We start from the raw sequence: 57,671 nt of genomic DNA on the forward strand, positions 1-57,671 counted from the left end.
TGAAAAATGAGCGACCATTTAAATAATGGTGTAATACTAGAATAGGAACAAATAAGAGGATATCCAGAGATAGATAATAAAAGATCGTACTATTAAAAAGTAAATGAGTATGATAAAGATATTGCACCATCAATAAAACGACCGGTACCTTCCGCTTTATCTGATGAATTCCAACGGTTACCGGAATAATTATTATACTGGAGAGTGATGGTTCCTGGGTGCCAATCAAAATAACCAAATCCATAGGTGTAATCTGGATTCCACGGTTGTTGTTGATTTTTATCTAAATAATAAAAAGCAGTACCATTAATATACCAATTACCAAAAATAGAATATTTACACCCGAGCGAAACGGTCTTATGCCCATTTAAATATTCAGAGGTATCTAAATTGAAGTACTCATGAGTATAATTAAAATCGACTTGGCAACCGATGCTGCCCTCTTCAGTAAACGTAAACCAATCAACCACAGGTTCAACTATCGGGAATTTCCAGCCTAAAGACCACGTCCCCTGATTGAAATTAGTCATGGATTCTCCGTCATCGGGACTGAATCTATTCCCCCCATAATTCGCGTAAACCAAACTTAATGTGTATGGACGCCAATCACTGTAACCAAATACGTAGGTAAAATCGGGATTCCATGTTTGTTGTTGCTCTTGGTCGATATAATAATACGCCGTACCAGACACAAACCAACTGCCTAAGATGCTGTACTTTAAAGAGAGTGTTAACGTTTGATTGGTGTTGCTTGGGCCGGATGTCGCATCAGCGGGAATATTTGCTTCTGGTGTCTCAAGTAACGGGTAGTTGTAACCAATATTTCCACTTAGCCCGTGAAAAAAACCTTGCTCATCATCCCATTGTTCAATAGGAAAATAAAAGGAGCTTTGTACCCCATTCCAAATATGCTCGCCTTCAGAAGGTTTGTCATCGGGATCTTCTGTATTTTTTGGAGAGGTGATATTAGGAGATGTGGGGGCACTTTTATGCTTGGCACTATTAGACAAATATTCATTTGCTATTGCCCATGATGAAAAACATACACAGGTAAATAAACCAATGATTTTTATCGCCATTTGTTTTACTTTACTGTTCATAAAAGCATAAATCCGTCCATAGATAAGCCACTCAAATTCTGAGTATTCTTTTATCCATAAATAAAAGAATCAAAGGGATAAAATAAACCTCCAATTTAAAAGGAGGCTTATTTTTTGTCTATCTCTATTAACTTAGGATGGAATCATTACAAAAACAAACACCTAAGCCATCGCGTGTTCTTTTTTCGATTTTGATTTCGCTTTATCAAACCATTGCTGTAACGCTTTTGGCGACATGACTTTAGGATCACCTAATTGGCTATCTTCTACGTTCATCAGTTCTGGTGGTAAAACATCGATAATTAACTCTAGATCTTTATACGATTTAACTTCTTTATCAAAAATAGCCGCCATTTCATTACTGTGCGTTGCATTTCTTGCTCTAACTGCTTTCACTAACCCATCGAGAAGAGTATACCAAGTGGTCATTGGGCCTTGTGTTATAGACGCAGATTCCGCCGCAGAATCAATAAACGCAAAAGGCACCGTAGTAATCGGTTTATTCTGCTCCATTGCAGCCAAAATCCAATCAGTATCAAAGGAAAAATCATACACGGTTGGTGCCTTAAGAATATCAACTAATGCACTGTGGCTATACAATTTAAACGCCGCTTGTGTATCTTTAATTCCTTGGCTGAAAATTTGGTTGCCGATCATTCTTTGCATATGACGCAATGTTTTGATCCCAACTCCCCAGCGCTCTTCTTGTTTAACAAGAATCGAATCTTTATGCTTTCTATTTCCAAGAATAACCTGAATATTTTGTTCCATATAAGGGTTAAGCAATAAACCTAATTGACCTAAATGAACTGAATTATCGGCATCCGTATAGACCACGCAATCCATCCCATCATCCAATGCTTTCTGGCATCCAAGAATAATTGCCCCGCCTTTTTTCGAATCATCAACATGATGCAAATTATTTAATGGACCCGTCGTCGTTGGGATCGCATCAGATAATCGCATGACATTAATCTGTTCTCTTGATTCATCATCCTGGGCAATTCTGTGTGCAATGCCAAAACTATTATGAGGACAACCATCATCAACTGGATACAATTTCCACAATACATTCGAGTCTTGAGTAATCCAATTTAATTGCTCAACTTTGGTTAATAATGAATTTTCACCATGAGGGTTTATTTTTGATTTCTTATTTAATCGATGATGCTCCCCCCACATAGCAAATACAATACCAACCGTTAATGGTGTCGAGATATTCATAATTAAGCGTCGAGATTCAACGAGTTTAACCGCCAATTTAAACATCAATGGTGGTGACTCTAATTCTATAAACTCTTTATATTCCGAAACGGATATCATTGAAAATGAAAGTAACTTCTCCGCCAACAATAATAATTCTTTTTGATCATTTTCACAGGTTAAATCAAATGAATCATTTGAATGAGAAATAATATTTAAAATGGTTTTTCTGTCCATAACGTTACCCTTTCCTTCTTCCGAATTGAATTACTGTCGTAAAAAGAATAGGAAAGACATATTAGAAAACCAGTAAAGAAAAGAAAAATAAAAAAATAGTTATGATCACCTTGAATCTACAGCTTTGTATCCTAGGCTAGGTAAAAGTCTTCAATTACATATACGTTATTTCAGGTTATTACGAAAAGGATTTTCAATGGAATACATTTTAGTAGTAGACGATGACCCCGTTAGCCTTCTTTTTATGTCATCCCTATTAAAACGTTGTGGTTTTAACATTGTTTCAGCTAAAAATGGTTTAGAGGCCATGGCTATCTTGGCTGAAAATCCACACATTCAGTTCGTGTTAAGTGATTGGATAATGCCAGAAATGGATGGCATTGAATTATGCCGTAAATTAAAAGAGCTCGAGTTTGATCGTTATATTTTCTTTGTACTTCTTTCAGGTAAAGACGACCAAAGATCCATCATCGATGGTATCAATGCAGGAGCCGATGATTTCATTGTTAAAGGGACTGATGTAAAAGAATTAGAAGCACGAGTTAAAGCTGGATTCAGAACCTTAGAATTACACAATAAAATCACAGATAAAAATCAAGAGCTTGATTCAGCTTACGCAACAATACGTAAAGATCTTGATGCGGCAGGCGATCTCGTTCGTCAATTATTACCCACTCAAACCAATTTCACCGGTGTTGAGCTTAACTATATATCCATTCCAAGCGCTCAAATTGGTGGTGATATGTTGGGCTATATGCAACTCGACCCTGACCACCTTGCTTTCTACTTATTTGATGTGGCAGGCCATGGCGTTTCATCCGCTCTCATGTCATTTTCTGTACAGCAAAGTTTATCCGTTGTCGATGGACCGTCATCTATCGTTAAGGACGTAAATAATAACATTATTCCCCCAGAAGAAGTCATCGATAAATTAAACAAGCTCTACATTAGTGACGATAAGATTCAACTCTATTTCACCATGATTTATGCCGTTCTTAATGTCAAAACTGGGGAAGTAAACTATTGCTCAGCAGGGCACCCCCCACTGGTTTGGTTACACCAAAAAACCGAACAAGCCGAACTGATTGGAGACGATAACTTTGTAGTCGGAGCATTTGATTTTGTTGAATATCAATCTGCCAGCATACAGTTAGATCCTGGCGATAAAATCTGGCTTTATTCTGACGGGATTACCGAAGCCGAAAAAGACAATATACAATTTTCTGAAGATGGGCTTAGAAAAACCATTATGGATATTCGCTCCCATCCCACTCACTTACAAACCGAACTGCTCGTTAATAGAGTAAGGACATGGCATGAATCTGATACGTTTGAAGATGATGTTAGTGTGCTTGCTGTAGAGTGGAAAGGCTATTCTAAACAAGAGGATGACTCATGCAATACGAAATTAACAACCAAGGTAAATGCACAATTCTTCAGGTAAACGAAGAACGCTTTGATGCGAAACTGGCGCCTCAATTTCGTAAAGAGGCGGAGGATTTATTAAGCCAATTTGGTGATCACCTTATTCTTGATCTCAGCAGTGTGCGGTTTATGGATAGCAGTGGCCTTGGTGCCATCATGGGAGTCTATAAACTATGCAGAGGAAAAACCGTAAGTGTTATTAATCTACAAAAACCGGTCGAAGACTTATTAAAGCTCACTCGTATGGATAGATTAATACCAAATTATCCAACGCTTGAGGATGCAATGTTAACTTCAGCATAATAAAGGAGTCTATATGAAAGGCATGATTTTAGCCGCGGGTAAAGGCACAAGAGTAAAACCAATTACCCACACAATACCAAAACCGATGATCCCCATCTTGGGTAAACCGGTAATGGAATCCATGATTGAGCTTTTTGCTAAACATAACATCAATAAAATAGTCATCAATACCAGCCATTTATCGGAAGTTATTGAAGGCTACTTTAGAGATGGTCACCATTTTAACACTCAACTTTCTTATTCTTACGAAGGGGAAATTATTAATGGTGAATTCAAAAGTAAAACATTAGGTTCTGCTGGTGGTATGCAAAAAATCCAACAATTCTCTGGTTTTTTTGATGATACTTTTATTGTGGTTTGCGGTGATGCCTGGATTGATTTGGATCTCACTAAAGCGGTTAAGCATCATAAAGAAAAAGGGGGGATTGCAACGATCGTGACTAAAACCGTACTTAATGAAGATATTCATAAATACGGTATCGTCGTCTCTGATGAGCATGGATTAATTACTCATTTCCAAGAAAAACCGACAGTAGAAGCGGCTTTCTCAAATCAAGCCAATACTGGGATTTATATTTTCGAACCCGCTATCTTCGACTTTATCCCAAAAGAAGGCGAATACGATATAGGTAGCGAATTATTTCCACAATTAGTCGAAAAAAACATACCATTCTATGCGGTAACAATGGATTTTCAATGGCTAGATGTCGGTAATATTACTGATATTTGGGATGTAACTAATGACATACTGAATGGGAAAGTAAACGGTTATCCCGTTCCAGGAACACAAATAAAATCAGGTATTTGGGTTGGTATTAATACAGTGATTGATTTCAAACACTGTAATATTACACCACCCGTAGTGATCTCCAGTGGTTGCCATATTAAACCAGGTGCAACAATTGAGGGGCCAACCGTTATTAGTCCCAACTGTACTGTCGATTCTGAAGCAATAGTCCGTAATTCATTAATCTATGATTATATTCATATAAAAGACTTCATGTTATTAGATCAAAAAACTGTCTTTAATAATTACTGTATTGATAGGGAAGGAAACAGCACCTCTTACTCCGAAATGAGTAAGAAATGCATTTCAACCGTCATGAATGACACCTTATCGGATATGTCTGCTTTTACTAACGGCACAACCGAAAAATAGAACAAGGAGGAGAGAAACTGTGGAATCCATTTTTTCAAACACCTATTCGAGTTCAATTGAGGCATCTCGAATGGTGTCTAATGATATTAGACTGTATTGGGAAGCCCTAAATATTGAAGAAGATACCATGAACCAAGCCGAGTTATGCTTGGTTGAAATGGTAAACAACGCTTATGAACACGCTTATCTTAATCAAGATGGGCCAGTTATTGAAATTAAGTCATACTTACAAACACCACGTATGTTATTAATGGAAATATCGGACTACGGGCAAGCTCTCCCTCAAGAAGTACTCGTTGAGTCGACAGAGAAAAGTTTTGTCGTACCAGAAGAAAATAAGCCCGAAACATGGCTTACCTCAGGTCGTGGATTTATTATTGTAGAGCAACTAATGGACACCATTGCCTATGAAAATAAAGACGGTAAGAATACCTTCTATCTAGGTAAACGCTTAAATTAATTTAAGCGCTTACCTCTGAACGAGCCTATTTAGGCTCTTCATCATTAACCACAGGAATAAAGGTTCTACGCTGTAATACTTCTACGGTATTTTCGTCAACATTGCCGATATTCGCTTTATGTATGAGATGATACGTCACCTCTTCAACTGGCAATTCATTGTCTTTATTATCTTTCTCTACGGTTCGATAATCAAATTCTTCATCTGGGGTAATCACGACAATATCCGAGTTTTTACCACTAGAACGACTCATCTCAGAAGACGTAGATAACTCTTCCACTTCTATTATTTTAGTATCATCATCAAGGACGCTTTTTTCCCCTTCACTGGCTACAGGAATGATACTTTGCCCCCGAGAAAAAGAACCTCCGAGTCCCGTTAGCTTTTTCTTCCCATTAGACGTTTTTATTGCACGTGTAGAGTTGTAGTTTGGTGTGGCTATAGCACCACCGCCACCGTTTGAATAATCACCAGAAGAGTTTGATTTCAATCCTAACTTAGGCCCTTTAAAGGTAAAAACTCCGAGCTTATCTTCCCATATTTGTAATATTGTCAGTTCTTGTTGCCATTCATTATCTAATGATATACCAACATCTGAAGACGTTAGTTGAGTTGATAATTGAGTATTTATATTCTCGTAACGACGGTGAAGATACTTCTGCATCTGTGACCATTCGGTTCCTCCCGTTAATAAATAACGAGTGCTGTTTGACCAATATTCATAGGCTTTAATATCATTACGTTTATTCGCAGCGATAGCGGCTAATGCCTCAGATAGACCCGCGTATTGCCACATCTTTTGCGCTCCGAGCTTAGATTCCGAAGCCATGATTTTATTCGATAATTGATGCCAGTAATCCGCCGATTGCCTTTCTCTTGGACTATTCGCTAACATGGTTCCTTTACCATAAATTGACAATTCAATATCAACAACTCTCGCGAAAGCTAAAGGTGAACCGACTGAAAGCATTACCACCAAAGAAATCAATTTACATCGCATCATCGGAACGTCTCCACTAAACAGTGCCCAGGATGAGAGAAACGAGATTTAAACTGTACATCTCGATATTCTTTGCTCTTCTCTGGTTGATAGAGCTTCCCTCTCGCCTTATAAAGTAACGCTTCTAGTACGCCAGCATTCGTCTGAAGGGAGATACTTTTTTCATATCTGCTGTTTAACTCATAACGTCCTTCATACCAGCCTCGATCAGGATCATACAATTCTTGAACAAGTATCATTAATCTATCGGTATAATCTGTACGCCATAGCGCCCACATCTGGAAAGCAACTCGAGTCGAAACAAGTGCTAATTCATCATACGAGCTTCCATCTTCAGACAAGGTAATCCAAGGGGTTCCTAGAGCGTAAATCGCATCATAAACAAAATAAGGTTCACCAGATACAATGTGCTCTCCTCTTGCGGTATAAATACATTCGTGCTCCCAACGAGCTTCTTGAATTCGATACATTGAATCCGCCATTGCAGACATCACTTCATTACTATGAGTTGCGTCGCTAGAATCTATATCGACAATATCATCCCAATTAAATTCTAATCCTAAACGTAAATAAGGCGTGCTATACACAGGACGAAGAACATCAAAAAGGCGAGGGTCGCGTCCATCAAATAAGAAATCAATACCGTACATGGTTGCTACATTATAAGGATCCAATCTCATCGCCTTTTCTGGCACAATTTGCCAATCTAAATAACCATAAGACGTGTATTCTTCAACGCCTAAACGCCCTTCTTTATAACGAGTAACATTGCCGTTATTAACCGTTCCACCAAACAATTCTCCCTCTTCATTAACGAGCTCACAGAAATTCCATTTCAATACGGCTTTATCAATATATTCAATAAATTGAGGGTTATATTGCTTAACGATAGCAAGAACAATCAATAACCGACCGACATCAATTGAGGACCAACCGATGTCATTAGGTTGATTACCATAATCAACCATTTGACCCGTTTGGGTGCTGTATACTTTATTCGGAATTTGTCCGATGCTTAAAGGCATTTCATTAAGAAACGTTAACACAAGAGAAAGGCGTTCATCGTGCTCTTTACTGGTGATGAATTCAAATTCACGCGCGGCGGTCAATGCCAATAAATAATCGGCAATGCCTGACATATTCGTGGTCGGATAATTATCAATACTATTAACAAGACCGGTTTTTAACTGAGTGTTATTTTCAACATAAACCCAAGCAAGGCGAGCCCATTCAAGCTCACCTTCAGTTAAATCGCCATACCTACCTTGTCGTATTGCCTGTGACTGATTAAGAGAACTCACTCCATCTTGAACGCCTTTATACAAAACGCCACAGGATGACAAAAGAAGGCTAATTAAGATCAGTACTGCACTTTTTAGCATTAATCTTCCTTTATCAATACTACAGACGAGAAGGCTTCATTGGTTTTCTTGGTAAGCATTGCCCTTCATAGCCAAACGGGGTTTCTAATGCTTTTTCCCATAAACTCGGTGCCACATTATCTTTATAAGTTAAGAGTTTTCCTTGTTCTTTATAAAGTAAAATTTCAAGAGTTATGCCGTTATTATTTGACGTAAACGTGTTAATCCGACCTGTCCCATTTTCAAAAATACCTTCATAAAATCCTTTTTCTCGATCATATAAATTAGCAATATGATCAAACAATAAATCTGTATATGGCGTATTCCATAGCACCCACATCCCCATCGCACCTTTGACGGCAACGGCGGAATATTGTGGTAAAAATTCCCCATTTTCAGAAATGGTATTCCAAGCAAATCCATCGGTATAAATCGTGTCATACACAAAGTATGGGGCTCCAGCTAACTGGTGCTCAGTACGAGCCGTAATAATACCCGTTTGGTTATAACGCTCCTCTTGAACACGATAAATATTCAGAGCAAACTCCGCCATCCATCCATTTGAGTAGCTAGTATCATGAGGGCTGTGGTCCGTTGTTAAATCCCACCCTAATTCAATCGCATCAAGTACATAACTTTCAGTAACAACATAGCTGTGTGCTTTCAATTTACGAGGATCACGCGTGTCATAAGGTACATCATAACCAAATAAATTAATCGTCCCATACGGTTCTGGCATAGAAGCTTGAGAGGTATCAAAACCCCAAAGCTGAAATCCTTTCGCTGCGTATTCTTCGTACCCTAAACGACCTTCTTGAAGGTATTGAACGGGTTTTCCTTTTTCAAGTAAAGCCCCAAACATAGTGCCATTTTCATCAACTACGTTACAAAAGTTCCATCGCAGTACGACAGAGTCAATACTGGTCGCAAACTCTGGATAACGGTTTTTTAAAATATGAAGCCAAATAAGTAAACGCCCTAGATCTAAAGCTGAGTAACCAATTTCCCCCGGTTGATTACCGTAATCCACTTTTGCCGCATTTTGTGTATTGTAAGCTTTATTTGGCAGTTCCCCACGGAACAGATCTAGCGTGTTTAATGTCGTTAAGAATTTAATTAAACGGCGATCAAATTCTTCTTTCGTGATAATTCCCAGTTCATACGCACTGGTCATTCCCGCTAAATAGGACGCGGCATCCCACCAGGTGACTGACGGATAATTATTTACCGCATTCACTAGACCTGTCGATTCTTGGTAATTATTTTCAAAATATTTCCAAGCAATATTGGCCATGTCCATTTCTTTCTCTGTCAACTTACTTTGACGAGCTTTAGGTACTGTCCAGTGATCTTTCTTTTCTATGATATCTTCTGAGAATTGATCATATTTATTACCACATCCAACGATGAGTAAACTCAGTAATCCGATTGAGATATAACGCATAGAGATTCTCCTTTTCTCAATACTTATTACTTCGCGCCAACACTAAGTAGTGAACCATTTTCAATATACGCAAGAGACTCTAAAACAATGCCATTCGTGTTTGCTGTAATGGCTTTATTTATCTCTCCGCTTACTTCGTAACGGCCAGAATACCAGCCTTTATTTTCTGAAAATAAATCTTGCGCTTCATGAATTAATAGATCGGTGTAATCCGTTTGATATAAGGCATACCAACCAAAGGCAGCTTTAGTTGATAAAGATTTAAATTCAGAAGCATCTTCACCCGTATCGGTAATTGCATTCCATTCTTTACCATCAGAGAAAACGGTGTTGTAGACAAAGTAAGGCGCTTGATCGAGGTTATCTTCACTTACCGCCGTAACAATGCCCGTTTCGTTATAACGAGATTCTTGAGCTTGATAAACTCGATGTGCAAATACTTTCGAGACACTGTCAGCACCAAATTCTAAACTATCAAGAATATAAGATTCACTCACCACATAGTTATGTGCATGATATTTTGCGGGGTCACGTAGATCCGTTGGAACCTCAACACCACTAATGGTTTTAAACTCCAAATAATCTATATATTTCATTGCATTAAATACATCTCGCCCCATCAATGACATCGATTTTGCCGCATACTCTTCATACCCTATTCGCCCTTCTTGTACTAATTCAAATCCATCAGAAGAGGTTGAAAGGCGAGAACCATATAAATAACCATCTTTAATCATGTCACCCACGTGCCATGCATTGAGTACATTATTCACTTGTTTATTAAACTGCGGATATTGCCAAACAATAATGTTCAAGGGAACGAGAATTCGACCAATATCAATGGCAGACCAACCAATCCCTTCAGGTGTCGGTTGATTCGTATAATCTACCATTTCAAGCGTCACTGTATTGTATGCTTTGTTTGGTAAGCGATTATCTACAAGAGGTAAGCGAGATAATGTATGTAATACCTTTTCCATGCGGATAGTAAACACATCATCGGTAATCACATTCAGTTTCTCCGCTGAGATTAACCCCATAATATAAGAAGCCGTATCCCACATTGTTGTGGACTCATATCCATCAACCGAATTCACTAATCCTGTATTTTCTTGGTAATTATTTTCAAAATACTGCCATGCGGTATTTGCCCATTGATATTCTTCTTGAGTTAAAATTCGACTCGTTTTTAATGGAATAACCTCTGTACTTTCAAATGTAATATTTCCAAGTACTTGTGGCGCTTCACGTGTTTCAATCGTAAACGAGATAAATAATGCAGTCGCTAGCCCCAAGATAAACACAATATGGTGACGAGCATTAACAACAGATTTCTTAAATTCCATATTCTACTTCCTCTTTTTCTTGTTCTGATTCTTGTTGTTCGTCATCATTTGATTCTGGATTCCAAAACGCCGAAGCAATCATGCCCCACATTGCCATCATGTTATTGATGATCCAAAACGTATTCAGCACTAACCCACCCAATGAGTAACTCCCGTGTGATCCGGTTGAAAACCCTGTCCATGCATAGATCAAGCTAAATAGGCTTAAGCCAAATACGGCCATTTGAGGAATAACTAATTTAAAAAAAGTACCCGTTTGTCTTTCTTTTGGTGTCGTTGGGAAACTGATTTTTTTACCACGCAATACTGTCCACAGTGCTTTAAAGTTAACAGGGAAGAAGGAAAGGAAATTCGTTTTTCCTTTATAACCAGCCACCCCCCATGTTCCGACCATCATTGCTAGTTCTGCGGTTAAAACAAACGGTAAGAAATGCATATAGAAAGTAACGTCATAAGCGCTTACTGGTGCGATACTGGTAAGAAAATAAACAATTGGACACAATAAGAAAATAATATTCCATACAGCTGATAAGTTAGACCAAAAACTCGCCCCATACATGATCTTCTGCTTGAGATTCATTCCTTTTCTAAACAAAGGATTGTCATTCATAAAGATATCAATAGACCCGCCAGAATATTTAAAACGCTGCACTGTCCATGTTTGTAAATCTTGAGGGGAAAGCATTTTACTTTCAACTTCAGGGTGCATGACTGATCGCCAATTACGTTCTGAATCCGAATGTAAAACCAGAGAGGTGTACAAATCTTCTGATACGTGAAATTTATACGGCGTAAACTCGGTATCAATGAAAATTTCTTGCTTTAAATTATCTGAAATATCTTTATCAACCGACTTCTCTTTCGTCATTTTCCTGATTTGAGTTTCTATCTCAGATTGTTCTTTAATTATTTGCTCACTGTAACTACGAAGTGCCGCTTCCATCACCGCTTCACGACGGTGAATAGAACCTGCACCACAACAAAACGAGGCATTTGCCCAATTTCTGCGGCGCTGTATTACGTCATAGAACATTTGAGGATCATTAACGAAAGGATCTTCACCCAAAGTAACAGGGCCGTAAAACTTCTCAATACCTTTGCCTATTTTTCCAGAAAAAGAACCAAATTTTCGAGTTAAAAAGGTAGGTAAACGCTCACCTTCTGGTATATCAAAGAACCATTGCGGAGTTTGAACCCAAGCAACATCCGGATCTCTAAAGTAACCTAACGTATGCTCTAATATGGTTGAGAATGGTCTTGTATCTGCATCACAAATAACAACAAAATCACCGTACGTTTGTTCCATTGCGTTACGTAAGTTACCCGCTTTAAATCCCGTATTTCCTTCTCGAGTGATATAACCAATATTCATTTCTTTAGCGAGTGCCTTCATGGTCTCACGTTTGCCATCATCAAGAATGAAAATATTAATATCAATGTCATGTGGATAAGTCACTTTCTGAGCATCTAAAATACTCAGTTTTACCAGTTCAGGTTCTTCATCGTACGACGGAAAAAATACATCGACACTGATTGGTCTGTCTTCTTCTGTATCTAATACACACTCTTTAATTTTATGCGGCGGTTCTTTTTTTGGTTCATCTTTTGTTTTCCACAAATTAAAGGTAAACAGTAACGAGCCAATAAATGCACAAGATTCCGCAAAAGCCAAAGGAAGTGAAAACCATAATGCGTCATAGTTAAGAGCAAAACTCCAACGCCACCATAAATACCAAATACCAAGCGTAAGATTACACGTCGCTAAATACTGATACAGTAACTCCCTAGAGTGACTATGAGGGACGGGTTCTGGTGGTTTACGATGTTCGAATTTCTTGAAATAAAAATCCATTTAATCACTCCAAATCGGATCTACTTACATTAATGTGATGAGCGTTCTAATTCCTTTCCTTAAAGTAACTTAGGATAAAAACGGCTAAAAACGTAATAATAATTTCCCTTTATTCTCATCACTAAAAATAGAGATGCAATTCATAGAAAGAATAATTAAAAACGGATGTCGGTTAAGCAATAGAAGATAATTTTTCTTTCTCCATTTGCTTTAATGACCAATGAATCATTGTCGTCAAATCTTGTGGCTTATGAATGAAGTATCCCTGAATATAATCACAACCCAACTCTCTCAATTCATTAAATAATGATTGGTCTTCCACCCCTTCTGCCACCACATTGCACCCTAAACTGTGGGCAAGGTATATAGTAGAGGCTACGATCGCGTAATCACTATTACCAATAGACATATTACGTATAAATGATTGGTCTATTTTTATCTGATTAAAGGTTAAAACCCTCAAAAGTGACAAAGAAGAGAACCCAGTACCAAAATCATCGATACTGATGTAAAAACCAAGTTCTGAAAATTTTGATAGCATTAGATAGGCCGCATCAATATCTGACATCAACGCGCTCTCTGTCACCTCCAAAACAACATCAGAAGGCTCGATAGTTTTATTAATTAACAAATCAGAAAGTTGGATATACAGGTCATTGTCATGAAGATCTAACGTGGATATATTGATATGAACTTGATGATGAATATTTTCCATTTTAAAACGTTGGATATCGCGGGCAACTTGCCTTACGACCCACTCAGTAATTCCTTTAATAAAATTATTGTTTTCAGCGACTAAAATGAATTGATCTGGAGGGATCATGGTGCCATCTTTCTGAGGCCAACGAATGAGGGCTTCATAACCATGAATAGTCTTATCAATACTATTTACAATAGGTTGATAGTAAAGTTCAAACTCAGAATTAGGAATGGCATATACTAACTTATCCAAAATTCTTAACTCTTCATTTATCGATTTTGCGTATTGGTAACTATAAAAATCAAAAACTAACCCTAGTTTTTTTGCCTTATAGCAAGCAATATCGACTCGCTTTAGCATCTCCTCACTGCTCTTAATGTCATCAGTATACACAGCACACCCAATCACAGGTTGTAACAGAAAATTCCTATCTCCCATTAAAATCGGTGATATCAATTGCTTATGTATTTTATTCGCTACTTTCTCTATCAGTATTTTATCGGTTGAGTAGCTAATAATTACGATCTCATTATCTTCGTAATACAAATCAATGTGCTTATTTTTCAATTCTCTTTTAATCATAAGTACGGAATAAGACAATACCTTCTTAAATACCTTATAAGAAGATACATCTATCAATTTCCGATAATTTACTACTTTAATTTTAGTGATACTAAAGGGGATCTTTAATGCTATTTTCTTATCAATGAGTTTTTGATAGATATCTTTTTTATTATGTAAGCTTTTTCTATGTTCAATGTTAATCTTCTCAATAAGAGTAAACTGGTTAATAAATCGATACATAAACCATAAAACAAAAAATAACATTTGTATTGATACAGTTGAAAACACCAAAATTATATTATCTAAACTATCAGCAATCTCATGAGAAAAAACATATTCCTCAAGATAAATAAATGAAACAAAATAAGAACAGAAAACACCTGCAAAAACGGTTCTTATTAATCCATTTTTAATCACCTCAATTTTATAAATAAAATACGCTGAGCATAACAAAGCCATCACATTAATTATTGTGAATAGTATAAATAGAACATCAATATCCATACAACACTGTCCCAAGGTCGAATACCGTAATAACAAAGGTGTTAAATCATGACTTTAAATAGCTAATTTAAAGCAATTTCTAAATTTAGCTTATTGTTTTTAAATATGGTATTAAGCTTAGTGAGTGTTTCTGTTTGTATCTGTCTGACTCTTTCTTTAGATAATTTAAGGTCTTGTCCTAGTTCCTCTAAGGTTTTTACATCAGTACCAAATAAACCATAACGATTAATAATTATTTGCTTTTCTCTGCATTGAAGTAAATTTAACCATGACGATAAGTTACTTTCTAAATTAGACTTTGATAAGGATTGAGCGGGCTCTTGTTCATGATCATCAGCACACAATTCAATTAAATTCGATGACATATCATCACTAGAAGCAGAATGACACGTTGATGAACTAGGAACTAAACCTAAGATTTTATTAACTTTTTTATAGTCTTTATTACAGTGGACGGATATTTCACTGATGGAAGGTTCTTTTTTAAGTGTTCTAGACAGATCTCTTGCCGCTCTTAAGTACACATTAAGTTCTTTTGTTATATGAACAGGTAGGCGAACCGTACGTGAATGATTAAATAAGGCGCTTTCAATGGATTCTTTTATCCACCATACCGCGTAAGTAGAAAATCGGTAGCCTAATTCAGGGTCAAATTTATTCACGGCTTTCATTAAACCAAGATTTCCCTCTTCAATAATATCTAAAGGGGCAAGTTCACTTTGATTACGATGACGATATTTATTGGCAATTTTAACAACAAGCCTTAGATTAGACTCAATTAACACATTTCTTGATTTTAAATCTCCAGATAAATAGTTACGACTATGTTCCAATTCCTCACTTGCAGTTAGAAGCTTATATTTATTTATTTCTTTCAAATATAATGAGTAAGCATCAATGCTGTTTCTTGGTTCTTCCTTTTTTGAACATTCTATATTCAACATAACATATCCTTATACCTAGCAACTTGCATTTATAATCCGTTATATCTTTAACGGTATAAATAATAATGGTACAGGAAATGACAGCATGCAATATCGTAAGTAGCAATATACATAAACAGTAAAAAGAACGTGAACTTAGTCACAATATTAAACCCAATAAAATCACTAATGAGACGTCAATATATTGACAAATTAATACAACCTCTTTTTATATTTACACTTAACAAATCAAAAAATGAAATTAATAATTACAGTACTGATTCTTGAACTATTACTTCCTTCATACTTTGTAAATTGACCAGTATTTTGTTCTGAATTTTTAGTTAATTCCATTATTTGCCACTCAGCATTAATTGATACTTTTGTTGTTAGGTCATAACGTATCCCTGATGTCACACTGTAATTTTCTTTCCATCGATGACTTTCTGAATAAATAACATAAGGCGTAAATTTATTTAAGGTATAGGCTAAACTGGCATACCAATTTGTCTGCATGTCATTCGTTTGAATTTCAGCCATTGCATGCCACGCATTTAATGAATATTCAGCACCCAAACTGTACAAAACCATATTTTGATCTGCTTCTTTAGCGAGGCTTGCCTCTTTCATTTTGACGTTATAATCATAATTAGATGCCATTACATTCGAATGGATTCGATAGTTAAATCCAATAATGTCCATATAGATCCCTTTCACGTCATTCGTCGTAAAATGATAAACACGATCACCTGAACTAATTTTATTGCTGTCATGAACACCATAATAAGGAGAAACAGCTAAAATGATGTCATCGGAGACTTGATGATTCCATGTCACACTCATACCATTAAATGAAGTCACCCCTAATACGCTGTTATACACTTCTTGTGGCGCTCTTGCCCACGTATACGCCTGAGCAACATAATAATATTCAGAAACAAGAAATAGAGGTAAGCGTAAACGTCCAATTTTTGTTTCAATATCAGAATACGTATAACTCGCATAAAGCCACTCTACTTCAGGACCTGACCACTCATCTTGTGGTCTTTTCACCACTTGTAATGACGTAGTAAAGTCATCCGTAACAACATAATCAAGCTGCAAACCAAAGGTAGTATCACAATCAAAACAAACGTCATCCGTTATTTCTCGATTAATAAAAACAGGCGTTTCGCTGCTTCCTTTTGTCGCAGAGGTCGATCCAAACCCTCGTAATGTTACATCATCACTGAGCTCAATAGCTGCTTCTACATTCGTTAATAGCAATGTAAAAATGAAGCAACCATAAGCCAAAAGCCTTTTAAACATAATCTAATTCCCTTTAGAGATAATGAATAGGACATGCGCACCTGAAGGTAATGAAGACAATGGCGCATAGCCAATACCCGTTGGATTTTCTTTAAGCCATTCAACAAGAACAGTGACGTCTTCAGCTTTGATTGACTTTGGGGGCTTTGCTTTACCTGAAAAGGCCAAACTCGCCCAATAGCCATTCATTTGAGACACCGTTTTACCCAGTAATACCTTGTAGAACGTTTCTTTCTCAGGAGAACTGTCTGGCCAATCCGACAACACTACTTTGGTATTGTTTATTTTCTTTATCTTGCCCGTATAAATCATACGCGCACGACTTTTACTTAATGGCTCAAATGACGACCCCATAGAGAAAATAGCATAACTATCATGTCTAGCATTTGTTGACGCCGCTGAAGGGGAAATAAAAAAAGACAATAAAATCATAAAGAAAAATGAAGAGCAGCTTAAATAACATTGAGTATTTTTCACATCGACGACTACCCTTTCTTAATAAATATCCTATGATTTTTAATATAGGTCACTGAACTGGCTTTTCCAAACAAGGATGTTTTATGATGTTGATGAACCGTATCTCTGTGAAATCCAGAATGCTCACTCTAGTTTTTCTCCCATTGCTTGTGCTTTGTGCATTATCAGGGATAGAGATCAGATCACAGATGATGAAGTTGAATACATTAAATACACTGAATCATACCCTCCAATTTAATCATACCTTGGCAGGATACATCACAACGATGCATCAGCAACGTTTGAACATACTTTATGGTCTCGATAATGGAACAGAATATGAAACATCAAAAAAATCATTAAGCCAACTTGCCGTACAATCAAAAAAACAAGGAACACAATCTCTTTCCGATACCTTATCGGAACTCCAACAAGCAAATACTGAGATTACCCAGTTTTCATCAAACACCATAGAAGAATGGTCAAGCTGGATCACAGATGTAGTACAACAAACGTATCAATTAAAAAATGCAAATACGCTCAATGCAGCATCAGATATCATTAACCAAAAAACAACAATCCTTACCCAACTTCAATGGGTTAATTATTGGGCAACTCAAGAGAATTGGTACATTCACCTGATGTTGAGAACACCACAAACAAGCTATCAAGATGCTCTAAATTCACTTTCTCAGCGTCAGCAATTGTATATTGAACAGTTTTTAACAATGAATGCGAGTCAATCCGATATTACTCTTTTATTAACAACCTTTAGTAATATCAATTTCTCATCAAGCAACACTTTTAGAAATGCAGTCATTGAGAACAAATCCGAAAAATACACAGAGAAAGACATCAATACCGGGACACAAGCACTAAACCAACGACTTCAACTCATTCAAGCAGCTACAACGATTATCACGAATGAATTAAAGAACGATATTGAAACAAAAATTCGAAGTATTAATAGTATGATTGTTTTATTCATATCGATACTAATCACATCTTTAGTCTTCATTTCATACTTAGGTATTACTCTATCCGCTAGGATCCTAAGCTATTTAAAAATGACGATTTCCTCTATGGCGTTAATAGAAAAAAATCATGATTATTCCATCCAGATTAAGAGTGATGGTAATGATGAGTTCACCTTGTTTTCTAAAAATTTGAATGCTCTCATATCAGAAAGAGCCATGAATGAGGATAAAATCGTAGGAGCTAAAGAAGAAGCAGAACAAGCCAACTTAGCCAAAAGTACCTTTCTTGCCAATATGTCTCATGAAATAAGAACGCCTTTAAATGGTATTATTGGCATGTCCGGCATTCTTTCTGAAACCAAATTGACACCAATTCAGCACGATTATTTAAATACGATTGAAACGTCTTCTCAAACGTTATTAATTTTGATTAATGACATCTTAGACATATCAAAAATTGAATCAGGTAATTTGTCGTTGCATCCTCATAGTGCTGATTTACGTGAAATAATTTTTGATACCGTGTCTATCATCATTTCGAAAGCCAATGAAAAACACCTTAATTTGATCATTAATATACCCCCCGATTTGCCATCATCGTTATTACTTGATGACCACAGATTAAGACAAATACTAATGAATTTAGCGTCAAATGCGGTCAAATTCACCCCGAAAGGTCACGTTCAACTTGATGTCGAGTTTACCAAAAAAGAAAACAATACCGTCGAACTTACTATTTCAGTGTCTGATTCTGGTGTCGGTATTGAACAAAACAAGCTCAATTCAATTTTTGAACCCTTTGTACAAGAAGACAGTTCAATCACTCGACAATTTGGCGGTACAGGGCTGGGACTTGCCATCAGTAAACAATTAGTTGATTTGATGGATGGCGAATTTACGGTTAAATCCACAAAAGGAGAAGGCAGTACATTCTCTTTCTCATTAATAACCGAAGTACTAGAACACAACATTATCCAATACCCGGAATTAGAGGCCATTACTTTCCATGTTATCGCCAATAAAACCGCTTACGCACAAGATATTATTACAGACCTTAATTATTACAATATACACAACGTTGTTGTTTATGCTTCAGCGAAAGAGTTAGAGCTAACCGCAACCAGTGCTGACGTCATTATTTACTGCGCAGGCCACTGTAATGATTCTGATTGTAAGTGCAAGGGCCGCTTACGTTGCGTTCGTAAAAATTACCCTGACACTCCAATTGTATTAGCTCAACAACACAAAGACAGAGCCGCCAATTTCGAAGCTATCATAAATGGCCTAATTACCTACCCTTTACTTGGCTATCGATTAATGAAAACGTTAACCAATGCGTTAACCGATAGTTCAACGAACGATGACTTAACTAACCCGGTACCTTTGAGCCAAGACAACGAAATTAACAACAATTCACCCAAGAAAAAAGGGGCTAACCATATTCTGATTGTTGAAGATAACTTAGTTAACCAAAAAGTCGCTTCTCTCTTTTTAAGTCGATCTGGTTATACGTTTGAAATTGCAAATAACGGCCAAGAAGCGATTGAAAAATTTACCGAAAGCGAAGCGTATAATGTCATTTTAATGGATTGCATGATGCCCGTAAAAGATGGTTTCTCAGCAACGAAAGAGATCCGAAGCTTAGAAAAAGCTCAGAATAGAAAGAAAATACCCATTATTGCGTTAACCGCCAGTGTATTAGATCAAGACATCACAAAATGCTACGAATCAGGTATGGACGCATACGTAGCAAAACCCTTCAAGAAAGAAGTACTACTCAATCAAATAATGAAAATGAAGTAGGAAGTGACCATGGACAGAATCACCTCAAAACAACAATATATACAAGGAAAAGATAAACTCTCGATATTGATAGTCGATAACTGTCAAGTTGCCTCTATGTTTTTAAAAAAACTGCTCTTTCAGCTGGGTTTTACTCGAGTTGAAAAAGCAAGTTCATATCAGGAAGCCATAAAGAAATGTGCTAAACGTAATTATTCATTGCTGTTTATCGATTATCACTTAGATCAAAGACTCAATGGATCTGAGCTTTATGACTTACTACGCGAGAAAGGATTTATTTCTCCATCAACTCGAGTGATTACCATATCAGGAGATCACTCCACACAAACGGTCTTGAGTACCCTATCAAAAGGTAATGGGGATTACTTATGTAAGCCAATCAGCAAATCAAATTTACATAATAAAATAAGCAATGCTTATCAAGAATATAATATATTTAAAAGGTTATATTCGTTACTTGATGAGCATCGTTATGATGAGTTACTTACTCTCTCGATCCAGTTAATTTCAGAAAAAAACATTCATGAGTTGGACTTATTTTTAATCAATTTTTTAATGACTCATGATAAAGAAAAACTCTCATCACTCTGTGAACAGCCTCAGTTTAAAAATAGAAAAAACTACATATTAGCTCAACTAAAACTTGAGGATGAAAGAAATACGACCTCTAAGAACGAGATTTTAGAAAGAGCGACTGCACTGTCTAAAAAACAGCCTTTATTCACTCAAGCACTCGATTTTTTATCTGACATACAATGCAAACATAAAAATTATGAAGAAGCGTTAAACGCCTCATTACAAGTATTAAGCCTCACCCCAAGCATTCCTCATCGTGCGCTTCAAACCTTAAATTTAGCGCTTATTTGCAACAACAAACCCGTATTTCTTAAAGCCAGTCATTCACTCGCGAACCACTTGCCTATTGCCGACAGTAATTGGTGCAGTTATGCGGCGGAATGCTTTAATTATTTTAATAGTTATATTCAGAATTCAATTTCTGAAACAGATAAAAATCAACTCATTCTCGAACAAAAAAACATTGCAAGACGGATTGAATACCGTCTAACTGACAGGCAAAAAGTACAACTCAATATTTTATACAACTATTCTCTCTGTAAGAAATACATCCAAGATGGCGACATCGCCACAGCAAAGCTCAATACCCTAAAAGTCACCGCACCTTTTTATGATAATCTTCATGAACTAAACACCGTTGTCTTAATTGAATTATTGTATTTATTACTTTTCTTTGGGGATATTTGGCTAATAGAGAAAGTTGAATATGTCTTAAAAACTAAGAAATATTTTAATGTTTATTGTTCTGAACTATTAGTGCTATTAAAGCAAGATCCACAACTTAAACAATCTATATCAAGGCTGTCTACTACGATTAATAACGCGAACACCCTAAAAGAAACGGATCCCAAAGAAGCCCTTACAAGTTATGAAATCGAACGTAATAACTACCCTTACTCTTCAGAGCTTTGTATTGGCTTGCTTGAGTCTTATGTAGCATTAAGTTTAGATAATCCAAGTCTTCTTGGTACTGCCATTAATCTTGTTAAAGACATGCCTCTCTCTCATGATTTAATGCAGCGAAGAGACAGTGTACTTAGCTTTCTTCATGCAAACCCAAACTTTATTTCAGAATTTGACAGCAACAATCTTGCTCATGTTATTTACCCTAGTCAATCTCATTCGGTTTTAGATAAACGATATCAACTTTCTCTCCCTGTATAAAAAAGGCCACGTTATACAACGTGGCCTTGTTTTTATTAAGCATCTTAATTCTAACAAAATAGCCTTAACAAAAAGGGACAAATTCTGCTAAGGCTATCATTTATTAATTCCACTCCCACTCAGAACCATCAATGGTAAACTCTCTTTGCAGTGGCGAGCTTCCATCGTATAACCAAATTTCAGCAATACTGGTCGCCATGTTGTCTGCAATCGAAAACTCAATATCAGCCACCCCATTAACAACAGGGACATCAATGACCTTACTGCCATGGTCAACTGAAAATCCACCTTCCGCATTTTCAGTAAACGAAGAGTAAACCGAAAGATGCGCTCTTGCAGGTAACGAACCGCTTAAATTAACAACGAGTCGTTGACTTTCTACAGGGTTAAATGAGAATCCCTCCGGTGCCACCAAATCTTGTGTTTTTACCGTGACGGGTTGATCGATAGGTGAAGGAGAGGCACCGCTGCCCGTCCCTCCAGCATCAGGCGTTGATCCTCCAACACTTGCTCCACCAGAGCTTGACCCCCCACCGCTGTCACTACAAGCCATTAAGAACAGTGACGCCATAGTTATAATAATTACCTTTTTCATAATAACGCCCTCTCTTAATAACATTTATTGGCTGTTGCATTGCTGCTTTCATACCAGTCGGTATTCGTTGCTCCACCAGACGTTGTATAGTCAGCAAAGTCGGGGTATGACGTTGTTAAATCCACTCGCTCTCTTGGCCATTGCCATTCATCGTAAATAAGCAATGCCCATGGCATATTGTTGCTTGTTTTAAAGTATCGATCAGTGCTTGCATCACTTGTATCTTGAGCCAATTGGAAAAACTCAGTATTAAATAACTCAGTTGGTGCCTGATCAGCTAGATGTACTTCGTAATCTCGTCCTGGTGCTTGTGTAAAGCTTGGTCCGTGATAGTACCCAGGAGTTGCAAACAAAAATGGGTCATATGGCATCGCTGGCATACTCGCCGTAGCAACAGGGGTGATTAAACTAAATTGCAGCTCAAATTCAAGCCCCATATCCTCTCTACATTCGTTACTCGTTCTAAAGTAAGAACAATCATAACTAGAGACATCAATCGCATCGTTAATTAATATGAAACTGGCTTCATTCATACCCGACTCTTGCGAGGGACCATTCTGAAGTGCAGAGTTGTAATATAAACGCGTTTTTGCAGAATCAATATTCGTTGCATCGATACCTGACAACCTAACAGCAAAGCCACTATGATAACTTGCACCAACCGCAGCTAACTTGCCGCTAACAATAACTTTCGCTACCTCACCGTCTTTTAAAACCTCTGTGATTCGATATCTTAAAACTAAATCATTCATATCGTAATCAGCAGTTTCAGGCCAATTATCTTCATAAGCTAACGTAACGTAGCCACTTGCTGATGGGAAATGACGTTGTGTGGTATTGCCATCAACAATCGTAATCACATGATCTTCTACTTCACCCGACGTTGAACCGCCATAGTAAGCCAGCCCCGTTTGTTGACTGAAACGGAATCTTGTCCACGTCGCTCCGACCGTTGCATCAAATGGTACAGAAATAATAAGATTATGGTTACCAGATGCTAGCACTTCATCCGTAATAGCCTGCTCACCTTCATCCGCAAAATCTCCATCACCATTCCAATCAAACCATGCAGATAGCACCCCTGAAGTTGATGCATTTACGGTAATAACAGAATCAAGCCCAGGTTCTAATGCAGTCACAAACCCAACGCCATCTTCATCATCACTGGTAATCGTATCGTCCGAATCCGGTGATTGAGCGGCGTAGTAATCACCATCTACGCTACTACCTAACCATGTTTCATTATCTAAAGCATGACGTGCACCATTAGAGTTTAACGTCGAACCATAGCTGTCTGGCGCATCACCAAAATCAATCGTTGCAGGCTCATCAGTATCAATTAATGGGGCATTAGCGCATCGTGCTCCATCATTTTGACTAGAAAAAGGACCATCAGCGAATTTAACCGCAGGAACCGTACCCAAATCAATGATCGCTTGAGAAGATAAATTAACACGATACACTTGACCATCTTGGTTGCGTGAAAGATACAGATAACCATCTACATCAAAATACATCGCACCAAACGTACCGGTTTCTCCTGTATCACCAATATACGTTGCCGCTCCAGTAGAAATGTCAAACTCATACAAACCACCGCTGCCATTATCTACACCATATAAGTGATCATTGCTTGGATGGAAAGCAAAATCCGTTAAGCTCACAGACGCTGTCGACGTAATTAAATCTGCAGTGAGTGTGGCATTAACATTACTATCTAAAGGAGACAGATCAATTTTATAGAAACCAGTGCCACTTCTATAAACGTAATAATGATGTTGATAAACATCCCCTACATAAAAGGTTTTATCAGAAGGAAGTCCACTAACATTCAAGGTTGTTGCTTGGAAATTTTGTCCTAAACGAACAATTGTATAATTGGTTGTGTCATACCCGTATATATATCGGTCAGTTTCATTAAAACCGACCCCATTTATATTTGAAGGCAATCCAGTATCATCTTGTAATAAACTGTTTGTCCCAGTAACTAAATTAATACCATAAACTGAAACAGGTTTGCCTTGGAATAAATACGCCTTACTTGGGCATGAATCAAAAGCAACCGCAAAGACTTTTGGGCTCAATAATACTGTCGTTAAAAAAAGTAACCGGATAAATAGATACATAGCTTGTCCCTTCTAGTTATGATGTTCTAATTACTGATCATACAAAAGCCGTGCCAAATTTAACTTGTTGTATATTAAGGTGAAAATTAATAACAATTTAATCATTACTATAATAAAAATCATTTTGCATCCAAATAAAAACCATTTTTATTCATTATTTACATCAAGTCATCACATTCAAAAATGAAATATTCCCTCCTTCATGCTTACTCAATTCTTCGTCTTATTCTTTCTCTTTTTATAACGATGCAAACTGCATTGCAAATTGAGAACAGACGTTAATAAACCGATTGTCAAATTGATAATTAACTATAAACAGTTGAAATATATAAATTATATTTATTGGCACGCTTACTGCTCTATTCAACCTATCAACACAACATAGATTTATTCTTAGGAGCTTATTATGGAACTACATCAATTTGAATCTAACACCAATACCTTAGTGCTATCAGTTCAAGGGGATATGGATGCCGTCGGTTGTCGAGATATTCAACCAACCATCGATGAAGTCATTGAGCAAGAGCACAGACAAGTACATATCGACCTCGCTCAAGTGGCGTTTTTAGACTCTTCTGGTATCGGTGCCATTGTGTATTTATACAAACGATTGGTCGAAAAAGAACGCACAATGCAAATTCAAAATGCGCATGGCCAACCCTTAGAGTTACTTAAATTATTACGCATTGAAAATGCAATTCCAGTAAATAGCCCAACACACTAACTGCCATTTAGTTTGAATAATGGACAGTCAATCACATGGAGAGCCGTATCATGAACAGACAACAATTGCTCATTCTAAGCTTTGGATTTCTTGCTGTTTCAGGATGTACCTCATTCGCAGAACCGGGTGAAGGTGGTGAAGCAGAAAATTATCCTCAAGCTGCATTCTCTCCAGTGATGCCAGACCAACCATTAGGCCCAGAACATGGATTACGTTTTGATTGGGAGCTTGCTGCTCGTCATCTCGATATTCTTATCTTAGAAAAAGCGGAATGGTGTTTTCCGGCAACCGTTCATCAAGCAAAACAGAACGAAGCGCGTATTGCACGTGAGCTTGAAGGCGGATTACAACTGGATGCAGCCAATGACCTTATCATTCAACGAAATCTATTAGCTCGACTCGAACGCCAATTAGATTATGTAAAAAGACAAGAAACCTGTCAGCCACCTTCTGATTCAAATTCGGGTAATTCAGACATCGAGTTAGCACAAAAAATTTATGATCTTTTAAACAAAGACAACCAATTTGCTTTTAACTCTGCTGAACTAAACCCAAAATACGTGGTTAATTTATCTGAAGCTTCACAGTTATTAAAAAAACACGAGGATTTCAAATTACTCATTACCGGTCACGCTGACGCCATTGGCGAAGAAGATGGCAACCAAGAACTCGCACTCAAGCGAGCGAAACAAGTAAAACGCTATTTAAGTATTTTTGGTCTTTCACTCAATCGCATACATGTCGATGCTGTTGGATCCAATGATCCTTATTTTGAAGGAACAGAGCCACACGTCAGACTAACCAACCGCCGAGTCACCATTGAGTTATTAGAACTCGACCAACCCTTAGAACTTGGACAATAAAAGAGGACAAGATCATGCGTATTCTTCATATTCTACTTATCACCATTTTGTTCTCTACTGTCTCAATGGTGCATTCAAAAACTATCGATGATGCCGTTCGCGTCGGAGATGTAATTACCATCATGCTACCTGGTGAAGAATCGCTAAATAAAGCGTTCCAAGTAGATAAACAAGGACGCGTTATTTTACCTGAAATCGGCCCTCTATTTGTCGCAGGGAAAACCGAAGCTCAAATGGTATCAAGTGTGACTCTACGTTTAAAAACCATATTGCAAGACTTGCGTAACCTACAAGTATTCATCAGTAAACGTCAGTTAATCATTAATATTCAAGGTTATGTAAAACAACCGGGGGAATACACATTATCAGATGGTGATTCCGTTCAATTGGCCTTGTATGCCGCTGGGGGGCTACGCTCTGGTGCCCAACTTAACCGCTTACAACTTCGTCGTTCAAACAAAGTAACAACCTTTAATTACAAAGCATTTTTGGACTCAGGGGATCAAGCGTTACTTCCTTCTCTTCAATCATTAGATACCCTGTTTATCCCAGCCTCTCCAATGGTGGGCAATATCGAACAAGAATTTGACCCATCTAAATTGTCTCAAGCGGGTGATGCAGCAGATGGTAAAAAAGCGATCAAAGTATTTGGCGAAGTAAATGCACCGGGGACTTTCTCTTACAAAGCAGGCACAAACCTTGTCGATGTATTAATGCGTGCTGGTGGCGTCACCCGTTATGCAGGTGTAGAACAAATTCGAGTTATTTCAAAAAACAAACCCGCTCTGTTCAATCTAAAACGCTATTTAGATACTGGAGATGACAGCTTATTGCCACCACTTGAAGTAGGTTCAACGATCTTTGTTCCTAAACAAGAAGAAGAAATTAAATCAGGCTCAAACATGGTCTATGTCATGGGTGAGGTAGCAAAACCGGGAGCGTTTGAGGGAAAAAAAGGCGCAACGTTTATGGATATCCTAGCAAATGCCGGAGGCCCAACTCGATTTGCAGAATCTCGCCAAATTCGTGTTATCAAATCAAATGGCGTTGTGATCAATTTTGATTTATCAGGTTATACCGAAGGCACTAACTACCAAAGACCCCCACCGATTTCAGCCGGAGATGCGATTTTTGTTCCTGAAAAAACAGACATGAATGAAAAATCATGGTTGAAAATAGCACCAAGTCGCGCAGTACGAGTATTAGGTGAAGTACAACACCCAGGACGTATCGAATGGTCCGATGAAATGTCATTTTTGGATTTATTGGCACACGTGGGTGGCCCTACTTTACGAGGTGACACCACTCGAATTGAAATCGTAACGCCCGACAGTGATGGTAACAACCAAGTGTATACGTTTAATTTAGATTCATTTATCTCAAAAGGAAAACCTGATTCTTCATTACCAACCATTCGAGCGGGAGCGACTATTCGAGTTCATGATTTACCACAAGATCCATCAGACAACAAATCACAATGGGTTCGTCAAAGTTCAGACAGCTCTATATACGTATTCGGTCAAGTAAATGCAGCCGGTCGTTATCGCTTCACTAATGAGATGCATTTTTTAGATATTCTATCCGCCGCAGATGGCCCAACAATGGATGCCGATATTCATAATATTCGAGTCACCCATCGTGATAAAACGTACGCAAAAGTGAGTAAACTAAACTTAGCATTGTATTTTGAAACCGGTGATGAATCCCTGCTTCCTATCGTAAAAACGGGCGACACCATCTACATTCCAGAGAAAAATAGAGCGTGGGTAGATGAAAGTAAAGAAAGTACGATTCGAGTACTAGGGGCGATTAATAAACCCGGTCGTTACCGCTTTAATGACTCAATGACCTTATTAGATTTACTGGCCGAAGCGGGTGGCCCGAGCGATGTCGCTTATCTTGAAAAAATCAGTGTCGTGAATCATTCATTAGATAAAGGCCAAGCAAGAACCTTTGACCTTGTTGAATTTAGCCGAACGGCCAATTTTAGAAGTATTCCCGTCCTAAGAGCCGGAGACACAATTTATATCCCGAATAAAGACGAAAGCCTAATGGAACAAGTGCGTGTTGGGATTAAAGATGTTTTCCAAATCGTCGCTACGGTTGCCCTAATAGGAGCCTTGTAATGAAAATACCCCCATGCAGCATGGAGATTGAACAAGTCTTTTTGCAATTAGAACAACAAGAATGTCACTCACTGTGTATTACCTCAACCAACCCTGGAGAAGGGGTGACTTCATTAGCCCAAGCGTTAACAGAGCGACACTTACTGGCGGGTTATCGTACATTGTTGGTTGATCTTAATTTGCAAAACCCGAGCTTAACAGCCTTGTCTTTTTTACCAGAACAGAAGGATGAAAGCCCTCATGCTTCTCATTACCTTGCGCTTACCCAGCAAGATAATGTCGTGCTTTCAGGGCTTCCAACGCCAACAGATAAAGCAAATATAATGGAAATGCGTCAACCGAAGAATCTTAAAAAACACATAGCCCAATGGCTTACCGAGTTTGATAAAGTCATCATTGATTCGTCCGCATTATCTCAACTCAATGCTGACAGTATTCCTGCTCAAACGATCGCAGGATCGTGTGATGGAACCCTCATGGTTATCCTTTCTGGACAAACATTACAAACCGAATTTAAAGCCGCTATAGAGACATTAGAGAGTAACAAAGCCAATATTATCGGCCATATTTTCAACGACAAATATCAACCCAGCTTTAAAAATGAATTATGTCGTGAAATCGAACGCTTACGTTTTTTACCTCATTGTTTATCTACTAAACTAATTTCAATTATTAAAAATAACCGATTCTTATCAACAGTGGTGTAACTATGACAGATTCTATTTTACTCTTTGAAAATACCCAACCGACTTCTCTTGAAGCCATAAGAGTATTACGCCTGTCACTCTCGAAAATTCTCGATCGCCTTGATGTGCAAAAAACGGTTAAGAATCCTTGCTTATTATGCTTCTCAGAGTGGAGCACCAACCTTGTTCTCCACCCAAATAATCCAAGTAAAAGCATCACTATCGCATTAAGAAAAACCAAACATCATTGGCAACTTGATATCATCGATGATGGTGAAGCGTGGGATCCAACGGCACAACCTAGCAATACCGATATAGGCGATTTTTCATTAAAATGCGGTGGTCGTGGGATTGATATCATTCAAAGCCAAACCCATACCACCACTTACCATTCTTTTGATACTCATAACCTTTTTTCCATGACATGGCTCCGTGAAAATAATCAAAAACGCCCTCATATTTTAATCGTAGAAGACGACGTCATTCAGTGTAAATTATACAGTGCTTACTTAAATCAACAGTTTGATATTACTCTGACAAACAATGGCAAAGAGGCCTTAGATTTTTTAAAAAATAATACCGTCGATCTCATTGTTTCCGATATTCAAATGCCAGAAATGGGTGGATTAGAATTACGTCAGCATTTAGAGCAAGACAAAGACATTTCGATTCCGTTTATCTTCTTATCCCACTTACAAGACACCACAACGGTGAATAGTGCCGTTGATTTGGGCATCGATGATTACCTAGAAAAACCCATTAAAAAAGATCAACTTCTTTATACTATTCAACGTGTTTTAGCTCGTTTCAATCAAGTTTATCAATCGCTATCCAAACAAGTTAACCAAAAAATCACGCACACATTATTACCACAAATAGAGATTCATTCTCCGCATTGGAAACTCGCTATCCAGCAACGGAATACCGGACATGGTGGCGGTGATTTCGTGCTCTCAATGGATGATGACGACATCACTCAGATCTTATTGGCGGATGTCATGGGGCACGATGAAAGTGCGAAATTCTTTGCTTATGCTTATGCCGGTTATATTCGAGGGTTAATGCAAAACTCAGATCTAAAGGACCCAGCACAACTTTTATCTACCCTCTCAAACAATGCGTTCAAAGACCAAATTTTGTCACAAACGATGCTGACAAGTTGTTGTGTGAGTCTTCTTAATTCAAACACGTTAGCAATCAGCAGCGCTGGACACCCACCGCCAATACACATCACAAATCGCGGCCTTAGTATCATCAATGTTGAAGGTACATTGCCGGGGTTATTACCAAACACAACGTATCAAGAAACTAAAATCACCTTACAACAAAAAGAACGTATTGCTTTTTTTACTGATGGATTATTTGAATCCGGAGATTCTTTATCAGAACGAGAAACCCTTGAAAAAGCAGTGAAACAACAGTTAATTAATACCTTTGATTTACCTATCGAATCAGCAATGGAACAGATAATGCAAACCTTTGATTCATTAGCCGGAACACCACCAAATGACGATGCTTTATTACTGATACTCGAAAAACAATAACACACACATTCACACCATAAACGAGCAAGGAGTTCATCATGACATTTCGACTAAAAACCATTATTGGTATTTCGATTATTCAGAGCGTCATGCTACTTGTTCTTGTCCTTAGTTCAGTAAAATTCTTATCTGACTCTAATGAGCAACAATTGGTGACCCGCTCAAATGCAACATTAACTATGTTTTCAAATGCCATAAAAGAGTCGCTAAAAAACGGTAATGACACCGAAACCACCAGCTTAATGCACGATCTCATTGCTCTTGGGAAAATATGCTACGTTAAAATTTATCGTCAAGATGGTACTCTTATTATTCAAGGCGGTCCAAAATTGCATGAAATACCAAACCCCAACAGCCCAATTTTAGATAATGCCTCAGATGGTAGCTACGACATAGAATCCATCATTAGCAGTGACACCAAACCCATTGGACGAGTTGAAATAGGATTTGGCACCCATGGAATAAACTCATTTTTCTCCCGAGCTAAATCATGGATATTTGCCATCGCTTTTATCGAATTTTTCATTGTTATTGGGCTTTCCTACCTACTCGGTAACCTATTAACGAAAAACCTAAACAAACTAAAAAAAGCCGTTGATACGGTGGCAAGAAAAGGCCCAGGAGAGCAATTGGAACTCACCTCAACGGGCGATTTAAATGACGTAGCAAAAGCATTTAACTCAATGTCATGCAATCTTGAACAAAACTATCACGATCTAAGAGAAGCCCGCAGTGAAGCCGAGTCAGCGAATGAAAGTAAAGGACGATTCTTAGCATCGATGAGTCATGAAATTCGAACGCCTATGAACGCCGTCCTCGGTTTATTAGCCATACTAAAAGAAACCCGACTGAACCCAAATCAACGTGATCTCGTTGAAACCGCAACCGACTCAAGCGAGTTATTACTTTCTATCATTAATGATATTTTAGATTTCTCTCGCATGGAGGCAAACACTTTTTATCTCGATAATAAACCCTTCAACCTTCATGACTGCTTGCATCACGCTTTACATGGTTTCCAATCCCAAGCAGACAAAAAACAACTGCAATTAACCTTATCTATTTCTGATAATGTCCCTGAATATGTTTGCGGCGACGTCAATCGATTTAAACAGATCTTATTAAACCTTATTGGTAACAGTTTAAAATTCACAGACGATGGATTTATATTACTCTCTTTAGATATTCAGCCAATGGAAGACCGCTTTGTTCTAACGGGTCTTGTTAAAGACTCAGGGATCGGCATAAAAGCAGAGCAGTTAGATTTACTCTTTGAAGAGTTCACAATGGCAGATAACAGCTTCTCCCGTTCTCATGAAGGATCAGGATTGGGGCTAGCCATCACCAAACGATTAATCAATATGATGGATGGCACGATTACCGTAAAAAGCCAATATGGAGAAGGCAGTGAATTTACGTTCCATATCATGCTTGATAACACATCCGAAGAGGACATCGAATCACTAAAATCTCATAAAAATAAAACCTCCACCGCCTCTCAATGTATTTATTCCAATGCACGATTGTTGGTTGTTGAAGATAATCTTGCCAACCAAGTCGTTATAAAAAACACCTTAAGTTATGCCGGCTATGCCATCGATATTGCCAATAATGGGAAAGAAGCGATCTCCATGGTGACAGACTCAGATTATGATCTTGTCTTTATGGATATTTCTATGCCAGAAATGGATGGTATGACGGCGACAAAAAAAATAAGAACCCTCTCGAAACGTCACGAAAAAATGCCGATTATTGCTTTAACCGCTCACGCACTTTCAGGAGACAAAGAACGATTCATAGACGCAGGTATGACCGACTACCTTCCAAAACCATTTAATCGAACGGCTTTGCTAGAATGCCTTGCCACTTATTTGTCAGTATCTTATGATCAAGAAAACACAATAAAAGGAAGTACTGTGGATAATAATCAGAGAGAAATAAACAAAAGCGACCCACTGCTTTTAGATGAGACCATCATTCAGCAAATTATCCGTGATACGGATGCTAGTGTAATGCCTGAATTAATTCAATTTTATATTATTGAGTCAAAAGAACGCGTAAATACCATCGTAAAAACAATCACAACAAAAGACCTTTACGCTCTCGAATTTGAAGCTCATACATTAGGAAGTAGTGCGCTAACTCTCGGAAACGTTGCCTTATCTACGATTTCACGTGAAATTGAACTACATTGTATACAACAACAGTTTGATGAAGCCATTAAGAAAGCAGCCCAATTATCAGATATTGCAATGCAATCATTCATTGCATTAGAAGAACGAAATGCACAAGGCTTCACTAATTAAAATAAAATCATAAAAATAAAAATTGCTAGGTAAAACAGGATGTTGCTTATGCTACAAAAAGTATTATTAGTCGAAGACTCCACCTCTCTTGCCATCCTTTACAAACAATATGTAAAAGATGAGCCGTACGAGTTCTTCCACGTAACCACTGGAGAGCAAGCCAAAGCTTTCATGGAAAAGAATCCACCACACTTGGTGATTCTTGATTTAAAACTGCCTGACATGTCTGGTCAGGACGTATTGGCTTGGATGAAAGAAAAAAAACTCCCAACCGCCGTCATTGTTGCTACCGCTCACGGTACCATCAATATTGCCGTCAATTTACTTCAAAGTGGGGCCGATGATTTCATTGAAAAGCCCATTCAAGCCAATCGCCTAAAAACATCAATCAGTAACCACCTAAAGCGCAATAAGTTAGAAGGGCTGGTTGAAGACCTACAAAACACCTTTAATCGTAAAAAATACCAAGGGTTTATTGGCTCAAGCTTACCAATGCAAGCGGTATACAAAATTATTGATGCCGTTGCCCCTACCACCGCCAGTGTATTCATTTATGGTGAAAGTGGGACAGGTAAAGAAGTGTGTGCCGAAGCCATTCATTATCAAAGTAAACGTAATAACAAACCTTTTGTTGCCATTAACTGTGGTGCAATCCCTAGAGACTTAATGGAAAGTGAAATATTTGGTCACGTAAAAGGCGCATTTACTGGTGCAACAACCGATCGAAAGGGCGCGGCCATGATGGCCAATGGCGGCACGCTATTTTTAGATGAGTTGTGTGAAATGGAATTAGAAATGCAGAAAAAATTGCTGCGTTTTCTACAAACGGGTCGATTCACGCCATTAGGTGGCAGTAAAGAACTGAGCACAGATTTACGTATTATTTGTGCGACCAACCGAGACCCTCTAACCGAAGTCAACGAAGGTCGATTCAGAGAAGATTTATATTATCGTGTTCATGTGGTTCCTATCGAAATGCCCCCACTTCGTGATCGCGGAACGGACATTATTGATATCGCGGTTTTCTTCTTAAAAAAATACGCCAAAGAAGACAAAAAGAAATTCATCGCAATGAAGCGAGACGTTGAACTGCGCTTATGTAATTACGCATGGCCAGGCAATGTCCGTCAATTACAAAATATTATTCGTAATGTTGTGGTCTTACATAACAGTACCCATGTTGTTCTTGACCAATTACCACCACCATTGAATCAAGCCACTCAACCAAAAGTAAAACAGGCGACTATTCAACGTCATATCGTAGCAAAAGAAATCAATAACGTGGCTCCAATAGCACCGATGTCAGTAGAGCCTCTTCATACCGAAACGTCGGAACCAGATAATTCATCAATACAAACCAATTCAGTCACGTGGGATCACAGTGCTATCCGTCCAATGGCCGACATTGAACGAGAAGTGATTCAAAATGCCATTGATCATTGTGACGGTAACGTTCTCAACGCCGCGGTTCTTCTTGAACTAAGCCCATCGACCCTATATCGTAAAAAACAAGCGTGGGAAGCCGATGAAGAGACAGAACAGTAATACGGCAGCCCCTCATCACTCCCATACCTCGCCTTATGAGGTATGGCTTTTGCTTGATAGCCGTGATTTTGGTGGCATTGAATCCCATGTGTTGCAACTTGCACAAGGGTTAGCCACCGTTAACTGCGTCGTTACTGTCGTTTTTTTATCCCGCTATAAAACGGAACATCCTTTACTAACGGCGCTGACTAACGCCAATATCTCTTATCATTTTCTTGATGGGAAATTCATGTCGTTATTGCATTACACTCAACAACATCCTCCCACCGTCATACACTCTCATGGATATAAAGCGGCCATCTATTCACGGTTATTACGCCTATCTTTGCTGCTATCCTCTCATAACGTACGTTTTATTAATACTTTCCACGCAGGAGAAATTGGTTCAGGAAAACTACGTTGGTATGACCGAATTGATCGATGGAGTGCGGCATTAAGTCATCATAATTTTGCGGTAAGTGAACAGATAAAACAACGCGTACACACCCCAATAACCGTATTAAATAACTTTATATCTACGGATCAATTATCCCTTTCTAACGGAAAAGAAATTGCCTTTGTCGGACGATTAAGCCATGAAAAAGCCCCCGACCGATTCCTTCAATTAGCACAACAACACCCTAAACACGATTTTCACATTTACGGTTCAGGACCAATGGAAAACGGCATCGCTCAACAAGCCCCTATCAATCTCATACTTCATGGACACCAATCCACAATGGAGCCCATTTGGAAAGACATTGGATTACTCGTTATTTGCTCACGTTATGAAGGATTACCCATGGCGGCATTAGAAGCCATGGGACGAGGTATTCCTATCATTTCTACCCCTGTAGGCAACATGAGTAAATTGATTACTCAAGATAACAATGGATGGATCGTGGAACCCGATGACCTATCCGCACAACTCCAATATTGGTTTGACTTAGATGACTCAAATAAGGCGACCATTCAAGCATCCGCACAGCAAACCATTCAAACCGACTTTTCTACGCAAGCCATTATCCCTCAAGTATTTGCGATTTACGCCCATACGTAATGCTTCTCAAATTGAATATCGCGATTCTCAATTTGAGAAAAACACAAACAAAATAAAATATAACAATAAAAATCAATGAGATAAAAACACATTCGAGTTGGCACTCCCTTTGCTCTATTCCTTATATCAAGAATTTTCGATAAGAAGGAAGGTGATGAGATGTCAACCAAATCAAAAACAACATTATTGTTTGTGCATTATGGCGACGATTGGATCAGAGGCAGTGAAATCTGCTTGATTAATCTCATCAAAAGCATCAATCATCAAAAATTTGAGTGCATCCTTTGGTGTAACCAACAGCGCCTTGCCGATGAAGTAAACAAGCAAGTCAGCGCCGTTTATGTTACCCCCTTCACTTTATTATTAGGGTGGAAAGCACCTAAATTCTCATTATCTAATTGGTATCAGCTATACCAACAAGGCAAAGAGATTGTGGATGCTCATCAGGTTGACTTAATTCACTGTAACAGTGCCGCACCATGTCAGTGGATGAACCCAGTGGCACGCCACACTCACACCCCTTTAATTACTCACTTACACACCCAATACCCGCTTCGTGACCGCTTAACCTTGGGCATTCATTTTAGCCCTAGCCTTATTACGGTAAGTAACGCGATAGGTGAAGAATTGCTTCATGATGGATACAACCGAAAAAACCTAACCGTTATCCCTAATGGTATTGATACGACAAAATTAAATGCTCAACGCACAACCCCATTACGTCAACAACTAGGGATAGACAGTAGCGCCTTTGTTTTGGCAACATCGGGATCATTAATTCATAGAAAAGGCGTTGATCTAATTATTGATAGCTTGCATAAATTGGATGCTGTCATGCTTAACATTCATTTGATTGTTATCGGCGAAGGAGAAGAACGAGCACAATTAGAGCAACAAGCAAACCACCTTCAACTCCATAATAATATTCATTTTTTAGGCGAACGAGACAACGTTGTTGGTCTTTTAAAAAGTGGCATGGATGCTTATATTAGCGGGGCAAGAGACGAAGCCTTTGGTCTTGCCCTTATCGAAGCTTCTTTAGCAAAATTACCCGTCATTGCACCGATGGTTGGGGGGATCCCAGAAGTCATTTCTCATTATGATACGGGATTTCTCACTCAACCAAACGACAGTGAATCATTTGCAAAAGCGATCATGGTTTTTATTCAAAATCCACGTTTAGCAAAAGAGATGGGAGTCAAAGGAAAAGAAATTGTATATCGAAACTTCACTTTGTCTGAATACGCAAAACAATTTGAAAAACACTACGAACAACAACTAAGCACCTCAAATAAAGAGACTTACTCTCGACCATTACGGGCCGCAATTACGCCTATTTTCAGTCGTCTACGCTATATGTCCACACTGTTTTTTCATCATCATATTGTCTCTCGCTTTGGTGTAAATGAAACCCTAAGTAAGGAGACTCATCATGAATAAATCCAATCATATTTTGGTTCTCGACCCGATTGCTTATGCCGGAGGCTCAAAAGTCGCCACTCGCGAAATGTTGGACTTACTCGATAGAAAAAGCAATCACATCACTATTCTTACCGCGAACCCGTGTTCTTGGCTATTAAGAAATGTCGAAATAGTGAAAATGTCCCACCCAAACTGGCTTCCTTTGTCAGAACAGGGAAAAGGGTATTGGCTAAGACAATTCTATTTTTGTTTTTGGCTAATTTACACTCGAATTTTTTATGGAAAAATACACATTGCAGTAGGTGCTTCAGGGCCGGGGATTGATATGCCAATCTACTTGATGAAATGGCTATTTGGTTACCAAATTACTCAACTTATTCATGGACCCGTTGGGTTGTCACGATCCATTGGATTGTGCCTTTGCCATGCCGAACATGTCTTCTATTTAAAAAGCGCTTTTCCTTCATTAGTTGCGGCCATCAAACAAGTATGGCGAAAAGAATCAGAGCACATTCAGCAACAAAAACAAGAAGACTTACTTGCCACTCATCACTTTGATTCTTTCGTAAATGGAATTGGTAAAAAAAATCTACCGTCACAATGTCAATATCAATCACCGCACGTATTTTGGGCGGCTTCAACGTTAAAATGGAAAGGACTCGATTTATTACTTGAAGCCATGAATTCAACGCCAAAGGATCAAAGAACACCAACAAGCATTTGCTATTTAACACCAGAAAACAATGTATTACCGACCACATCTGTACCACAAGAGATAAAAGGTATTCGTTGGTATCACCAACCATCAAATCTAAACGCATTACGAAAAAGCAGTAATATTTTTGTCTCAACAAGTCATCAAGAACCTTTCGGTCTTTCTATTTTAGAAGCGTTAATAGCAGGGATGTGCGTCATCATTCCTTCAGATGGCGCATTTTGGGATCTCGTTTTAACGCATAACGAGAACTGCCTAAAATACCAACCTAATGATATTAAAACCCTGCAGCAACGAATCGCTCAAGCCAGCGCCCAACCGAGCCTCTTAAAGAAATTAGGTACATCGGGCGCTCATCTTGCTCAAGGCTACCGTGCAGAACATTGTTACTTAGCCATTACACAAGCAATGGAAAAAAAATCACACTCCATGATCAAGTTAAATGAGGTGAAACAATGAACCTATTTCCTTTATCACCCGCACTAAAAAACATGACACTGTATGGCAGCAGCATTATTTTGATGAAAGGGGTTTCCTTATTCATGCTCCCTTATGTCGCTAATCATATTCCACAATCAGAATTAGGCCGTTTAGAGCTATTGTCAACGTTCGCGATGATATTAAGTGTCATATTAGGCTTATCACTTCACGAAGCGTTATATCGATTTGCAGGCGCAGAACAAGACCCACATCAAAAACGAAAAATAACCGCCGAGATCTTCACCTTAACCATGATTGTTGCTTGTATTTCTTTGCCCATCATTTGGTTAATCAGCCCTTTTATCAGTGAAATTAAGCCAGAATACGCCACAACTATTGAGCTTGAATTATTATTGATGGTATTGGCGTTTGAAGGGGTAGTTGCCGTCGTTCTTGCCTCCCTAAGAATGCGAGACAAAGCGGGTTTATTTTTTATCATCACAACAGGGCGCGCTTTTTTACAAGTGGTATTAACCGTCGCCGTGCTACAACAAGGTTATGGCGTTACCGCCATTTTATTGGTTGGTTTTATCGCTGCGAGTCTTCAAATTATCGCGTTAATTTATCTTCAAGTAAAAGAAAATAAGAAGGTTAACAATACCTCTCACATCTATAATCCAGAAAGGATTTCACAGTGTTTACATTACGCTTTACCCCTAACCGCCAGTGGACTCATAGCCTTTGGTTTAAACGGATTTGAACGCTGGGTACTAGTTGATAACACCTCATTAAATGACGTTGCTCTTTATGCGGTGGCTCTAAAATTCTCACTCGCATTGACCTTGTTAATGCAGCCTTTCTGCATGTGGTGGATGCCAAAACGCTTTGATTATTTACAAGCTAAAGGAGAAGACATTACAGCAAAAATGACACAAACCAGTTTGGTATTGTTATGCACTTTAACCATCATCGTCAGCTATTTAGCACCGTTACTTATCGAAGCATTAATGCCAGTCAGCTACCTCCAAGCAAAATCCATCGTGATTGCCTTGATCATCGTTGCGGCAATTAAAGAAATGAATGAACTCATCAACATTGGCGCACTAGCAAAGAAAGAAACAAAAAAATTATTATGGATTAATAGCTTATCGACTGCTTTGGGGATGTTCTTAATCATTATGTTTACCCCTAATTATGGCATGACAGGCGTTCTAGGTTCATTAATCGTCGCACAGAGTATCAGAATGGTCGCTACCTATTTTCTTTCTCAACACAGTCATTTATTACCTTATTCACTGAAAAAAATGACCTTATTATTTATATTTACGGGAGGTTCTGTACTACTTAGTTTGTCTGGATTATCAAGCATGATGCATCTGTTACTCGGCATTGCATGTACCGTAATCTGCGTATTTATCGCTTCTATACTAAAATTAATTATCTTGCCTGACAGCAAAGAAGATAAAGAGGTTTTATGATAAATAACAACACGCCACTTCAATCAAAACCATTGCAATGGTTTACAGCAATTACCTGCTCAATTTTAGCAGGTATATTGTGGCGTTTGTTTCCTCATCCAGCCTTAATTATCGTATTAGGCATACTGCCACTTGCTGTGCTTTATGTTCTTAATCGTCCATTTTTAATGGTACTGTTTTTTGTTATTTTCTCTTTTTTCCGCATTCATGAAGTGTTCCCTCAGATTTATAATCTAAAAATCCCATTATTACTCTCTCTCAGCTCTTTAGCTGCCTTAATTTGGCAGGTGGGCATTACAAAGCAAATAAAACTGTTTTGGTGTAAAGAATTTACATTACTAACCTGTTTTCTTATTTTGGTTATCATTGGTATCATTTTTTCTGGAAACCGTCCTATCGCTATTGAGTATTTCAAAAATATCTATTGGAAAATAATACTCATGACCTTTGCGATAGCGATACTCATTCGTAGTCCACAACAACTGGCTTTTACCTTAAAAGCCATCACCATTGCGGGGGTTCTCGTTGGATTAATTGCGATTCAAAATAAATTGGGCGGTATTGGGCTTATAGAAGGAACTCGAGTCACTATTGGTCGAGAATTAGGCTCAATGCTTGGAGATCCAAACGATCTTGCCTTAGTACTTATGTTTCCAACCTCATTTGCCGTTGGTTTATTAGTGACGCATCAATTACCTTGGCATCAACGACTCATTGGGTTTATCGCTATTCCTATTCTCTTTTGGGCTGTAATGGCTACGCAAAGTCGAGGCGGATTATTAGGAATGATCGCTGTATTCGGGATTTATGGATTACAACGTATAAAATCGAAGATACTGTTGCTTTCTATTGCCATTGCCGCAGGCAGTATCTTATTTTTTATTGCTGGTATTTCAGAACGGTCATCAGGTGGAGCGGCTGAAGCAGGTATAGATGCCTCCGCCATGGGACGTTTATACGCATGGGAAGCCGCGTTCAAAATGGCGGTCAGTAATCCATTAACCGGTGTTGGATTAGATAACTTCTACGCCAATTACTTTTATTACAGCCCTCATTGGGACGGATTAAATCATGCAGTACACAGTACATGGTTTGGTGTATTGGCTGAAACCGGTTTTCTTGGTTTAGCGGTATTCATTAGCTTGGTCATTGTCTTAATCAGAAAAGCAAACCGAACCTTACAAGCCGTAAAATTGGTGCAAGATAAGATCGACCCTGCAATTTATACCAGTGCACAAGCGGTATTTGCAGGCTTAATCGGTACGATTGTCTCTGGTACCTTCTTAACTCAAGGCTTTAACTGGCCGATTTACATTTTGGCAGCGTTAGTGGTCGCCGTAAGTAAAACCAGTGAGATCGCCTTAGCAAAATTAAATAAACCAACGTCATAATATCTCACCGTCAAATCGATTCTCAAAATGAGAATTTGATACCTCTTACAAAAAAATAAAAATATCCCATTGATAAACAAAGATAAAATAATTGGCACAATCCGTGAAGTACTCATTGTATGAGTTACTAAAAAAGGAATGTCACTATGAGCACATTATCTGTTTATCGATTAAAACAATGGTTAAAAGAAGGTGAAAGCCCACTTGCATCTCGCTTATTTAAAGTGGCTACATCCATTCGTTACTTCGAACTGCCTACCCCTCGTCTGATTAATGTTCTTTTTTATGGCGTGCACAAAACCATCACAACTCAATGGCAGGCATTAACTCACCTCATTTTTTATGTGCCGGCGTTTAAAGGACGTTTACATAAACATGGGAAAAGAACCTTATTGTATGGCGGTCTTCCTTTTTTTAGTGGCCCTCTTACGATGACCATTGGCGATGATTGTCGGATTTCAGGACAAACCACGTTTAGCGGCCGCACTGACTCACCAAACCCCACTCTAACGGTAGGGAACAATGTCGATATATGCTGGCAAACCACAATTGCTGTCGGCAATAAAATAGTGATTGCCGATAATGTTCGTATCGCAGGACAAGGCTTTCTGTGTGGTTACCCAGGCCACCCTATCGACCCAATAGAACGCGCCTTAGGGAAAGCAGATTTAGACAGCCAAGTGGGCGATATTATTTTAGAGAAAGACGTATGGCTGGGATCTCGCGTTAGTATCATTGGCAATGTCACTGTCGGTGAAGGCACCATTGTCGCCTCAGGCAGTGTCGTAACCAAAAGCTTACCGCCCTTTGTATTAGCCGGTGGAAACCCAGCGAAAGTCATCAAGCCGTTAGACATTACAAGCTCAAAAACAATCAAAGAGGACATTCGTTATGAAGCATGATCTGATTGTTTTCGGCGAAGATTGGGGTGATTTACCTTCTAGTACCCAACATTTAATCAAACAGCTGTCTTATAATCGACAAATAATTTGGGTCAATTCGATTGGCTTACGTCAGCCTAAGTGCTCTATTCATGATATAAAACGTGTCTGGAAAAAGATCACTCAAGCAACAGTAGAAATCAGTGGTGATACTGATATCGCTCCTTTTAAAACGGTGAATCTAAGAACGATCCCTGCACCAAAAGGACCTATTGCTCGTTGGATAGCAAAACGCTTAATAACCAAACAATTAAAACCAATCCTTAAAAAAGCGAATTTACATCAACCTATATTGTGGACTTCATTACCTACCGTTGCCGATCTCTGCGGGTCATTGAATGAAACACAAGTGGTTTACTATTGTGGTGATGATTTCTCAGCCCTTGCCGGTGTTGATCATGAGGTTGTTCTTAAACACGAAAATAAATTGGTAAAAAAAGCCGATCTCATTTTAGTCGCGAGCGAGACTTTATTTGCCAAATTCCCACAAGAAAAAACACAATATCTGCCTCATGGTGTCGATTACACTTTATTCCATCAAACAACACCACGAGCAAATGATCTATTTAATGATGGCAAACCAATCGCTGGTTTTTATGGCAGTTTATCGCACTGGTTAGATTATGATCTACTTAACCAAGTGATTGCGAAAAATACAGATTGGCATTTTGTTTTCATTGGTCAAAATGAATTAGGATTTAATCCTTTTGATGACCATAACAATCTAAGTTTATTAGGAACAAAGCCTCATCATCAATTATCTCGTTATAGCCAACACTGGCAAGTAAGCCTATTACCTTTTGTCGATAATGAACAAATTAGAGCCTGTAATCCTTTAAAATTACTTGAGTATTTAGCGACAGGAACGCCGATTATCAGCACCCCTTTTCCTGCGCTAACCCCTTATAAATCGACAATTCACACTGTAAATTCAATCAATGAATTCTCTCAGCAACTGCATACCATCAAGCAGCAATGGAAAGAAGAGAATAACAACATCACCTCTCTTGATGCTCGACGTAGAAAAGAGCAGCAAGCTGCATTAATAAAAAATCACACATGGCAAGCAAGAGCGATGCAACTAGATGCATGGTTGGAGGCATTATGATCACATTAAGTCAGCAATTTTTAATTCTTCTTGAGGGAGCATGGCGCCGACGCTACCTTATTGTTATCCCTATTATGTTAGTTCCACTAATGGGGTTAACCATTGCGAAATTAGCCCCTAAATATTATGAATCTCATACCAGTATGTTGATTCAAGAAACGGCCAAAATGAACCCATTTCTAGAAGACTTAGCGGTTTCGACCATGTTAAAAGAACGGTTAAGCGCCTTACAAACCTTACTTCATAGTCGACATATTTTAGGGTTAGTGGCACAAGAAAGAGGTTATGTACATGAGTCGATGTCACCTCAAGCCATGGATAATGCCGTGGCTCAATTATCTAATAGCTTATCGGTCACCATGGCAGGTAAGGATTTGATTCGCATAGACTACAGTTCAAATAAACAAGAAGGCATGAAAGAGACACTTGAAGCCGTCAGTCGTCATTTTACCGAACAATTACTTGCGCCAGAACGTTCATCAATGAAAGATTCAAGCCAATTTTTATCTGAAAATATCGATTTTCGCCGTCAAGAATTGGATATTTCAGAATCAAAACTCGCTGAATTTAAAAGCCGTGAGGACACCACTTTACCGGAAATGCAAATCACGAGTCTAGATAGATTAACCAAACTAAAACAACGCCTTTACGAGCGCCAAGCCGAATTAGCAGGAGCAAAGAAACGCTTAGGCTCGATTGATTTACAACTATCAAAAACCAACCCTGTCATTGGTAAATTAGAAGAACAAATCATCCGTATTCGTGGGGAGCTAACCCTGCTTCAAGCGAAATACACCTCTCAACACAGTAAAGTACAAGGTAAATTAAGAAACCTTAATCGATTAGAAGAAGAGCGAACTCGTTTACTTTCTCAAAGCCAACCAGGGTTAAGTAGCGAACAGCTATGGGACATCGCGAGCAGCAACAGTGTTGATGATTTATCTAAAGCGCCTCCGATTTTGTTATCGCAACTAGAAGAACTGCAACAAGCCACCAGTAAAGTCGATGCATTAACCGAAGAGACCAACGTGTTAGATAGCATGATAAAAGATCTTGAAAAACAAGCCTCTAATTTTGGCCGGAATGAACAAGAACTGTACCAACTACAACGTGATTTGGCCTTAAAACGTCAATTGTATACCGATTTAGTCGAACGATTTGAGATGGCAAAATTAACCAGTTCACTGGGTATCTTTGAACAAGACAAACGAGTGAAAATTATTGATAGACCTTACACTCCTAATAGCCCTTCTAATTTGCCCACGGTTCTGTTTGTCATTGCTGGTATCTTTGGCGGGGTGGGAATAGGCATTGGTTTGGCCGTTATTGCGGAACTGTGTGACACCACGATACGAAGAAAAGATGAATTAATGGCGTTACATTCAGCGCCTTTACTCAGCCGTATTCCGCCTCAATCAAGTACGCTATTTTCTCCCTTATCAGATAAAAAAACGACATCAGATCCTTATTGTTCTTCATCTCCATTTTCTAGTTAATCGTATTTTCAAATTCATTCTCATTTTGAGAAAAACAAAACATGAAATTATAACCACTTGAATAATAAGAATTTAATAACTGGCACAAACTCTGCAATATCTAGGTTAGACACAAAAGGAGTGCGCTATGAAAACTATCATTCATGTTGTTCAACATCTTTCCCCTGGCGGCCTAGAAACTATGGTGCTAGATATGTTGGCTTTTACCAATCCCGAGCATAAAATCGTATTAGTCAGTTTAGAAGGCACACTCACAGAGTCTATTCAACGTTGGCCACGACTGTCACACTATCAAGAACAGCTTATTTTTCTTGATAAACCCAGTGGTTTTCAAACAAGTACCATTAAGAAATTGATTTCGATATTCAAAGAGCATCAAGCCGATATCGTGCATTCACACCATATCGGCCCACTCTTATACGCTGGCTGTGCCGTAAAATGGTATGGCAAAGCCAAACATATTCATACTGAACATGATGCATGGCACCTTAATAATAAAAAGCATCGTTATTTACAACGTCTTGCTCTTTCTATTTCAGAACCCAAACTCGTTGCTGATGCACATTTTGTGAAAAAAACATTGTCCCTAATGTTTAATAAGTACCCTATTTACACCATTAAAAATGGCATCGATACGTCGAAGTTTCAATCAGGTCATCGACAAAATGCACATCAAACCTTGCGTCTAAACTTACCAGAAGAAAGCATTATTATTGGTAATGCCGCACGACTTGAAATGGTAAAAGGCCAAGACAAACTGATCGAAGCGTTTCGCTTTCTTGATTCAAAGTATCACTTATTATTGGCAGGGTCGGGGTCAGAAAAAGAATACCTACAACGACTTGTTGCTGAATATCATCTTGAGAAACGAGTACATTTTCTTGGGCATATCGATCATATGCCGACGTTTTATCAAGCGCTTGATGTATTTTGCTTGCCATCAAACAACGAAGGCTTTCCACTTTCAACCTTAGAGGCTCAATCATGCGGGGTTCCTTGTATTGCCAATGATGTCGGTGGTGTGAGTGAAACCTTGTGCCCAACGTACAGTTTATTAGTCGCCAATAATGATGCCATTACCTTAGCACAAGGAATACAGGCGCTCGCTTATCAAAAAGAAACCGGCTCTCCTCGTGATTTCATACTAAAAAACAATCATGCAGGCAGTATGGCAACAGCGTACGAAAGCCTTTACTTTCAAGGAGTAACAATATGAATAATTTCATTATCGCAGTGACCTCCATCAGTATTTACATGGTCATTTACCACCATGCCTTGTATCCAATAATTTTAACTTTGTTTGCTAAATATCATCCTCAAAAAGCAACAAAACTAAATCATCGTCATTTTATATCATCGAAAAAAGATCGATATTTACCAAGTATTACGATTATCTTACCTGCTTATAATGAAGAATTATGGATAGCAGACAAGATTCGCAATTTGACGTGCTTAGATTACCCGTCAAATAAACTCACTATCATCATTGCTTGTGATGGGTGTACCGACGATACCGTAAATATTGCCTACAACACCCTACAAGAAGCCATTTGTTCCGACATTCACATTGAAGTCTTTGCCTTTAAAGAAAACAGAGGAAAGGTAATGCTACTTAATGATGTTATTCCACAATGCAAAAGCGATCTTGTGGCATTGAGTGATGTTTCTGCGCTTATCTCATACGATGCACTGCTTATTGCCGCCGCCCACTTTGAAGATCATACCGTAGGGGTCGTTAATCCAACATACAAACTATTAGACCCAAGTTCAGAAGGTGAGAAAAAGTATTGGGAGTATCAAACTAGCATCAAGCAAAAAGAAGCCACCTTTGGGGCAAGTTTAGGATCTCATGGTGCTTTTTATCTATTTAGAACCGATTTATTCACCCCATTAAGTGAAGATACGATCAACGATGATTTTATTTTACCGATGAAGATTGTAGAAAAAGGGTACAAAGCCATCTACGAACCAAAAATCTATGCTTTGGAACTTGAGCACGCGTTGCAAGAAGAGGATTTTTCTCGCCGCTTACGAATTTCAGCAGGTAATCTTCAACAGTTATTACGCTTATTCCCTCTCTTTAATCCTAAATACAAAGGCATTGCATTTACTTTTATATCAGGAAAAGGGTTACGAATCACCATGCCATATTTCATGATAATGGCCTATATTGGCTCGGCATTTCTTATTCACACCCCCATTTTTATGGCTGCGTTTATTGCGCAGACACTGGGCTATAGTTTGGGTATCGTTAGCCTGTCTTTTCCTTCTTTATTCTATCATAAATACTGTCAAACCGTGGCTTACCTTGTCGCTGGACACGCCGCCAATTTAATTGGTGGGCTGACTTATGTATTCAATAAACAACGTAGCCCTTGGTCTCGTGTACATAAATAAATGAAAGGAATATCAAGATGATAAATTCATATTATACAATTAACCAACCAACCATTAAAGCAAAACGGGCTTTTGACGTATGCCTATCTCTTATTGGTTTGCTCATTACTTTGCCTTTATTTCCATTGATTGCCATTGCCATTAAGGTTAACTCTAAAGGCCCTGTATTTTATCGCCAACTCCGCGTCGGAAAGGCAATGCCAGAACAAATCTACGTATTTGAAATGATAAAATTTAGAAGTATGGTAGAAGATGCAGAAGTGAGCACTGGCGCAACATTGGCCCTGAAGGGAGACACTCGCGTGACGCTCGTTGGACGATTTTTGCGAAAAACACGTCTTGATGAGTTACCTCAATTTTTTAATGTTTTAAATGGTGATATGTCTCTTGTTGGACCAAGACCTGAGCGACCAACCTTCTATAACAAACTAGAACATGAGATCCCTTATTTTAGTGAAAGAACCTATGGCGTTCTACCTGGAATTACTGGTTTAGCGCAAGTAAACCAAGGTTATGACACCAGTATTGAAGACGTACGATCTAAGGTTGGGTTTGACCACAGTTATGCACTGTCACTCCATTCTATTTCAAGTTGGATAAAATCAGACAGTTACATTCTTCTTATGACAATAAAAGTCATGTTATTTGCCAGAGGGCAATAACGCCATATAACCTTACTATTAATAAGCTTATAATTTAAAAGCAGTTTAGTTCTCATTCTTAAAAATTAGACAAAAAAAAAGCACATGAGGCTGTTATTATATAAACAGTAATGCGGTACACTAATTGATAATAAGGCCTCGGAGAACGACATGACAACATCACTTTCTGCTTCTATTGCGATCCCTGAACGTATGCAGAAAGAGTGGCAAAATATGTTGAATTTATTAGCAAATTTAGTTCATGTACCTGCTGCCCTTATTATGCAAACTCACGAAAATACGATCGAAGTATTTGCTGCCAGTGATAACACTGATAATCCTTATAAAGTCGGTCATCATGAAGCACTTGGACAAGGCCTGTATTGCGAAAAAATCATCAAAGAACGCCAACAGCTATTCATTGCAAATGCTTTAACTGATCCTAATTGGGATACAAATCCTGATATTGCTCTTAATATGATCGCTTACTGCGGTCTTCCTCTTTATTGGCCAGACAACACCCCTTTTGGCACCATTTGCATTCTAGACAATAAAGAAAATGATTACTCTCCAACGTATCAAGCATTACTAAAAACCTATCAACAATCCATTGAAGCGCAATTAAGTACACTCTTTCAACATGCCGAATTATTGATTAGTCATAATGCATTACAACAAGAGATCACCATCGCGACTCAGCACCTTAATGATCTCAATATTCAGTTAGCCAATGAAGTTGATTGTCGAAGAGCCGCAGAACAAAAAGTGGAATATCATCAAAATCATGATTTGGGCACTGGTTTTTTAAATCAAATTGCACTTTATCAGCATATGGATAACCTACTGAAACAAGAAAAGAATTTTGTTTTATTACACATTCATTTTGCCAATGGTTTATTGATCCAACAAACTCATGGGCATCAAGCTTTGGATCGACTACTCACCGAGTACCGTTCAAGAATAACAAAAATAACAGACACATCGATCACTGGTCGTCTCACTGCTACCGATATTCTATTAGTCATTCACGCTGATAAAAGTAAGCTACCTAAATTTTGTCAGCACCTGTCTGAAATTGGGCAATCAAATTACTACATCAATGATCAATCGATTCATTTACAGAGTTACGTTGGTGCTATTCATTCAAAAGACGGCGTGCCTCGTACCGATTTATTACAATATGCGCACGACACCATGGTTGAATGCCAAAGCATGGGAAAAACATTCACGATTTCGGATGTGTCTTTGCCAATAAAATCGAGCTTATCTGAACATCAAATCGAAAGTTACTTACTTGAAGCCGTACGCAATAACGATCTCTTTTTAAACTATCAGCCAAAAGTATGCCCAATAACTAAAAAATGGTTAGGATGCGAAGCCTTATTACGTTGGAACCACCCACGTTTAGGCGCTATATCAAACGATGTTTTAATTCAAATCGCTGAACGTAACGGCTTAATTTATGAATTAGGCAACTTTGCATTACGAAATGCGATTCAACAAACAAGTGAATGGGTTGCACATTGTCCTGCGTTTATTACTGCGGTTAATGTCTCAGCCGTTCAATTAAAAGACCCTTATTTAGTCGAACACATTGAACAACTGTTGAATGTATACCAATTATCACCTCGTAATCTGGAATTAGAAGTCACCGAAAGCAGCTTAATTGCAGATGAAGACTTAGCCATCACGACCTTAAACCGATTGCATGACCTTGGCGTTTCCATTGCGCTCGATGATTTCGGTACCGGTTATGCGTCATTCCAATACTTAAAAAAATACCCATTTGATACCTTAAAGATTGATAAAAGCTTCATTACCAACATTACCTATAGTACTGAAGATCAAAACATCGTTTGTGCGATGATAAATATTGCTAAAAAACTGCACTTAAACGTTGTTGTTGAAGGTATAGAAACCCGAGAACAAGAACAATTTATCCTCAAAGAAGAAGCCGATTTAGTTCAAGGCTACCTCTACGCTAAACCAATGGCCGCTGAGAAATTTGAAATGGGTTTATTCAATCAGTTATCCCTTGGAACCCCCTATTTCAAATTTATATAGTGGTACTAATCGTCTTCGCAGACAAGAATGGTCAACAACGCCATGACCAAAAACAAGAATTAACTACCATGTCAGAGTTTGATGTATCTGTTGGTAGTTTCTAAACTCATCAATAATCTGTTATTCTTGCCGAAAATATTGCACAGTAAAAATGAAGTCAGCATGAATATTCAAAAAATAGAACAAGAAGTACAACAATGGTTAGAAGATGTCGTTATCGGCCTAAATCTTTGCCCTTTTGCCGCGAAACCAAATCGCAATAAACAAATCAAAATCTTTGTTTCTGAAGCGACAACGGAAGAAGTTTTGCTTGAAGACGTACTTCAAGAGTTAATGAATTTAAATTCTAAAACAGCAGAAGAGCTAGAGACCACCTTGGTTGCTATTCCAAACATGCTGCAAGATTTCATGGATTACAATTTCTTCTTAGATTGGGTTGATGCGCTACTCAAACAACAAGACTGGGAAGGCACTTATCAAATTGCGACTTTCCATCCTGATTATTGCTTTGGTGGTGCTGCACCAGAAGATGATGAGAATTTAACGAACCGTTCTCCTTATCCTGTCCTTCACCTTATTCGTGAAGAAAGCATGGAAAAAGTGTTAAAGCACTATCCGAACCCTGAAGCGATCCCAGACACAAACATTGCTCGTGTTGAGGCTCTTAGCCCTGAAGAGCGTCGTAAGTTATTTCCTTACTTGTTTGTATAAGCTACGCTAATTCTATAACCAGATTTGATTGGAGAGATCCCGATGAAACGTATTGTTTTATATGTGGCAGACAAATGCCCACATTGTAAAGACGCACAACGCTACCTTGACTCTAAAAAAATTGCTTATCGATTAACCAATGCGAAAATGCAAAGAGGACGTAAGGAATTACAAGCCATGGGCGCTCGTTCTATCCCTGTTCTTAAAATTGGCGATCAAGTGATGGTTGGTTGGAATCAGAAGAATTTCGATAAAATGTATAACAGTTAATAATAAAAATGGAGCTGATTAGCTCCATTTTTGTATCTGTAAGTTTATAATTTTACTGTAAAACCTGAATAACTAAAGATCCACTGAAACCAAAAAAATCAAGATAAATATTTTTTAACTGTCGATTTCTTCATCATTATGCAATTCGCTATTTCTGATGTCTTGATATACCTAACCTAAGTGAGTTAGTACCTACTTACTGTTTTTTTTAATTCATAGGTTATCCACAGACCAGTCTCATTTTCTAACTTGATCACTCGCTCAAAAATCACTATCTTGTAGCCAAGTCAATTGATAACACAACATATAGCTATATTTAAGATTAAGTAATTATTTTGAGTTTATGGCGCGATAGAAGAAAGTTTGGTTATAAAGTAAGTAGTCTCTGACCTCTACTTACTTTATAAACCTAGTTAAAACACACAGAAGGAGTTCAACTACTTAGATAAAAATTTTAAAACACCAAACAACGTCTAGTAACAGCTAGACCTAAAAATAGCGATGGCTGAGTTGTGATTTCAAAATGAAATTTAGCAAAGAAACTCTCAAAAAGCCATCAATGTTCAAACTTTTAATTGAGGGTTTCACTTATGAAATTCACGTTTAAAGAAGAAGAAAAAAACTCAATGGGAAAAAAGACTATAAAAACAGTCACTTTTGAGTTGAAGTACAATGCAAAACTTTTGTTTACTGCTATTGGGTTTTCAAAATGGTTTTTCAGCGTATTAGAACATACAAATTATATTGACTTAATATAACCTTAAAATAAGAAGGAGAGTTATCTCCTTCTTATTAAAAAATAGCACATCCGTTAACCGAATATTTTACTCCAAATACTCGGATTACGTTTTTTGTGATATTCAGATCGTAAGTCATCAACTTGATTTAATGTGTCTTTTGCTTGTTCTAGGTTTCCTGCGGCAAGTTCGGATTTGACACGATCAACAGAAACAGACAATTTGTTAAACCCTTCTTGATATAACTCTTGTTTTTCTGGTGAGAAGTTCTCTTGTTTCAAGTAATCAATTAACGCATCTAATCGCATTACTGATTGAGTCATTTCATCAATTGAACTCGCATCTTCACTTTGCTTAAATGCCAGCATCATGTCTTTCATCGCTGCTTTAGTATCAACAGGAGTGCTAATTAAGGCTGGTGTTGTCTCAATCACATCCGTAGATTCATTCGTAGTATTTGCAGCAACGCCAGCAGAAAAAGTCAGGGCTAACGTTAAAAATAGAGTTCTCATAGTAATCCTTTAAATAAACGAGATGGGCAGTGTAATGTATTGCCTCTCATACTCACAGGATTAATATGTTTCAATACCATAACGATCCGTATTTTTGTTAATCAACAGTAAGACTATCCACATAAATAATGTAGTTATCTTCTTTATTTACTTCCCCTTTAAGCGTCACTTTATCGTTTGGTTTCACTTGTAAGCTTGGCATTTTATCGGCGTCAATTTTCACATTTAATGAACCGGTATTGTCTTTAAACAAGTACACTTCTTTTCCTAAAGGTTCAACTAAGTAGCCAGTTAATAGAATCGGAGTATCATCAATAACTGCATTCGCATTTAATACCGATTCAACCGTGTTGATTCCATATACAGGCTGTGAAAATTCATCCTGATAATTAGCATCGTGATCGTTAGCCAATGCAAGTGTAGACGTACACGCTAATATAAGTGAAAATAAAAGAGTTCTCTTTTTCATAATGATTCCTTAAATGTTGTTATGTAAAAAATAGTGCAGACTACTATTAACATTTATAACTCCATTTTATTATTTCATCCCTAATTAGTCATAAATATAGAGCAGTCTTGATGATATATCTATTTTTTGAGATTACTCTTAGTTTAAAATGATATCAACTATTACTTTATCCTTAATTCATTTGAATTTTAAACACGATAAATCCTCATTTAAATTAACGTAGTTAATAACAATACGGCTAAGAATGACGTTTATATACGTCTCAGAAAACATTCTTGCAACCTTACTATCTTTAGATTTAACCATCTGATATACAAACGATCCATGACATAAACATCAACGATAATTTATATTTTCATTTTGAAATTTAAGGCGTAGAGTCATACGTAATATTTTTATAGAGGACAACATAATGACACCAAAAGATAAATGGCTATTGGATCAAATGCTAGAACTAGAAGGCAAAGACCTAACTAAGCTCACCAAACAAGAGAAAGAAGTATTTGATGCATTCGAAGCAAGATCTCATGAATTTGGATTAACGATTGAAATTGCCACTGAAGCGCCTATTGGTGATATTGAACAAGGTACATCACCTTATACCATTAACCAAATGAGACACCACTTTCCAAACCAAATAATTATTAAACGAGCTTTAGATTAAGAGTTAATATAATTTAATCGTTGTCTCATTGTTATTATTTTATATGGATAAATAACATCAGTGCAAATATACGATAAAGAAAGAAGATTATGTTATCTTGACATCTTCTTCCTTCATCGTATTATTATCACTTCATTAATCGAGGATTACTTTAACGATTTTAATAACTGTTTTATCACACTGACCAAGCTCATAAATACAATCATCATCACCAGTAATGGCAAGAGAACTCTCTATAGTGTATTTAAGCTCACTTTACTATTCTCCATCTGAGATACATTGTCTTTTACCGTTGATATCAACTCATTTCTAAACCATTTATGGCTTGGATCGTGTTTTAGTTTTTTTAACCAAATCAGATAATTAGAAATCTGTTTTGACTCAAAAGGCGGCTTAAGTACTTGAAGTTGTAAACGCTCTTCAAACTGCAACGCCATTGAAAGTGGCACAGCGGTTAGATAATCAGATTGGCTACATAACAACATATTACTGAACATTGAACGTCCATGATAAGCAACTTTACGCTTGGTGATGTCTATCGAAGTATAATGACCAAGTGTGTACATCTGATTTCTTGTTCGCTCTAAGACGGCGTGCGTTTCACCCATGTATTGAGACAGCGTAAGCTCTCCCTTAATTCGCGGGTGATCTTTGCGACACACAATCATAAATTCACCATCAAAAAGGTGGGTGGATTCTATATTGGGGTGATTTGGTGGAACAATATCGATCATTACATCAAATTTTTGAGTCAACAACCCATCGTACATGGTTTCATCGTTGTCTGATTGCTCGAACAATTCTAATGAGATGTTCTCTTTTGGTCGATCTGCAAAAGTTTTAAGCAATATCCATTGAAGATGCTCTGGCGCTGTCATGACAAATTTTCGTGTTGATACATTTGGATCAAACTCACCAAACGCTTGAAAAACACCATTAAGCTGTTGAATTGGGGCTTGGATCTCTGCGTATAAACTGGTGGAATAAGAAGTAGGCACAACACCACGACCACTACGTACAAAAAGTTCATGGCCAACTTCTTTCTTTAATCGCCCTAATGCGGTACTGATCGTCGATTGGTTGGTATTAAGGTGATCTGCGGCCTTACTTAAACTGCCCAACTCCATCACTGCTGCAAATACCGCTAATAGATTAAAATTTGGAATATCATTACTCATAAAGACTCACCTTAGTTGTATTCACATCACCCGAGTAATTTACTGTAAAACAATGACATGCGTGAACTCTATTCTTACTTATTGAGAGGCTCACCACAATAAACCCGCCTAAAGTTAGCACTATAACCCAAGAAACTCATCGTAAAAGCGATGAATTTAATTCGGATTAGCCTCTATTTCTCACTCTCTCAGGTCACTATGATTAACGACAAGAAATTACTTCACTGTCTAAAAATATAAGAAGGTCGTTACCATGACTAATACATTTAAAAAGCTGACTCTACCTATCACTATCGCATCGGTTTTATTCACATCACACGCTACTGTTGCAACCCCGATAACAGAAGCGACCTCTAAAACAGGTCAAGAGCTACAAACGAGCTCTGCGGCTCAATACCAAAATATTGATCTTGATGCTCGTTATAAAAGTGAAGTGCTGTTTGAACATAAATCAAACCTGTTCTGGGGTAAGGGTGATCGCATTAAAGTATTGTCTAAGACGGGCGACTCTCTTGCTTTTACCGAAGAGTCTGAATACGTACACCCTATCCTGACAAAGCATGGTCGTAAAATGGACCAAGCAATAATTCAAGTGGATAATAATGTTTACCTAGGTTACGGATTTGGTCTTGATACACCCGTAATGATTGAAGGTGATGACGGTATCATCATCGTTGATCCGGGCGAATCTGTGCAAATGGCAGAATCAGTGCGTGACCAATTCCGTAAGATCACTGATAAGCCAGTAAAAGCGATCATCTATTCTCACAACCATATTGACCATATCTCTGGCGTTCGAGCTTGGACTACCGATGCTGAAGTCGCTTCAGGTGAAGTAAAAATCATCGCGCAAGAAGGCTTAACTGAAGCAGTAGCAAACTGGTCCTCTAACCTAGGTACGTTATTTGGTCATCGAACCTCTTACACTGGCGCAAAACATGTGGAAGAAGGTGAACACGGCACAGTAAACGATGGTCTTGGTCCTCGCTTCATGCAAGGTGATATCTCTTTCATCGAACCAAATACGCTGATTGAAGCGAATGGCACGCTAGACATCACGATCTCAGGCGTACATATGCAAATCGTAAACGTACCGTCTGAAACTAAAGATGAGATCGTGGTTTATCTGCCTGAGCAAAAGATCCTACACGCAGCAGAAGTACTGCAAGGTGAAAACTTCCCGAACCTACATACGATTCGTGGTACTAAATTCCGTGATCCGTCGATGTGGTTCAAAGGCATCGATACCATGCGTCAGTTTGATACTGAAATCATGATCAACTCACACGGTCGCCCTGTTGAAGGCAAAGAAGCGGTCGCTAATGTTCTGACCTCTTATCGTGATGCGATTCAATACACTCATGATCAAACCATTCGTTATATGAACAAAGGACTTACTCCTGATGAGTTGGTTGAAGTGGTTAAGCTACCTAAGCACTTAGCTGAACACCCTTGGTTAGGAGAGCACTACGGAACCGTTGCACACGCCGTTCGTCAAATTTACGTTGGCTACAATGGTTTCTTTGAAGCTGACCCTTGGCAGTTAGAGCCAATGGCTTATGAGCAACGTGCAAAAGCGTTTGTTGAGATCATGGGTGGTCGTGACAACATCATCAAAACAGCAAAAGCGGCCATTAAGGCTGAGAACTACACGTTTGCCGCAGAGATCCTTTCTTACCCAATTACGGTAAACACAGAAGATACTGAAGCTCGTCAATTGAAAGCCGTTGCTTACAAAGCGTGGGCAGCAGATCAAGTAAACATTAACTGGAGAAACTGGGCATTAAACTCAGCCGCTGAGCTTGAAGGTACTCGTGATTTCTCTAATATGATCAGCTTCGCTTCAGTAGATGTGTTAACCGCATTACCAAGTAAGCAAATTTTCGACATGATGACATCGACGCTAATTGCAGAAAATACGCTGAATGTTGAAATGGCATTAACGTACAATTTCTCAGATACTAACGAATCATTTACGATAGAGATCCGCAACGGTATCGCTCAACTACACAATACCGCATTAGATAATGCTGATGTGCAAATCAATACCTCTCGTAAAGTACTAAACCAAATCTTGATAGCAGGACCTAATGCTCAACAGGTGATTGGTAACAACTTACAGTCAGGTGATTTTATGTTCTCTAACGGCAGTATCAAAGATTTTGGTCTTTTCATGAGTTACTTTGATAAACCAATGAGCCCTGAAAATATCATGCTTATCGTTCGTTAATACTGTCAATAGTTAGCGTCCAACAACCTAAGAAGGGGATCAACATTGGTCCCCTTAATTTTATGTAAGGAGCCATACCTATGATTAAAAAGTTCACCTTACTTTTGGCATTTGTTTCTTCACTGAGTTTTGCTTGTGGGCTGCACCAAGATACAGGGTTTAGCTTAGTTACCGAGCCGGGTTCATTAGATGTATTTGCAGAAATCATTGAGGTAAGAAAAAATAATACCTTTGGTAATGCCAATAAACCCGAGCACTTTCAATTGTTCTCCATTAAATCAGCGTTAGCCAAACCAAATGATCACCAAATAAATTTTAATCTATTTGAAGCAATCAAAGGGCATTACAGCAAGGTCACGCTTGAGCAAAGCATCAATATTACTGGCAGAGAAACCTTGCCTGAAAAAGAAGAGTTGCTGCTAATCACAGAACTTGATGTGCTAGATGCACTGGCAACAAAAACATTATCGTGGGATGACGCGAAGAAAAACCAATTGGTCATCATTAATGGAAATAGAAATGATGTTGAAACGCTAGATCGTTGGTTTGATTCTCTATTTTTATCAATATGATCCCTAATAAAAAAGCCCTGTTACTGCATTCACAATAAAAGGGCTAGAGGTTTAACTTATTTCAACGGTTTCAATAACTGCTTAATCACACTCGCCAAACTCATAAATACAATCATCATTGCGAGTAATGGCAGCACAATCCACATACCTATGTGCAGTGTTGGCTCAAGTTTAAAGCCCCACTTCACTAAGCTAAAGACAATCGCCTCAGCGCCCATCACAGCAACAAAACCTGCGGCTAATGCCATTACCCCGTATTCACTCCATAACGTCTGACTAATACGCTGACGGCTTGCACCAAGCGTTCGATAAAGGGTGATTTCGCGTTGGCGTTGATACAAACTCAAACGAAGCAAAGTGAATATCAATAATACGCCACTCACCACACCTAAACCTGCCAATACACTTAACGACCACGTAATTTGCGCAAGCATGGCTTGGATCTTTCCACCCATGGTTCTAAAATCCAATAAACTCACGGTTGGGTAATCACGAGCCAATTGATTCAATAACGTATTTTCATTGTCATCTATTTTAAAACTCACTAACCAAGTGGCGGGTAAATCGGCAATCACATCCGGTGTGAAGATAAAATAGAAGTTCGGTTTCATGCTCTGCCAATCCACCACTCGAATTGAATTAACCACCGCAGAAAAAGGCTGACTATTCACTGAGAAACTCAACGTATCTCCAATTTGAATATTCAAGTCATTGGCAACATCTTGTTCTACAGAAACCCCATTAGAAGTCGTCCACTCACCCGCAGTCACTTCATTATGAATGGGTAACGCATCACGCCACGTAAAGTTTATCTCACGTCGTAATGCTTCAGAGCC

Annotated in this window: 47 protein-coding genes (1 of these 47 running past the window's edge); 30 read left to right on the forward strand and 17 right to left on the reverse strand. The window is 38.2% G+C overall.

Features of this window, described 5'->3' with window-relative positions; translation table 11 throughout:
* Positions 1–92: 92 nt before the first annotated feature.
* Both AACV33_RS05080 and AACV33_RS05085 read right to left on the reverse strand, forming a co-directional pair.
* Positions 93–1,100 carry a hypothetical protein gene (locus tag AACV33_RS05080; protein ID WP_182699107.1) on the reverse strand — a complete coding sequence of 336 codons (1,008 nt, stop codon included), beginning with the start codon at positions 1,098–1,100 and terminating at the stop codon, positions 93–95.
* Between the two features lie 162 nt (positions 1,101–1,262).
* Positions 1,263–2,540 (reverse strand): glycosyltransferase, encoded by a 1,278-nt coding sequence (locus tag AACV33_RS05085; RefSeq protein WP_017023579.1) that lies wholly within the window; start codon positions 2,538–2,540, stop codon positions 1,263–1,265.
* Between the two features lie 196 nt (positions 2,541–2,736).
* On the opposite strand from AACV33_RS05085, the gene AACV33_RS05090 reads away from it, so the two are divergent.
* Genes AACV33_RS05090 through AACV33_RS05105 form a run of 4 tightly spaced genes read left to right on the forward strand, consistent with a single transcriptional unit; the run spans position 2,737 to position 5,887 of the window.
* Positions 2,737–3,984, forward strand: a complete 1,248-nt coding sequence (locus tag AACV33_RS05090) for a SpoIIE family protein phosphatase (protein WP_182699108.1) — start codon at positions 2,737–2,739, stop codon at positions 3,982–3,984.
* Positions 3,936–4,268, forward strand: a complete 333-nt coding sequence (locus AACV33_RS05095; protein ID WP_017023577.1) for an STAS domain-containing protein — start codon at positions 3,936–3,938, stop codon at positions 4,266–4,268. The genes AACV33_RS05090 and AACV33_RS05095 overlap by 49 nt, the downstream gene beginning before the upstream one ends.
* A 13-nt stretch (positions 4,269–4,281) precedes the next feature.
* Positions 4,282–5,427 carry a sugar phosphate nucleotidyltransferase gene (locus AACV33_RS05100; RefSeq protein WP_182699109.1) on the forward strand — a complete coding sequence of 382 codons (1,146 nt, stop codon included), beginning with the start codon at positions 4,282–4,284 and terminating at the stop codon, positions 5,425–5,427.
* Between the two features lie 19 nt (positions 5,428–5,446).
* On the forward strand, positions 5,447–5,887 hold the full coding sequence (locus AACV33_RS05105) for an ATP-binding protein (RefSeq protein WP_017023575.1): 441 nt from the start codon (positions 5,447–5,449) through the stop codon (positions 5,885–5,887).
* A gap of 25 nt (positions 5,888–5,912) precedes the next feature.
* Here the strand turns inward: AACV33_RS05105 and AACV33_RS05110 are convergent, their stop codons facing one another.
* The 9 genes from AACV33_RS05110 to AACV33_RS05150 form a co-directional block, all read right to left on the reverse strand.
* Positions 5,913–6,890 carry a hypothetical protein gene (locus tag AACV33_RS05110; protein ID WP_182699110.1) on the reverse strand — a complete coding sequence of 326 codons (978 nt, stop codon included), beginning with the start codon at positions 6,888–6,890 and terminating at the stop codon, positions 5,913–5,915.
* Positions 6,887–8,269: a DUF3131 domain-containing protein gene (locus AACV33_RS05115; RefSeq protein WP_182699111.1), complete on the reverse strand. Its 1,383-nt coding sequence runs from the start codon at positions 8,267–8,269 to the stop codon at positions 6,887–6,889. Before AACV33_RS05115 ends, AACV33_RS05110 begins: the two co-directional genes overlap by 4 nt.
* Positions 8,270–8,288: 19 nt before the next feature.
* A complete protein-coding gene (locus AACV33_RS05120; protein ID WP_017023572.1) occupies positions 8,289–9,692 on the reverse strand; it encodes a DUF3131 domain-containing protein in 1,404 nt (467 codons plus the stop codon).
* 26 nt (positions 9,693–9,718) lie between these two features.
* Positions 9,719–11,038: a DUF3131 domain-containing protein gene (locus AACV33_RS05125; protein ID WP_182699112.1), complete on the reverse strand. Its 1,320-nt coding sequence runs from the start codon at positions 11,036–11,038 to the stop codon at positions 9,719–9,721.
* Complete coding sequence (locus AACV33_RS05130; protein WP_017023570.1) at positions 11,028–12,890, reverse strand: glycosyltransferase family 2 protein; 1,863 nt, start codon at positions 12,888–12,890, stop codon at positions 11,028–11,030. The genes AACV33_RS05125 and AACV33_RS05130 overlap by 11 nt, the downstream gene beginning before the upstream one ends.
* A 172-nt stretch (positions 12,891–13,062) precedes the next feature.
* Positions 13,063–14,658, reverse strand: coding sequence for a putative bifunctional diguanylate cyclase/phosphodiesterase (locus AACV33_RS05135; RefSeq protein WP_182699113.1), 1,596 nt, complete (start codon positions 14,656–14,658; stop codon positions 13,063–13,065).
* A 62-nt stretch (positions 14,659–14,720) separates the two neighbouring features.
* Entirely contained in the window at positions 14,721–15,602 is an 882-nt protein-coding gene (locus AACV33_RS05140) for a sigma-70 family RNA polymerase sigma factor (RefSeq protein WP_182699114.1), read from the reverse strand.
* Positions 15,603–15,830: 228 nt separating this feature from the next.
* Positions 15,831–16,889 carry a hypothetical protein gene (locus AACV33_RS05145; RefSeq protein WP_182699115.1) on the reverse strand — a complete coding sequence of 353 codons (1,059 nt, stop codon included), beginning with the start codon at positions 16,887–16,889 and terminating at the stop codon, positions 15,831–15,833.
* Between the two features lie 3 nt (positions 16,890–16,892).
* Positions 16,893–17,366, reverse strand: a complete 474-nt coding sequence (locus AACV33_RS05150) for a hypothetical protein (protein WP_023602613.1) — start codon at positions 17,364–17,366, stop codon at positions 16,893–16,895.
* 83 nt (positions 17,367–17,449) lie between these two features.
* On the opposite strand from AACV33_RS05150, the gene AACV33_RS05155 reads away from it, so the two are divergent.
* Positions 17,450–20,125: an ATP-binding protein gene (locus AACV33_RS05155; protein WP_182699116.1), complete on the forward strand. Its 2,676-nt coding sequence runs from the start codon at positions 17,450–17,452 to the stop codon at positions 20,123–20,125.
* 9 nt (positions 20,126–20,134) lie between these two features.
* Complete coding sequence (locus AACV33_RS05160) at positions 20,135–21,865, forward strand: response regulator (protein ID WP_182699117.1); 1,731 nt, start codon at positions 20,135–20,137, stop codon at positions 21,863–21,865.
* 103 nt (positions 21,866–21,968) lie between these two features.
* On the opposite strand, the gene AACV33_RS05165 is transcribed toward AACV33_RS05160, so the two are convergent.
* Positions 21,969–22,460 carry a hypothetical protein gene (locus tag AACV33_RS05165; RefSeq protein ID WP_182699118.1) on the reverse strand — a complete coding sequence of 164 codons (492 nt, stop codon included), beginning with the start codon at positions 22,458–22,460 and terminating at the stop codon, positions 21,969–21,971.
* 14 nt (positions 22,461–22,474) lie between these two features.
* Positions 22,475–24,586, reverse strand: a complete 2,112-nt coding sequence (locus AACV33_RS05170) for an LruC domain-containing protein (RefSeq protein WP_182699119.1) — start codon at positions 24,584–24,586, stop codon at positions 22,475–22,477.
* A 406-nt stretch (positions 24,587–24,992) separates the two neighbouring features.
* On the opposite strand from AACV33_RS05170, the gene AACV33_RS05175 reads away from it, so the two are divergent.
* From AACV33_RS05175 to AACV33_RS05275, 21 genes are all read left to right on the forward strand, one after another.
* Positions 24,993–25,310 (forward strand): STAS domain-containing protein, encoded by a 318-nt coding sequence (locus AACV33_RS05175; protein ID WP_012551672.1) that lies wholly within the window; start codon positions 24,993–24,995, stop codon positions 25,308–25,310.
* A gap of 35 nt (positions 25,311–25,345) precedes the next feature.
* Positions 25,346–26,173 (forward strand): OmpA family protein, encoded by an 828-nt coding sequence (locus AACV33_RS05180; RefSeq protein ID WP_017023560.1) that lies wholly within the window; start codon positions 25,346–25,348, stop codon positions 26,171–26,173.
* 14 nt (positions 26,174–26,187) lie between these two features.
* On the forward strand, positions 26,188–28,299 hold the full coding sequence (locus AACV33_RS05185) for an SLBB domain-containing protein (RefSeq protein ID WP_182699120.1): 2,112 nt from the start codon (positions 26,188–26,190) through the stop codon (positions 28,297–28,299).
* A complete protein-coding gene (locus AACV33_RS05190; RefSeq protein ID WP_017023558.1) occupies positions 28,299–29,006 on the forward strand; it encodes a CpsD/CapB family tyrosine-protein kinase in 708 nt (235 codons plus the stop codon). Before AACV33_RS05185 ends, AACV33_RS05190 begins: the two co-directional genes overlap by 1 nt.
* Before the next feature lie 2 nt (positions 29,007–29,008).
* A complete protein-coding gene (locus AACV33_RS05195; RefSeq protein WP_182699121.1) occupies positions 29,009–30,529 on the forward strand; it encodes a SpoIIE family protein phosphatase in 1,521 nt (506 codons plus the stop codon).
* A gap of 38 nt (positions 30,530–30,567) precedes the next feature.
* Positions 30,568–32,835 carry a HAMP domain-containing hybrid sensor histidine kinase/response regulator gene (locus AACV33_RS05200; RefSeq protein ID WP_182699122.1) on the forward strand — a complete coding sequence of 756 codons (2,268 nt, stop codon included), beginning with the start codon at positions 30,568–30,570 and terminating at the stop codon, positions 32,833–32,835.
* A 48-nt stretch (positions 32,836–32,883) separates the two neighbouring features.
* Positions 32,884–34,380, forward strand: a complete 1,497-nt coding sequence (locus AACV33_RS05205) for a sigma-54-dependent transcriptional regulator (RefSeq protein ID WP_026025626.1) — start codon at positions 32,884–32,886, stop codon at positions 34,378–34,380.
* Complete coding sequence (locus AACV33_RS05210) at positions 34,361–35,419, forward strand: glycosyltransferase family 4 protein (protein WP_023602624.1); 1,059 nt, start codon at positions 34,361–34,363, stop codon at positions 35,417–35,419. Before AACV33_RS05205 ends, AACV33_RS05210 begins: the two co-directional genes overlap by 20 nt.
* A gap of 159 nt (positions 35,420–35,578) precedes the next feature.
* Positions 35,579–36,859: a glycosyltransferase family 4 protein gene (locus AACV33_RS05215; RefSeq protein ID WP_182699123.1), complete on the forward strand. Its 1,281-nt coding sequence runs from the start codon at positions 35,579–35,581 to the stop codon at positions 36,857–36,859.
* Positions 36,852–38,015, forward strand: coding sequence for a glycosyltransferase family 4 protein (locus AACV33_RS05220; RefSeq protein WP_182699124.1), 1,164 nt, complete (start codon positions 36,852–36,854; stop codon positions 38,013–38,015). The genes AACV33_RS05215 and AACV33_RS05220 overlap by 8 nt, the downstream gene beginning before the upstream one ends.
* The gene (locus AACV33_RS05225; RefSeq protein ID WP_182699125.1) at positions 38,012–39,454 is read left to right on the forward strand and encodes a lipopolysaccharide biosynthesis protein; all 1,443 of its coding nucleotides are present in this window, start codon (positions 38,012–38,014) and stop codon (positions 39,452–39,454) included. Before AACV33_RS05220 ends, AACV33_RS05225 begins: the two co-directional genes overlap by 4 nt.
* Positions 39,451–40,845 carry an O-antigen ligase family protein gene (locus tag AACV33_RS05230; RefSeq protein WP_182699126.1) on the forward strand — a complete coding sequence of 465 codons (1,395 nt, stop codon included), beginning with the start codon at positions 39,451–39,453 and terminating at the stop codon, positions 40,843–40,845. Before AACV33_RS05225 ends, AACV33_RS05230 begins: the two co-directional genes overlap by 4 nt.
* 146 nt (positions 40,846–40,991) lie before the next feature.
* Positions 40,992–41,747 carry an acyltransferase gene (locus tag AACV33_RS05235; RefSeq protein ID WP_182699127.1) on the forward strand — a complete coding sequence of 252 codons (756 nt, stop codon included), beginning with the start codon at positions 40,992–40,994 and terminating at the stop codon, positions 41,745–41,747.
* Positions 41,737–42,894, forward strand: coding sequence for a glycosyltransferase family protein (locus tag AACV33_RS05240; protein WP_182699128.1), 1,158 nt, complete (start codon positions 41,737–41,739; stop codon positions 42,892–42,894). Before AACV33_RS05235 ends, AACV33_RS05240 begins: the two co-directional genes overlap by 11 nt.
* A complete protein-coding gene (locus AACV33_RS05245) occupies positions 42,891–44,390 on the forward strand; it encodes a GumC family protein (RefSeq protein ID WP_017023547.1) in 1,500 nt (499 codons plus the stop codon). The genes AACV33_RS05240 and AACV33_RS05245 overlap by 4 nt, the downstream gene beginning before the upstream one ends.
* 127 nt (positions 44,391–44,517) lie before the next feature.
* A complete protein-coding gene (locus tag AACV33_RS05250) occupies positions 44,518–45,606 on the forward strand; it encodes a glycosyltransferase (RefSeq protein WP_017023546.1) in 1,089 nt (362 codons plus the stop codon).
* Entirely contained in the window at positions 45,603–46,787 is a 1,185-nt protein-coding gene (locus tag AACV33_RS05255; RefSeq protein WP_182699129.1) for a glycosyltransferase family 2 protein, read from the forward strand. The genes AACV33_RS05250 and AACV33_RS05255 overlap by 4 nt, the downstream gene beginning before the upstream one ends.
* Positions 46,788–46,804: 17 nt before the next feature.
* Complete coding sequence (locus AACV33_RS05260) at positions 46,805–47,449, forward strand: sugar transferase (RefSeq protein ID WP_017023544.1); 645 nt, start codon at positions 46,805–46,807, stop codon at positions 47,447–47,449.
* Positions 47,450–47,599: 150 nt separating this feature from the next.
* Positions 47,600–49,492, forward strand: a complete 1,893-nt coding sequence (locus tag AACV33_RS05265) for a sensor domain-containing phosphodiesterase (protein WP_182699130.1) — start codon at positions 47,600–47,602, stop codon at positions 49,490–49,492.
* A 162-nt stretch (positions 49,493–49,654) separates the two neighbouring features.
* Positions 49,655–50,203, forward strand: a complete 549-nt coding sequence (locus tag AACV33_RS05270; RefSeq protein ID WP_012551653.1) for a DUF1415 domain-containing protein — start codon at positions 49,655–49,657, stop codon at positions 50,201–50,203.
* Positions 50,204–50,245: 42 nt separating this feature from the next.
* Complete coding sequence (locus AACV33_RS05275; RefSeq protein WP_012551652.1) at positions 50,246–50,473, forward strand: glutaredoxin family protein; 228 nt, start codon at positions 50,246–50,248, stop codon at positions 50,471–50,473.
* 811 nt (positions 50,474–51,284) lie between these two features.
* Here AACV33_RS05275 and AACV33_RS05280 read toward each other — a convergent pair.
* Both AACV33_RS05280 and AACV33_RS05285 read right to left on the reverse strand, forming a co-directional pair.
* Complete coding sequence (locus tag AACV33_RS05280) at positions 51,285–51,722, reverse strand: cytochrome b562 (protein WP_182699131.1); 438 nt, start codon at positions 51,720–51,722, stop codon at positions 51,285–51,287.
* 97 nt (positions 51,723–51,819) lie between these two features.
* Positions 51,820–52,191: a YgiW/YdeI family stress tolerance OB fold protein gene (locus tag AACV33_RS05285; protein WP_017023540.1), complete on the reverse strand. Its 372-nt coding sequence runs from the start codon at positions 52,189–52,191 to the stop codon at positions 51,820–51,822.
* A gap of 412 nt (positions 52,192–52,603) precedes the next feature.
* Here AACV33_RS05285 and AACV33_RS05290 point away from each other — a divergent pair, with 412 nt between their 5' ends.
* Positions 52,604–52,855 carry a hypothetical protein gene (locus AACV33_RS05290; RefSeq protein WP_023602636.1) on the forward strand — a complete coding sequence of 84 codons (252 nt, stop codon included), beginning with the start codon at positions 52,604–52,606 and terminating at the stop codon, positions 52,853–52,855.
* Between the two features lie 233 nt (positions 52,856–53,088).
* Here the strand turns inward: AACV33_RS05290 and AACV33_RS05295 are convergent, their stop codons facing one another.
* Positions 53,089–54,033: a LysR family transcriptional regulator gene (locus AACV33_RS05295; protein ID WP_017023538.1), complete on the reverse strand. Its 945-nt coding sequence runs from the start codon at positions 54,031–54,033 to the stop codon at positions 53,089–53,091.
* Between the two features lie 253 nt (positions 54,034–54,286).
* Here AACV33_RS05295 and AACV33_RS05300 point away from each other — a divergent pair, with 253 nt between their 5' ends.
* Positions 54,287–56,263 carry an alkyl sulfatase dimerization domain-containing protein gene (locus tag AACV33_RS05300; protein ID WP_017023537.1) on the forward strand — a complete coding sequence of 659 codons (1,977 nt, stop codon included), beginning with the start codon at positions 54,287–54,289 and terminating at the stop codon, positions 56,261–56,263.
* Positions 56,264–56,343: 80 nt separating this feature from the next.
* Positions 56,344–56,835, forward strand: coding sequence for a hypothetical protein (locus AACV33_RS05305; protein WP_023602637.1), 492 nt, complete (start codon positions 56,344–56,346; stop codon positions 56,833–56,835).
* Between the two features lie 56 nt (positions 56,836–56,891).
* Here the strand turns inward: AACV33_RS05305 and AACV33_RS05310 are convergent, their stop codons facing one another.
* Positions 56,892–57,671: the 3' portion of an ABC transporter permease gene (locus AACV33_RS05310; RefSeq protein ID WP_182699132.1), read on the reverse strand. The gene runs 1,668 nt beyond the window's last position; the window shows 780 of its 2,448 coding nt (coding positions 1,669–2,448); the start codon falls outside the window, past its right edge — the gene reads right to left on this strand; the stop codon is at positions 56,892–56,894.

It is taken from the genome of Aliivibrio sp. SR45-2 (genome assembly GCF_963890165.1).
Lineage (GTDB): Bacteria > Pseudomonadota > Gammaproteobacteria > Enterobacterales > Vibrionaceae > Aliivibrio > Aliivibrio salmonicida.

What these genes read in the sequence shown, in the direction of transcription:
- AACV33_RS05200 (WP_182699122.1), top strand. Translation starts at nt 30,568, where the DNA reads ATGACATTTCGACTAAAAACCATTATTGGTATTTCGATTATTCAGAGC.
- AACV33_RS05130 (WP_017023570.1), bottom strand. Translation starts at nt 12,890, where the DNA reads ATGGATTTTTATTTCAAGAAATTCGAACATCGTAAACCACCAGAACCC.
- AACV33_RS05195 (WP_182699121.1), top strand. Translation starts at nt 29,009, where the DNA reads ATGACAGATTCTATTTTACTCTTTGAAAATACCCAACCGACTTCTCTT.
- AACV33_RS05100 (WP_182699109.1), top strand. Translation starts at nt 4,282, where the DNA reads ATGAAAGGCATGATTTTAGCCGCGGGTAAAGGCACAAGAGTAAAACCA.
- AACV33_RS05165 (WP_182699118.1), bottom strand. Translation starts at nt 22,460, where the DNA reads ATGAAAAAGGTAATTATTATAACTATGGCGTCACTGTTCTTAATGGCT.
- AACV33_RS05275 (WP_012551652.1), top strand. Translation starts at nt 50,246, where the DNA reads ATGAAACGTATTGTTTTATATGTGGCAGACAAATGCCCACATTGTAAA.
- AACV33_RS05295 (WP_017023538.1), bottom strand. Translation starts at nt 54,033, where the DNA reads ATGAGTAATGATATTCCAAATTTTAATCTATTAGCGGTATTTGCAGCA.
- AACV33_RS05280 (WP_182699131.1), bottom strand. Translation starts at nt 51,722, where the DNA reads ATGAGAACTCTATTTTTAACGTTAGCCCTGACTTTTTCTGCTGGCGTT.
- AACV33_RS05160 (WP_182699117.1), top strand. Translation starts at nt 20,135, where the DNA reads ATGGACAGAATCACCTCAAAACAACAATATATACAAGGAAAAGATAAA.
- AACV33_RS05110 (WP_182699110.1), bottom strand. Translation starts at nt 6,890, where the DNA reads ATGATGCGATGTAAATTGATTTCTTTGGTGGTAATGCTTTCAGTCGGT.
- AACV33_RS05290 (WP_023602636.1), top strand. Translation starts at nt 52,604, where the DNA reads ATGACACCAAAAGATAAATGGCTATTGGATCAAATGCTAGAACTAGAA.
- AACV33_RS05225 (WP_182699125.1), top strand. Translation starts at nt 38,012, where the DNA reads ATGAACCTATTTCCTTTATCACCCGCACTAAAAAACATGACACTGTAT.
- AACV33_RS05305 (WP_023602637.1), top strand. Translation starts at nt 56,344, where the DNA reads ATGATTAAAAAGTTCACCTTACTTTTGGCATTTGTTTCTTCACTGAGT.
- AACV33_RS05205 (WP_026025626.1), top strand. Translation starts at nt 32,884, where the DNA reads ATGCTACAAAAAGTATTATTAGTCGAAGACTCCACCTCTCTTGCCATC.
- AACV33_RS05265 (WP_182699130.1), top strand. Translation starts at nt 47,600, where the DNA reads ATGACAACATCACTTTCTGCTTCTATTGCGATCCCTGAACGTATGCAG.
- AACV33_RS05145 (WP_182699115.1), bottom strand. Translation starts at nt 16,889, where the DNA reads ATGTTTAAAAGGCTTTTGGCTTATGGTTGCTTCATTTTTACATTGCTA.
- AACV33_RS05155 (WP_182699116.1), top strand. Translation starts at nt 17,450, where the DNA reads ATGATGTTGATGAACCGTATCTCTGTGAAATCCAGAATGCTCACTCTA.
- AACV33_RS05140 (WP_182699114.1), bottom strand. Translation starts at nt 15,602, where the DNA reads ATGTTGAATATAGAATGTTCAAAAAAGGAAGAACCAAGAAACAGCATT.
- AACV33_RS05250 (WP_017023546.1), top strand. Translation starts at nt 44,518, where the DNA reads ATGAAAACTATCATTCATGTTGTTCAACATCTTTCCCCTGGCGGCCTA.
- AACV33_RS05120 (WP_017023572.1), bottom strand. Translation starts at nt 9,692, where the DNA reads ATGCGTTATATCTCAATCGGATTACTGAGTTTACTCATCGTTGGATGT.
- AACV33_RS05255 (WP_182699129.1), top strand. Translation starts at nt 45,603, where the DNA reads ATGAATAATTTCATTATCGCAGTGACCTCCATCAGTATTTACATGGTC.
- AACV33_RS05180 (WP_017023560.1), top strand. Translation starts at nt 25,346, where the DNA reads ATGGAGAGCCGTATCATGAACAGACAACAATTGCTCATTCTAAGCTTT.
- AACV33_RS05230 (WP_182699126.1), top strand. Translation starts at nt 39,451, where the DNA reads ATGATAAATAACAACACGCCACTTCAATCAAAACCATTGCAATGGTTT.
- AACV33_RS05240 (WP_182699128.1), top strand. Translation starts at nt 41,737, where the DNA reads ATGAAGCATGATCTGATTGTTTTCGGCGAAGATTGGGGTGATTTACCT.
- AACV33_RS05085 (WP_017023579.1), bottom strand. Translation starts at nt 2,540, where the DNA reads ATGGACAGAAAAACCATTTTAAATATTATTTCTCATTCAAATGATTCA.
- AACV33_RS05245 (WP_017023547.1), top strand. Translation starts at nt 42,891, where the DNA reads ATGATCACATTAAGTCAGCAATTTTTAATTCTTCTTGAGGGAGCATGG.
- AACV33_RS05210 (WP_023602624.1), top strand. Translation starts at nt 34,361, where the DNA reads ATGAAGAGACAGAACAGTAATACGGCAGCCCCTCATCACTCCCATACC.
- AACV33_RS05270 (WP_012551653.1), top strand. Translation starts at nt 49,655, where the DNA reads ATGAATATTCAAAAAATAGAACAAGAAGTACAACAATGGTTAGAAGAT.
- AACV33_RS05235 (WP_182699127.1), top strand. Translation starts at nt 40,992, where the DNA reads ATGAGCACATTATCTGTTTATCGATTAAAACAATGGTTAAAAGAAGGT.
- AACV33_RS05125 (WP_182699112.1), bottom strand. Translation starts at nt 11,038, where the DNA reads ATGGAATTTAAGAAATCTGTTGTTAATGCTCGTCACCATATTGTGTTT.
- AACV33_RS05260 (WP_017023544.1), top strand. Translation starts at nt 46,805, where the DNA reads ATGATAAATTCATATTATACAATTAACCAACCAACCATTAAAGCAAAA.
- AACV33_RS05300 (WP_017023537.1), top strand. Translation starts at nt 54,287, where the DNA reads ATGACTAATACATTTAAAAAGCTGACTCTACCTATCACTATCGCATCG.
- AACV33_RS05185 (WP_182699120.1), top strand. Translation starts at nt 26,188, where the DNA reads ATGCGTATTCTTCATATTCTACTTATCACCATTTTGTTCTCTACTGTC.
- AACV33_RS05090 (WP_182699108.1), top strand. Translation starts at nt 2,737, where the DNA reads ATGGAATACATTTTAGTAGTAGACGATGACCCCGTTAGCCTTCTTTTT.
- AACV33_RS05115 (WP_182699111.1), bottom strand. Translation starts at nt 8,269, where the DNA reads ATGCTAAAAAGTGCAGTACTGATCTTAATTAGCCTTCTTTTGTCATCC.
- AACV33_RS05080 (WP_182699107.1), bottom strand. Translation starts at nt 1,100, where the DNA reads ATGAACAGTAAAGTAAAACAAATGGCGATAAAAATCATTGGTTTATTT.
- AACV33_RS05285 (WP_017023540.1), bottom strand. Translation starts at nt 52,191, where the DNA reads ATGAAAAAGAGAACTCTTTTATTTTCACTTATATTAGCGTGTACGTCT.
- AACV33_RS05190 (WP_017023558.1), top strand. Translation starts at nt 28,299, where the DNA reads ATGAAAATACCCCCATGCAGCATGGAGATTGAACAAGTCTTTTTGCAA.
- AACV33_RS05095 (WP_017023577.1), top strand. Translation starts at nt 3,936, where the DNA reads ATGCAATACGAAATTAACAACCAAGGTAAATGCACAATTCTTCAGGTA.
- AACV33_RS05220 (WP_182699124.1), top strand. Translation starts at nt 36,852, where the DNA reads ATGAATAAATCCAATCATATTTTGGTTCTCGACCCGATTGCTTATGCC.
- AACV33_RS05175 (WP_012551672.1), top strand. Translation starts at nt 24,993, where the DNA reads ATGGAACTACATCAATTTGAATCTAACACCAATACCTTAGTGCTATCA.
- AACV33_RS05135 (WP_182699113.1), bottom strand. Translation starts at nt 14,658, where the DNA reads ATGGATATTGATGTTCTATTTATACTATTCACAATAATTAATGTGATG.
- AACV33_RS05215 (WP_182699123.1), top strand. Translation starts at nt 35,579, where the DNA reads ATGTCAACCAAATCAAAAACAACATTATTGTTTGTGCATTATGGCGAC.
- AACV33_RS05170 (WP_182699119.1), bottom strand. Translation starts at nt 24,586, where the DNA reads ATGTATCTATTTATCCGGTTACTTTTTTTAACGACAGTATTATTGAGC.